Source organism: Streptomyces marokkonensis (assembly GCF_039539045.1).
Taxonomy (GTDB): Bacteria; Actinomycetota; Actinomycetes; order Streptomycetales; family Streptomycetaceae; genus Streptomyces; species Streptomyces marokkonensis.
In genome coordinates, this window is the sequence record NZ_BAABCQ010000017.1 from 1 (window position 1) to 54,368 (window position 54,368).

Consider the following 54,368-nt stretch of genomic DNA (forward strand, 5'->3'; position numbering starts at 1 on the left):
CTTATGCCTTCTCTCCGTCAGTCACAGGCGCCGCAGGCGCCACACGTTGTCTTCGCGGAAGCCATCGGCGCCCTGGGGCGAGGCGCTCGGCCGGCGGACGGTCTCCGCCACCTCGACGGTCCATTCACCGTCCGGCAGGGCGAGTTCGGCGAGGATCCCGTCCAGAGTGGGAAAAGCCACGTCGAAGGGCGGTTCTGTCTGCCAGGACGGCCACCCGGCGTGCAGGACGATCAGCAGGGTTCCGCCGCCCGCGACGGCCCGCGCGGCGTCGCGCAGGACGGTCTGCTGGTCGAGCGCGACCGGGGACTGCAGGTAGTGGGCGCTGACCAGGTCGAACGAGCCCTCGGGAAACGACCGGCCCAGCTCATGACGTTCCCAGGCGACGCGGTCGCCGACCCCGGCGTCGGCGGCGTGCCCGGCGGCGCGTTCGAGCGCGGTGCCGGAGATGTCCACGCCGGTGACCCGCCAGCCCCGTGAGGCCAGCCATACCGCGTCCGCCCCCTCGCCGCAGCCGAGGTCCAGCGCGGTGCCGGGAGCGAGGTCACTCGCCTCGCGGACCAGCAGGTCGTTGGGCCGGCCACTCCAGACCCGGTCGGTGTCGCGATAGCGGGCTTCCCAGAACTCGGCCGCGGGAGCCGGCGGGGGCATGTCGGTCATGGTGCCTCCTGGAGAGGGGACGGGACGGATGGGCGGACGGGCGGATCGTCTGCTCGGCAGTGCGCGACGACCGCGCGCCCAGTGCAGGCTGCACCGGCCGGGGCCGGGACGACAAAGTTCTTTGCCGGTCCCGCAAACCCTGCGCTCGCCACCGTCCGGCCTGCCCGACCCGTTCCGGGCCCGTCTCCCCGCCCGACGCGTCGGCGCGTCGGCGCGTCGGCGCGTCGGCGTTGGTCACCGCGTCAGGGCACCGGTCTCGGACTCGGGAGCGTCGGTGCGCACCCATACCGTCCGCTGCGGGAAGGGAATGTCGATGCCCGCCTCGTTCAGGGCGTCCTTGACCCGGCGGCGCAGCTCGCGGGTGATGCCCCACTGCTGGAGCGGCACGGTCTTGACGGCGAGGCGCACCAGGACACCGTCGGCGTCCAGGGACTGCACACCCCACACCGCGGGGTCCTCGAGCAGGAGGTCCGTGAAGTCCGGGTCCTGGCGCAGGGCGCGACCGGTGTCCTCCAGCACGCGGTAGACCGTGTCGAGGTTGGCGTCGTAGGCCACGGCGACGTCCAGGACGGCGCGCGCCCATTCCTGGCTGTCGTTGCGGACCCGCAGGATCTCACCGTTGCGGATGTGCCACAGGCCGCCGTTGAGGTCGCGTACGTGCGTCAGCCGCAGGCCGACGTGCTCCACCTCGCCGACGGCCTCGCCGAGGTCGACCGAGTCGCCGACGCCGTACTGGTCCTCGACCATGATGAGCAGGCCGGAGAGGTAGTCGGCGACCAGGCTCTGGGCGCCGAAACCGATCGCCAGGCCGACCACTCCGGCGCTGGCCAGCAGCGGGCCGAGCGCGATGCCGACCTGGTCGAGCACCATGGCCACGCCGACCATGAAGAGCACGATGGTCACGGCGCTGCTGAGTACCGAGCCGATCGTGCGGGCCCGCTGTTCACGGCGCTGTTTCGCCCGGGACCGGTCGCGGTGCAGTACGGCGGCCCCTCGTCCCGGCCGTCGGGGCCGGCTGCGCTCGGACTCACCGGCCGGCGGTTCCAGCACTCGCTGGACGACCCGGGTGATGGCCCGCTTGGCCACCGCGCGCACCACCAGCAGGATGACGACGATGAGCGCGATGCGCAGCGGTATCCCGATCAGTGCCGCGGTGTGGTCGCCGATCCAGTCCGACCACGAGGCCGCCAACTGCGGGTCGGTGGCCGGGCCGGTGGGTGGGGAGGTGTGCGACATCGACTCAAGTGCTCCGTTGCTCGGGGGATGACGTCTGCCGTCGGGCCCCCCTACCCACGGACGGCTCGAACATGACGCCCGGTACCTTTCGGTGCCCTCATGACGTTTTTCCTGTCTGCCCCGTATGTCAGACGGTTGCCTCATCTTCACTCGGGTCCGGCCCATCACCGGCGCGGACCCGGGCACCCGTCAGGAGTCATCCACAGCGGAGGGGGACCTGCGGCGTGGTCACCGTTGTTGCCGTCCTACTGCTGCCCGGACTGGGGCTGCTGTTGTTCACCATGACGTACCTGGAGGACCGCCTTTTCGGCGATCCGGGCCCGCCCCGGCACGCCCGGCGCCGGCATCTGCGCCTCGTTCCGGGTGGCAGAACCGGGCAGGCCTCGTCGGACACGGACCGGAAACCGGCCGGACACCGGTCATCCGACCGGGACGCCGCCTGAGGCACGGCCCGTCCGCGCGGCTCCCGGGCCCCTCGGCACGGCTCCCTGGCCGGTCCGGGAGCGCGGGCGGCGACGCTCGGGCCGCCAGGTGGCCACCAGGGCCGCGGCGAGCAGCAGTTCGGCGACATCGCCGGCGTAGTACATGATCTCCGCGCCCTGCCGGACCTGGTCGACGGGCGCGTGGATGTGTACGTAGAAGCCGCCGTACACCGCCTGGGCGATCAGGGCGTGGGCGGCGATCGCGATGCCCAGGTACACCAGCCTGGCAGGTACGCCGGGCCGCGCGGGTGCCGGGTCGGGACCGGCGAGGGCGTGGGCGAAGAGGCATCCGGAGGCCAGGAAGTGGGCGTTCATCAGCCAGTGGCCGGCCGGGTGGCTCATCGCCGTGTCGTACAGCGGGGTGAAGTACAGCAGTCCGAGCGTGCCGGTGCTGAGCGCGAGCGCCATGGCGGGGTGCGTGAGCAGGCGCGCGGGGCGGCCGTGCAGCAGCGCGGTCAGCCGGCGGGCGCCGCTCGGTGGCAGGGTGCGGAGCGCCAGGGTGACCGGTGCGGCCAGCACCAGGGCCAGTGGGGCGTACATGCCGATGAGCATGTGCTGGGCCATGTGCCCCCGGAAGTCGGTGTGCGCGGCCGGGCCCAGGGGAGGCAGCAGCGCGACGGCCAGCACCACCAGCCCGCCGAGGAACGAGGCCGACCGCCGACCGCTCCAGCCCAGGACGGGGTTGCGTCGACGGGTCCCGCGTACGGCGAGCAGGTAGCACCCTGCCGCGGTCAGCAGGACGGTCAGGATCAGCACGGTCGGCGCGGACTCCAGTACGCCGTCGCCGCTGCCGGGGCCGCCGTTGCCGGGACCGTGGGGGTGCGAGCGGAGGGTGGCCTCGTCCGGGCCGGTCATCGGGGCCGGCCCCCGGCCCGTGCCGTGCCACGGGGGGCGCCGGGGTCGAAAGGCTGTCCACCGCGCTGGAGCAGGTACCCGGCGATCAGGAACAGGGCTCCGAGGACGAGGAATCCGGCGTCCCACCATGCCTGGTGGGGGCCGGCGTAGACGTGGTGGATGCCCAGGACGTGGTGGTCGAGGACGCCTTCGACCAGGTTGAACAGGCCCCACCCGGCCAGGATCCAGCCCCACAGCACCCGTGAGGCCCACACGGCCCGCCGGTTGTGGGTGACCCGGGAGTACAGGAGGGCCAGACCGAGCAGGACGGAGACCCAGCACACGGCGTGGAAGACGCCGTCCCACACCGTGTTCATCTCCAGCCCGGAGACAGTGTCCGGGTTGTAGTACTTCACTCCGATGCGGTCGTCGTTGGTGCTGGTGAGCATGTGGTGCCACTGCAGGAGCTGGTGGAGCAGGATGCCGTCGACGAAGCCGCCGAGTCCGACCCCGAGGACGATGCCCGGCAGCCGGATGCTGTTCGGCGCCGTCGCGGCCGCCCGGGTCTCACCTGTCGTGGTGGCCATCGCCTGTACTCCGTCCCGTCGGCGGCGGTGCGCGCGGACCTACGGGACACGCTTCCCGGTCACGGGCCGGTATCACCCGCCGACGGGATCATTCCGCCCATTCGCGCGTCCAGGTGCGCACGTGCAGCGGCATCACCTCGGGGAGGGCGCCGCAGGTGGAGCACCGCTTGGAGGAGGAAAGAGGCGGTCGACCGTGATCACTTCCCGCCCGTGTGCCAGGCGGCCTTCCTGCCGCGCCCACGCCTGTGTGCGGGCCGCCGGCGCCAGGTTGCGGACCTTGCGGACGCAGCCGACCGTGCGCGACAGCTCAGCCGCCTGCTCGTTCGTGGGACAGAAGCGGTACTTGAACGCCCCTTCACCTGCGCCGTGGTCACGCTCGCAAACCGGCGTCACGATATAAAGACCAAACCCGCAGGTCAGAGCACGGTCCCTTCGCCTTGACGGCGAAAACCGTTCCTTGCCCTGCTCCGCAGGGGGATTCGCTTCCTCCCCCGGCTGAGGCCAGGGGTGTCCACGAGAGGAATCAGATGAACATTGAGGAACAGCGCGACATGGACATGGACACGGACGCCGAGTTCGTGAGGTTCTGGCAGGAGCGTCGGCTGTGCTTCCTTTCGACGCAACGTGCCGACGGGAGCCCGCACCTGGTCCCGGTCGGGGTGACGTACGACCACGCCACCCGTACGGCGCGCGTCATCACCAGCGGGGACACCGCGAAGGCACGCAACGTCCGGCGCGCCGAGCGCCCCGTCGTCGCCGTGAGCCAGGTGGACGGCAGGCACTGGTCCACCCTCGAGGGCGTCGCGACCGTGCGGGACGACACAGAGGCGGTCCGGGACGCGGAGACCCGGTACGCGGCCCGCTACCGGCAGCCCCGGGCGAACCCGGAGCGGGTCGTCATCGAGATCGCCGTCCGGCGCTTCCTGGGCACAGTGCGTCCCCTCACAGCCTCCGGGGACGGCGCCCCCGGAGGCCTTGAGGGGTGACCCCGCCGGATCAGTCGCCGCTCCCCGGACGGGAGGCGGCGTCCCCCGCCGTCCCGGCCGGTGCCCGGCGGCCGAGGCGCCCGGGCCACCAGGCGACGGCGCCGATGTCGCGGGCGAGCGCCGGGACCAGCAGCGAGCGCACCACGAGCGTGTCCAGCAGGACGCCGAAGGCCACGATGAAGGCGATCTGCACCAGGAAGGCCAGCGGGATCACCCCGAGGGCTGCGAACGTGGCGGCGAGGACGACACCGGCCGAGGTGATCACACCACCGGTGGCGGTCAGACCCCGCAGGATGCCCTGCCGTACGCCGTGCTCCAAGGACTCCTGCCGTACGCGGGACATGAGGAAGATGTTGTAGTCCACGCCGAGGGCGACGAGGAAAACGAACCCGTACAGCGGGACGGAGGCGTCGGTGCCGCTGAAGCCGAACACATGGGTGAAGACGAGGGCCGAGACGCCCAGGGTGGCCAGAAAGTTCAGCGCCACCGTCGCCACCAGCAGCACCGGCATCAGCAGGGAGCGCAGCAGGACGATCAGGATGGCCAGGATGATGGCGAGGACGACGGGCACGATGAGCGAGCGGTCGTGTTCGGCAGTGCGCTGGGTGTCGTACTGCTGGGCGGTGTAGCCGCCGACCAGGGCGTCCGCGCCGGACACGTCGTGGACGGCGGATCTGAGCCGGGCCACCGTGCTCTTGGCGGCGTCGCTGTCCGCCGGGTCCTGCAGCGTCGCGTCGATCCGCACCCGTCCGTCGACCACCTTCGGTTCCCCGCCGCCCGGCCGGCCGGAGGCGGTGACCACGGCGGCGGAGGCCACGCCGCGTGTGTCGCGGGCCGCCGCGAGGACGGGGTCGAGCCGGCCGGCGTCCGCGATGATCACGGCGGGGTTGCCGGAACCGCCCGGGAAGTGGCGCGCCAGGGTCTGCTGGGCGGCGACCGACGGAGTGTCGTTCACGAAGATCTCGTCCAGCGGCACGCCCTTTGAGGTCAGGGTCGGCGAGAAGGCGGCGCAGGCGATCAGCGCGGCGAGGGAGATCGCCCAGATGCGGCGCGGAGCCCGGTCCACCAGCGCGGCGATGCGGTGCCACAGGCGGTGTCCGGCCTCCGGGTCGCCGGTCCGGACGGGCTTGGCCGGCCAGTAGGCGGCCCGGCCGAGCAGGACCAGGACGGCGGGCAGGAAGGTGAGCGTGCTCAGTACGGCGCAGACGATGCCGATGGCGCCGACGGGTCCGAGCGCGCGGTTGTTGGTGAGGTCGCTGAGCAGCAGCGCGAGCAGGCCCGCGGCGACGGTCGCCGCGCTGGCCACGACGGCTCCCCAGGACGCGCGCAGCGCCGCGCGCATGGCGCCGAAGCGGTCCGGGTGCCGGGCGATCTCCTCGCGGTAACGGGCGGTCAGCAGTAGCGCGTAGTCGGTGGCAGCGCCGATGACCAGGATGGAGAGGATGCCCTGGACCTGCCCGTCGACGCGTACGACATCGCGATCGGCGAGCGCGTAGACGATCGCGCACGCGAGGCCCAGCGCGAAGACGGCGCCGAGGATGATGACCAGGGGCAGCAGGACGCTGCGGTAGACGAGCAGCAGAATCACCAGCACCGTGACCAGCGCGACGCCGAGCAGCAGCCCGTCGATGCCCGCGAAGGCGTCGGAGAGATCGGCCTGGGAGGCCGCCGGTCCGGCGAGCTGCGCCTGGGTGCCGGGGACCTGTCCGGCGGCGTCGCGGATCTGCTCCAGGACCTCGGGCAGGCGGTCGCCGAGCTCGGGCTCCACCTGGACGACGGCTTGGAGGGCTTCGCCGTCGTCGGAGGGCAGTGCGGGCGTCGCGGGGCCGACGATCCCGGGCTCCCCTTCGAGCTCCGCGACCGACCGGGTCGCAGCCGCCCGGTGTTCGGTGACGGCCCCGCCGCCGTCGGCGGTCCACACGACGATCACGGGGAGGGTCTCGTCCTGCTGGAAGGCCTTCTGCTCGTCGATGACCCGGGTGGACTCGGCGCCGCGGGGCAGGAACGCGGCCTGGTCGTTGGTGGCGACCTCGCCGAGCTTTCCGGCGTACGGGCCGAGCGCTCCGCCGATGCCGAGCCAGGCCAGAAGCAGGACGACAGGGATGAGCCAGCGGGCTCGTCGGGAGGGGATGGACATCGGTCTTCGGGTCTCCTGGTATCCAGCGGCGGGAAAGTCACTCGATCATAGACAATCTCAATGATTGAGTTACCTCGAGGCGTCGCGACACACCGACCTTGCCCGGACGCGTCCCCCGAATGCGGGCACACGACGGGGAATCAGCGGTCGTGCGACCGCACGAACCGCATCTCCTCGTTCATCGCCCCCAGAAAGCGGACCACGACCGCCAGTTCGCTCTCGTCGAAGCTCGAGCAGGTCGCGGCGGCCGCTTCGGCCAGCGGACGGAAGTACGTCCGGGCCGCCGCCCGGGCACCGGGCACGTAGTGCAGATGGACGACCCGGCGGTCGGCGCTCTCCCGCACCCGGCGCACGTGCCCCGCACGCTCCAGCCGGTCCACGCACGCCGTCACCGCGCCCGAGGTGAGCCCCAGGTGCTCACGCAGCCGCCCCGGCGTCATGGGCTCCTGTGCGTCCAGGATCGCCGCGAGTGCCTGGACGTCGGTGGCGTGCAGGCCGTGCGTGCCGGCGAAACTCTGCACGAGGCGGTTGATCTCCCCGTTCATCCGCCGCAGCTGGGCGGCGAGGACGTGCAGCTCGCTCGCCTCGGGCCCGGCTCCGGTCCCCCGCTCGGACTCCGTTGCGGTGGTCCACTCGGACCCCGCCCCGCTCCCCCGCTCGGACTCCGTTGCGGTGGTCCGCTCGGACCCCGCCCCGGCCCCCCGGTCGTGCGCGCGCTGTCCGCGCTGTTTCGCTGTCGCCACGTGATCAGCGTATAGAAGGGTCAACCTGGGCCGTCGCGCATCCACTGCGTCCCGAGCGTGGGAAGTGATCACCGCGACGACTTCCCGTGCGAGACGGAGCCTTGCCCATGAGCGAAGTACACGGCCGCGTGAGCGGCGACGGCGACGACGCCGCCAGGGTCGGCGGCGACGACGGAGCAGGCGGCCTGCGCTGTCTGGTCACCGGTGCCACGGGGTACATCGGCGGCCGGCTCGTGCCGGAGCTCCTCGCCGCCGGGCACCGGGCGCGGTGCCTGGCCCGCTCCCCGCACAAACTGCGCGACCACCCCTGGGCCGGGGACGCCGAGGTGGTGCGGGGAGACGTCACGGACGCCGGCTCGGTGGCCGGGGCGATGGAGGGCATCGACGTCGCCTACTACCTGGTACACGCGCTGGGTGGTGGCGGGAACTTCGAGGAGACCGACCGGCGGGCGGCGCGCACCTTCGCCGAGCAGGCCGAGGCGGCCGGCGTACGGCGCATCGTCTATCTGGGCGGCCTGACCCCACCGGGCGTACCCGAACGGGAGCTGTCGCCGCACCTGCGCTCGCGCGCCGAGGTCGGCCGCGTCTTCCTGGCCTCCGGTGTGCCCGCGACGGTCCTGCGCGCCGCGGTCGTCATCGGCTCCGGGTCGGTCTCCTTCGAGATGCTGCGCCACCTGACCGAACGGCTGCCGGTGATGGTCACGCCGAGCTGGGTCCACACCCGCATCCAGCCGGTCGCCGTCCGGGACGTGCTGCGCGCCCTCGTCGGCAGCGCGCGGATGCCGGAGGACGTCTCGCGCGCCTTCGACATCGGCGGACCCGACGTCCTCACCTACCGGGACATGATGGTCCGGTACGCCGAGGTCGCGGAGCTGCCGCGGCGGCTGATCCTGCCGGTGCCGATGCTGACACCAGGCCTGTCCAGCCACTGGGTCGGTCTGGTCACCCCCGTGCCCGCGTCCATCGCGCGCCCGCTCACCGAGTCGCTGCGGCACGAGGTGGTGTGCCGCGAGAACGACATCGCCCAGTACGTGCCCGCCCCGCCCGGATACCCGCTCGGCTTCGACGACGCGGTCCGGCTGGCCCTGCAACGCGTACGGGAGGCCCAGGTCACCACACGCTGGTCGTCCGCGTCCGTGCCCGGCGCACCCAGCGACCCGCTGCCCACCGACCCCGACTGGGCCGGCGGCAGTCTCTACACCGACCACCGCGCCCTGACCGTCGACGCCCCGCCGGACGCACTGTGGCGGGTCGTCGAGGGGATCGGCGGCGACAACGGCTGGTACTCCTTCCCGCTCGCCTGGGCAGTACGGGGCTGGCTGGACCGGCTGGTCGGCGGGGTCGGTCTGCGCCGCGGCCGCCGGGACTCCACCCGGCTGCGGGCCGGCGACTCGCTCGACTTCTGGCGGGTGGAGGAGATCGTCCCCGGCCGCCTGCTCCGACTGCGCGCGGAGATGCGGCTGCCGGGTCCGGCCTGGCTGGAGATGTACGTCGAGACCGACGACGCGGGCCGTACGCGGTACCGCCAGCGGGCCCTGTTCCATCCGCACGGGCTGGCCGGCCACGCCTACTGGTGGAGCGTGTGGCCCTTCCACGCCGTGGTGTTCGGCGGCATGGCCCGCAACATCGCCCGGGCCGCCGTCCGGGACCACCGGCCGTCCGGTCCGGTCCGCGGCGCACCCGCCTCCTGACGCGGGCGCGCCGCGTCACCCGATCCCGGGGCGAAGGGCGCGGGCGGGCCGAGTGGCCGGACCGACCCGTCGCGTCCCGCGAGACAGGGCATGACGCCGGGCGCACACCTCGTGCGGGGCACACGGCAGGGGCAGTGGCCCCGTCCGCGCCCCGGGCCCTCAGGTCCCAGGTATCAGCCCTCAGCCCTCAGCCCTCAGCGAGTGCCAGTGCCAGTGCCAGAGCTTCAAGGAGCGTCATGACCACTTCGGTCGTCCTGTTCACCCGCGACCTGCGGCTGCACGACCACCCGCCGCTGCGCGCGGCCCTGAAGGGCTCCCGGGCCGTCGTGCCGCTGTTCGTCCGCGACCGGGCCGTCGACACCGCCGGTTACGCCGCGCCCAACCGGCTCGCCTTCCTCGCGGACAGTCTGCGGGACCTGGACGCCGGACTGCGCGATCGGGGCGGACGGCTGATCGTCCGCTCCGGCGACCTGGCCGAGGAGGTGTGCGCGGTGGTCGGCGAGGCGGACGCCGACGAGGTGCACATGGCGGCCGACGTCAGCGCGTACGCCCACCGGCGCGAGGAACTCCTGCGGGCCGCGCTGGAGGCGCGGGGCTGTCGGCTGCACGTCCACGACGCCGTGACCACCGTGCTGGCCCCGGGGTCCGTCACCCCCGCGTCCTCCGACCACTTCGCCGTCTTCACACCGTACTTCCGGCGCTGGTGCGAGCGGCCGGTCCGGAGCGTCCTGCCCGCACCCCGCCGTATCCGTGTCCCGGACGGCGTCGGCTCACAGCGACCGCCCTCCCGCGCGGACCTGCCCGGGCTGTCCCCGGGACTGCCGCCCGGCGGTGAGACCGAGGCCAGGAAGCGACTGACGGCCTGGCTGCGCGGCCCCGTCGCCGGCTACGAGGACCACCACGACGACCTGGCCGACGACGCCACCTCCCGGCTCTCCCCGTACTTGCACTTCGGTGCCCTCTCCCCCGCCGAAACGGTCCACCGCGCGCGCCGCAGGGGCGGCCCCGGCGCCGAGGCGTTCGTACGGCAGCTGGCCTGGCGCGACTTCCATCATCAGGTCCTGTCCGCACGGCCGCAGGCCTCCTCGCTCGACTACCGCACCCGGCACGACCAGTGGCGTTCCGGGTCCGGGGCCGAGGAGGACGTCGCCGCCTGGAAGGACGGCCGCACGGGTTACCCGATCGTCGACGCCGCGATGCGCCAGCTGCGGCACGAGGGCTGGATGCACAACCGGGGCCGCCTGCTGACCGCCAGTTTCCTCACCAAAACGCTCTACGTGGACTGGCGCGTCGGCGCCCGGCACTTCCTGGACCTCCTCGTGGACGGCGACCTCGCCAACAACCAGCTCAACTGGCAGTGGGCGGCGGGCACCGGGACCGACACCCGCCCCCACCGCGTCCTCAATCCCACGACCCAGGCCAGACGGCTCGACCCCGACGGGACGTACGTCCGGCGCTGGGTGCCCGAACTGGCGGGTCTGGAGGGCCGGGCCGTACACGAGCCGTGGCGGCTGCCCGCGCCGGAGCGCGCCGTCCGGGACACCTACCCCGACCCGATCGTGGACCTCGCCGAAGGCCTGGACCGCTTCCGCCGGGCCCGTGGACGCGACTGACCTCCGTCGGGGCGCCCCGCGCGCGGGTATCGGCGTCAGCTGCCGGGACTGTTCACGGGATGCGGGTGCCGGGACTGGCAGGGCTGTCGGGGCTGTCGGGGCTGTCGGGACGGGACGTGTGGTCGGGGTGGCCCCGGGTCCGGCGGGCCTCCTTCAGCTCCGCCTCGTACAGATGGTCACGGCCCTCGGCCAACCGGTCCACCGCCTCGCGCTCCAGGTCCCGGAACGCCTGGTAGTACGTCCGGTCGTAGGCCTCGACGATCTGGAAGGTCCAGTGTCCGGGGATGACGTTGCGCCCCAGGATTTCCGTCCGGACGCGCTCGGCCCATTCCGGGTGGCCCGCCTCGCGCAGCAGCTCGACCGCGCGGTCCAGTTCGAAGTCCGCCGTGCCGGTCAGCTGGTGAAAGGCGAACAGGTGCCCACGGGCACGATCGGTCGTCTCCAGCGCCTTGGACAGGGACCCGAGGGCTTCCACCGTCTCGTCGCTGACGCCCTCGGGGCGCCGGTGCGGGTCTTCCATTGCGTGGTCGGTCCCTTTCGGTGATCGTGAGAACGGTGCCACGTCAGCGGATCAGGTATACGTCGTCCGCTCCGTCTCACTTCTTCTTCTTGAGCGCGGACGGCCTGTGCACCGCCGGCTTGCCCGACTTGTCGCTGCGGACCTGGTACTGCGGATCGTCCGGCGAGGCGTCCACCGTGCGTCCCGCGGCCTCGGTGCGCTTGGTGATCTTCTTCTCCACTTCCCCTTCCGTCCGGCTGCCGTGGCTGCTCCAGGCGACCTTGTCGCCCTTCTTGAGGTTCTCGGCGTCGTCGCGGTTCTTCGCCATCCCGACGCTCCTTCCGCTCGTCCGGTTCCTCCGGTTCCTCACCAGAGTGGGTCGTGGGCGGGGGCTCCACCACTCGGAAGCAGGTCCCCTTCCGGGGCCGCCAATTCCCGGATCCTGTGCCGAACTATTCTGAGCGCGGCCGGGCCCATGGCCTCCGAGTGGCCCGGCGGGTACATCGCCTCCCTGGACGTACGCCCGCTCGCCCCGCCCCTGCCGGGTCGCACCACCGCATGGATCTCCACCGGGCTCGACCTGGTCGCCGGGGAGGCCGCCAGCCCGCTGGCGTTCTTCGTCGCGCTGGTCGACACGGCCAACGGCATAGCCGTACGTCAGTCGCCCGAGGAGTGGATGTTCCCGAACGTCGACCTGACCCTGCACCTGCATCGCGCGCCGCGCGGGCGCTGGACCGGCCTGGACACCACCGTCGTCTTCGGCCCCACCGGCCAGGGCGTCACCAGCACCGTGCTGCACGACGCCGACGGCCCCGTCGGACACGCCCAGCAGCTGCTCACCGTCCGTCCGCGACCGTGAACGGCCGGTTCTGCGGCCAGATCAACAAAGTGCGAGGACCAGACGCCCCCGCACCTCACCGGCCTCCAGCCTCCGGTGCGCCTCCGCGGTCATCGACAGGGGCAGGCGATCGGCGATGCGCGGACGCCACGGTGTGTCCCTCAGGACGCGTACGACGCCCTCGGCCGCCTCGGCGAGGTCGGCGGTCGTGGCGTTGCTGATGGCGAAGCCCACGATGCTCGCGTCCCTGGTGTAGAGCCGGCTCAACGGCAGCTCGGCGGGCCCTCCGCCCGGTCCGACCATCGCGACCAGGCGCCCGCCCGGCGCCAGCAGGTCCACCGCCTCGGCGAGGACCCCGTGCCCGGACGTGTCCAGATGCACGTCGTAGCCGTCGGGGGCGGCGCCGCGCACCCGTGCGCCGAGGTCGGACGACCGGTAGTCGATGACCTCGGCGGCTCCCAGCCCGTACAGCACCGTGGCGTCCTCGGCACGCGCCGTTGCTACCACCCGCGCCCCGGCCCGGGAGGCAAGTGCCACGGCGGCGCCGCCCACGTTTCCGGCGCCTCCCCCGATGTACACGGTCTCCCCCGGCCTCAGCCGCCCGTGTCGGAACAGCGCCAGCCAGGCCGACGCCGCCGGGTGGGCGGCTGCCACGAGATGCTCCCCGTCGATGTCGCGCGGCGCCGCGTAGAGGCGTTCGGCGGCGACCGTCGCGTACTGGGCGAAGGATCCCTGACGGCCCGCGTGGCCCAGGCTGTTGCACCACACCCGCTGCCCGGGTGTGAGGCCCGCCGCACCGGAGCCGGCCACGGCGATTTCGCCCACCAGGTCGCGGCCGACGACGAAGGGAAACGGCAGCGGTGTGGCGTACGCCCCGGACCGTACGAAGGTGTCCACGGGGTTGACGGCCACGGCCGCGACGCGCACGAGCACGTCAGTGGGCCCGACCGGCGGCACGGGGAGCTCACCCCGGCGGATGTGGTCGGCCGGGCCGACGGAGTCGATGTACGCCGCCCGCATCAGGTCGGGGACTGTGTCGGTGTCGGTCATCTGATTCCTCCGTGGTACGCGGCGAAGGGCAGCCGTGACCCGATCGGCGCAGGTCACCGTCTCCTACCCTGCGAGGCCGCCTCGCCCACCCTAGGCTGACGGGCGTCCGCAGGAATCGCCGCTAGGAGTTCCCATGCGTCTGCCCGTCGAACCCAGCCATGTCGCCCCACGACTGGCCACCGGGGCATTCATCCTCAACTCCGGCCTGGCCAAGCGCGGTGCCGACGAGCAGACCGCCGCCATGTTGCACGGGATGGCGAAGACCGCCTATCCGTTCCTCGGCAAGGTACGGCCGGCGACGTTCGTCCGCCTGCTGTCCGCCAGTGAGACGGCGCTCGGCGCCGCGCTGCTCCTGCCGCTCGTACCGACGGCTGTGGCGGGGGTCGGCCTGACGGCGTTCTCGGCCGGACTGGTGGGTCTGTACCTGCGCACACCCGGCATGCGCGAGGAAGGCAGCCTGCGACCGACCCAGGAGGGCACGGCCCTGGCGAAGGACACCTGGATGCTCGGCGTCGGGGTGGGGTTCGTCGTCGACGCGGTCACGCGCAGATGCCGATGACCGCGTAGAAGCCTCCACCGACGCGTAGAAGCCCCGACCAAGTGGGGCCCGGCACGTGCTGCCTGGCCTGGAACCGGCGTCGCCCGGAGCGTGCGTCGCCCGGAACATGACGGTCCTGCTGTCGCGCGGTGGAACGCGTCCGGTTGGACGACCCGGGTGGCGAAATATACGTTTTGCCCCATTCGGCCTGGTGACTCGTGCGAAGTACATCCACTCGTGACGAGGTGAGAACCATGCTGGTGCTGGGCCTCCTGCTGATGGCGGGCGCCGCCGCCTTCGCGGGTCTGCTGATCGCGTACAACCTGTCCGGCGGTCCGGACTACACGGTGACCCTGCTGGGCAGTGAACCGTTCACGATCAGCACGCTCGGAGCGTTTCTCGGCGGCATCGCCCTGACCCTGATCTTCGGCCTGGGCATGTGGATGCTGCTGGCCGGAACGGTACTCGCGCGCCATCGCAGCAAGAAGCGTCGCGGGGAGCGGGAGACCGCCCGACGTGCCGCCGCGGAGCGCGACCAACTGGCCGGCCGCCTTGACGGCGAGGGCGGCAGTACAAGCGCCTCGGACGAGATGGCGGGAAGCCGCCCGGCCGCCCACCGGCCGCACCGGCTCCGGTTGCACCACTGAGCGCCGGGGCCGGTCGGCGCAGAGGAGGGCACCCCTCTCGACCGGCCCCGGCGATCAGCCGCCCCGTTGGTCTCCTCCGCCGCGTGGGGGCGGCGACTCGGCCCGCGTGCCGGCAGACGACGGCGGCGGCATGGGTCCACGCATCCACGCCGCCCAGGACGCCTTTCCGGGCCGGCCCGGTACCCTTTCGGGGTGAAGCAGCTCTCCACGCCGCACGAGGGGCGGCGCCCCCCGAACGGCGGCCCGAAGGCTGCCGCCCGCAACCGGGCGGCTCTGGTCGCCGCCGCCCGTGAGGTCTACGCGGAGCACGGTCTGGATGTCCCGCTTTCCGCCATCGCACGGCGGGCCGGCGTGGGGCAGGGCGTGCTGTACCGGCACTTTCCCGACCGCACCGCCATGTCCGCCGCGGTGCTGGAGGAGAACGTACGGCAGGTCGAGCAGGCCGCCATGGACGACACCGTCTCCTTCGACGACGTCCTGGGAGTACTCACCTGGCATCTGACGGAGTCGGCGGCGTTCATCGGACTTCTGCACGACTACGGGGCGGCCGGCCGGTCCGGGACACACGAGCAGGCGGTGGCTCTGTCCGGGCGGGTCGAGCGAGCCCTGCGGCAGCGCCTTCCGGCCGGTCACCGGCTGGAAGGCGCGGGCGACCTCATGCTCGCCGTCGCCATGGTCTCCGGTGCCGTCACCGGCCCCGCCCGGCACGACCGGGAGCACCGGGCCCTGGCGGCCTGGCGTCTGCTGGGCGTGGCGGTGGGACCGGTGCGGCCGCTCGGCGAGTGAGTCCGTGACCGGTCAGCCGCCGTTGGACTGCCGGACGCCCTCCGCCAGCGCGTCGAAGCGGTACAGGTAGCCTCCGGCGGGCCCGCTGACCGTCATGTACGCCGTGGTTCCACCGGGGGTGATCGCCACGTTCGTCGCCGACTCGAGCCCGGAGGTACGGCCGGGAATCTCGATCGTCGCGAGCCGCTCGCCGTGCTGGTCGTACACCGCCATCGCGGGACGGCCGTGCAGCCCCTGGTACAGGTTGCCGTCCGCGTCCACGGCGATCGAGTCGGTCTGGGCGATGCCCCCGTCGACCTGGATGGCCGTGTGCTGGGAGGTCACCGCTCCGCTCCCGTCGAGGCGGAGGTAGGAGACGCGGTTCTGGGTGAGTTCACTGACCCACAGCCCGCGATAGTCGCGGTCGAACGAGATGCCGTTCGTCGCGGCGAGGTTGTCGGCCAGGACGGTGGCCTTCTCGCCGTCCCGGTCGATCCGCACCACACGTCCGCGCTCCTCGCGCTCGGTCATCCCCCGCGAGTCGCTGATGTACAGGTTGCCGTCCCGGTCGAAGGCGAGGTCGTCGGGGTTCATCCGTGCTCCGTCGACCGGGCCGGAGAAGAAGACCCGCAGGTCTCCGCCGTCAGGCGCGAGGCTCACGATCTCGCCGCCGGAGAAGTCCGTCAGGTAGAGCCGACCGTCGTACGGGCTGAACTGCGCCGAGGTGTAGGTCCCGCGGCCGTCGGTGTGGAACGTCCGCGCCGTCTTCTCGGTGACATCGACACGCATCACCTTCGGCTCCCCCTCGGGAGCGGTGACGTCGACGACCAGCAGGTTGCCGTCGGCATCGAAGGTCGGCCCTTCCAGCAGGGTCATCCCGGTGGCCGCGTGTGCCTCCGTGAGCTGCATCAGCTTGTGGGCGGTTATGGTCCGCTTCCCGCCCGGCGAGGACGCCTGGGCGCCGGGGTCTCCTGTCTGCGTACCGCATCCGGTGAGGGCCAGGGCGCCGATCGTGGCGAGCACTGCGAGGGGGCGGGTCGGCAGTCGCCGCATGGAGGTCACTCTTCCTCTTCTCGTGGGGGCGTTCGCCCGGGCGGCTCAACACCCGGGAACGAATGTTTCCAGCCGAATACTGTGATGCGCTCACGACTAACCGGACAGTACTGTCCGGTGGTTGTTACGGTAGCGGATGTCGGCCCCCGTCTGGGGGGTTGACCCTGTGAAGATCGAGTATTTGAACTGAGGCCCCCCACATGACCGACCCCCAAGCCGTTGGCAACCGCGAACTCGCTGCCCTGAAGGAGCGCTACCGATTCGAACGTGAGCGACGCGTACGGCCCGACGGAGCAAGTCAGTACCAGAGCACCGAGGCCGAGTTCGGCTACTACGCGGCCGACCCCTATGCCGGAGAGGTGAGTGAACGGGAGCCGCTGCGGGACATCGTCGACGTAGCGGTCATCGGTGGCGGATTCGGCGGCATCCTCGCCGGGGCACGCCTGCGGCAACAGGGCGTGGAACGCGTCCGGATCATCGAGAAGGGCGGCGATTTCGGCGGCACCTGGTACTGGAACCGGTACCCTGGCATCCACTGCGACATCGAGTCGCACGTGTACCTTCCGATGCTCGACGAGACCGGCTACGTACCGGAGTGGAAGTACGCGCCCGGCGAGGAGATCCGCCGCCACGCGGTGCGGATCTCCGAGAAGTTCGACCTGTACACGGATGCCCTCTTCTCCACTGCGGTCACCTCGCTGACCTGGGACGAAGCGTCGGGCAAGTGGATTGTGGCCACCGACCGGGGGGACGCCTTCAGCGCCACCTACGTGGTCACCGCCACCGGCACCCTCTCCGAGCCGAAGCTGCCCGGCATTCCCGGTATCGAGACGTTCCAGGGGCACACCTTCCACACGTCCCGATGGGACTACGCCTACACCGGCGGCACCCCGGACGGCGGCCTGACCGGTCTGGCGAAGAAGCGGGTCGGCGTCGTAGGTACCGGGGCGACAGGCATCCAGGCCATCCCGCTGCTCGCCGAGGATGCCGGCCACGTCTACGTCTTCCAGCGCACCCCCTCCAGCGTGGATGTCCGGGCCAACCGCCGCACCACCGCCCAGGACGTCGCGGCGGACGACGAGGGCTGGGCCCGCCGACGCCGGGACAACTTTCTCCGCATCGTCTCCGGTGAGACAGTCGAAGAGGACCTCGTGGCAGACCGCTGGACCTCCTCGGCGGTGCTTCTGGAGAAGCTCGTGGGCAGCTTCCGCAGGCACGGCGACCCGGCGGCGTTCGAGGCGGCCTACGAACTGGCCGACGCGGCCAAGATGAACGAGCTGCGCACCCGCGTCGAGGAGTGCGTCACCGATCCGGACACCGCGGAGAAGCTCAAGCCCTGGTACCGGTACGCCTGCAAGCGCCCCACCTTCTCCGACAAGTACTACCCCGCGTTCAACCGTGACAACGTCACCCTGGTCGACACCGCCGACACCCACGGCATCGAGCGCATCACCCCCCACGGCGTCGTGGTCGGCGACACCACCTACGAACTCGACTGTCTCGTCTTCGCCACCGGCTTCTCCGTGGGCACCTCCGGCATCCTCTCCGGCAAACTGCCCGTGCACGGCCGCGGTGGCACCCAGTTGCTGCACGCATGGGCCCAGCGGGGTCCGCGCAGTCTGCACGGCTTCACCGGCAACGGCTTCCCGAACCTGATCCAGATGGGCTCCCTGCAGAACGCCGCCAGTGTCAACTTCACGCACGTCCTGGACGAGCAGGCGGTTCACGCCGCCGCCCTCGTCGCCGCCGCCGAAGCCCGTGACGCCGTTATCGAACCCTCCTGCGACGCCGAGGACGACTGGATCGCCACCCTGGCCAAGGGCGCGCCCGATCACGAGTGGTTCCACGCCGAGTGCACCCCCGGCTACTACAACCGCGAGGGGCGCGGTCGGCCGAACGGCCCGAACTCCTATCCCCACGGAGCCGTCGCCTTCCACGACCTGCTGGCACGTTGGCGCGAAACATCCCTGGACGAGGTCCTGCAGGTGAAGAAGGGGAAGGAGAGGACGCGGTAGGAGGCAAGACCCGATTGTCGCGGTCGCCCCGGAGTCGTGGGTGCCCGTGGACACGGTCAGCCAGTGGCGGGGGCGCTTCCTCGCCGAGCGACTGGGGGCTGGCCGGCGAGCCGAGATCCTGGCCATCGGTCCGTGACGCCCGCAGCACCTTCTGCATCCCCACCGTCGTCGACCGCGGCCCGCCGCCGCTCAGCTCCTGGCCCGCCCGCGCGCCCGACCGGACCGGTTCTCACGCGCGCGAGCGGCTGTTGCGGGAGGCCTCCCGCAGGACCTTCCGGTAGAAGGTCACGTAGCTCTCCTCGGTGTGCGTGGCCCACTCCTTGGCCAGTGCGTGGCGCTCCGAGAGCCGGTTGATCGGGACGACCATCGCGGCGTGGTGCTCGACGTGGAAGTTGTTGCCGTTGGTGAACCACTGGCTGAACCGGCTGCCGCTGATGGTCCGGGTGTTGCGCAGCACGTCAGTGCTGTCGTTGTCGCACAGCACGTGCTCCGGCAGTTCCAGCAGGAAGTGCATCGGAATCGACAGCAGAAGCGGGACGCGACCCAGTCCGTTCGCTTCCAGGAACCGGAACATGCCACTGGAGGACGGGCGGGATGATGCCGCCCGGCGGGCGCCCGGCGACCTCGCAGAAGACGAGTTCGCCGCCCGGGGTGTGGACACCTCCAGATGCGTGGTGCCGTCCCGGAGTCCCAGCGCGGCGAGCACCTTGGTGTTGAGTACCTCGTACGGCGCCACGCCGCCGGCCTCCCGCCGATGCGGAGCGGACCCGAGCCCGAGGAACAGCGTCCGGCGTCACCGCACGGCACGGTCCCCGACATCATCGGCGTCCGCCTCTACCTGGAACGCCCCGACAGGCCGGTGCTGCTCGAGCTGCGCCACCCCGACTCCGCGTTCGCGCCGTCCACCTGGCACGTCCCGTCGGTTCATCAGGCAAGTCGCCTGTCGGAATCACAGTTGTCGTGTTGCTCCGGAGCGTCCTTGCGAGCTCCGGAGTTCATGTGTCGTAGGCCAGAAATAGCCTCGCCGGAACCAATGCTCCGTTGCGGAACGCGACTGATCCCCGGTGGTGGCCCACCTCCACCGGTCCAGCCAGAGGAGTACCGAAACCCGGACCGGGCGCCGTGTCCCAAGGCAGGGACGACGCCCGGCTCTCACCATCGTCAGCGAGTCTCGGACGTGAGTGCGGTACGTAGCCGCTCATAGGTCGGGGCAAGCTGGCGCAGGAGGTCGGCCACAGCCTGGTCCTCGCCCGTGACCAGCGGGTGCTGAAGGCTGCCGACCAGCCGGGATTGCCCGGCCGCGACCGCCGCCGCACCGGAGAGTCCCAGCAACTCCAGGCAGTGTGCGGCGTCGGTGAGGCGGCGCGCGCCCACGCGAACGGCGAAGTGCGCCATGAACCCGCGCGTTCCCGCGTCGAGTCCGCCGTCTGCCTGGGCGGCCAAGGCTTCCACGCCGGCGGCCCCGCCGAGCGTTCCCGCTGGGACGGGCCGGTCGCCGCGGCCCGCCAGCCACCGCTGCGCATCGGGCAGAGACCGTCGCAGCGCCTCCTTTGGTGTGACCTGGCGCTCCCGGACGAAGCCTGCGCGCATCACGTAGGGGGCGTCGACGTAGCCGATCGCCTTCGCCTCCCACGCAGCGAGGAAGTCCGCGACCGGCAGCGTTGCGTAAGGGTGGCCGTGTGGGTCGTGGAAGACCACCGTGCCGCCGTCGATCTCCAGCACCACCACGAAGTGGTCGCCGCCGTCGGTGCTGGGTGTGCCCGGTAGGTGGAGCAGCAGTCCCATGTCGACGGGGCCGACCAGGACGGGCCCTCGGGCGGACGTCTCGCGCAGCCGTTCCTCAGCTTCCTCGGCTGTGCCGCCAGCAGTGCGCTCGCATTGGGCGCCGAGCAGGGCGAGGGCCGCGTCCAGGCCCAGGTCCGGGTCCCAGCCGTAGGGGTCGAACAGCGGCAGGGTGCCGCCGATCAACTCGAAGCCGAATGGCGAACCGGTCAGCACCTCGATGATCGCCGGAGGAGGGGCCGCATCGCCAAGCATCATGGCCAGGGAGTTGGCGTAGCAGTACGGGCCGGAACCGATGTAATGCGTCATTGTCGTCCTCTCTTCGGTCTGGTCAGACGGCGATGATGGGCTGCTGAAGCTCTGTCACCCACGCGGTGGTGTCGTCGGGGCAGTCCAGGGAGACCTCGCGGGCAAGCCCAACGGGGCGGTAACCGTGAGCGGCGATCCAGTGAGCGAGCGCGTGCGCGGTGGGTAGCACGCCGTCCATCGGCCCGTGGTGGATGATCGTGGCCGTCAGCGGAACGCCGGGCACCTCAACTATCGGGAGGCCACCTGCCCCTCCGGCCACCGGTATTGCGGCCCGCACGGTGATCGGGTCCTCGCCGGGCGCTTCCTCGTAGCGGGCAACGCCGGGGCCGACCGGGGTGGTGCCCGCGTCATCGAGCCGACGGCACAGTTCGTCGAAGAGTGGGCCGATGACCGGCCCGATGTCCTGTGGTTCGAAGCTCGCTGCAGTGGCGGCTAGCTCGGCCGCCCGGATCAGGGGAAGGGAGGTGACGACAACGTCGTTGGGAGGCATGGTGCCCTCGCTTTCGATCGTCCGGAGCCTTGCCTCAACCCGGGCCATTCGTGCCGCCGCCTCGGTGGCGGCGGATTCCAGCTCCGCCCGGCGCAGCCGCAGCATGCCGCGGAGCTCCTCGGTGCTGATGTCCTCGTCGAGGATCGACCGGACCTGGTCCAGGGTGAACCCCAGGTCCTTGAGGGCGATGACGCGGTTGAGCCGAGCGAGCTGGGTGGCCCGGTAGTAGCGGTAGCCGCTGGACGGGTCGACGTGGGCCGGGCGCAGTAGCCCGACGGCGTCGTAATGGCGCAGCATGCGGACCGACACGCGGCCATGCCTGGCGAAGTCTCCGATGGTGAACATGATGTCTCCCAGTGCAGGCCCTGACACGGTGGGAGAGTCAAGCACAGGATCATGCGTCCACCCGTTTTGCGCCCGTACCACCCAGCAGACGAAGAACCTGCTGCGAGCCTTTCAGCATGTCCCCCCAGGAGGCAGCTTCACGAGCCTCACCGCTACAAGCAAGCACCCTTCTTGTAGGACCCTCACAAGATGACAGCCGGAGCAGCAAGTTCGCGCATCAGCGCTTGCGACCGGTCGGACGCCGGTACGCAATTCACCCGGCCATCACCCAGCCTGCTGTGACGACGCCATCGCGGTAGACGTAAGTATCGAGCTTCGCCATGACCCGATGACGCGTCAGTAGAGTTGGCAAAGGGTTGGCAAGTGTCCTGCCACAGCCACCCACAGATGGACACATCCTCGCCGGGCACGGCACGGCACCGCACAGCACAGCACAGCACTTCGAGCTTGTGCCGCACACCCAGCCACACTGCACCCGCGAGAACCCCTTCAGGGAGGACATAGGACGGCCGTCCGGCTGGCCGTCACCAGTCCGTCAACCCTTCTCACAGGTCAACGGGCCCTTCCGCGAGGCTTCAGCGGGACCGCCGGCAGCTCGGGGGCTGGCAACGGGGCGCCGTCGTAGCCCTGGACCTCACCGAACCGGGACCCTTCCATCCAGTCCCATCTGGCCTGTACGATCTCCTCCTGCGACCGTCCGATCCAGTTCCAGAACATGATCAGCTCCTCCTCGAACGGCTCGCCGCCGAGGAGCATCAGGCCCGCTTCCGAGTCGGCGCGCACGGGAAGTTCGTCGCGGCCGCAGCCGAGGTAGAGCATCGAGCCGGGTACCAGCGGCACACCGTCGACGTGGGCCTCGCCGGACATGGACAGGACGGCGTACTCGAAGTCCCGTTCCAGCGGGAGGCGTACGTCCGTACCGCTCGCGAGGGCCAGGTCGGCGCCGACGATCGGGGTGTACGTCGTGCCGGGCGAGGTGGTGCCGTCGAGGGTGCCCAGGAGCAGGGTGGCCGTCAGGCCCGGCGCCGTGACATGAGGCAGTTCGGCGTGGAACTCGAAGTGCGGGTCGGTGTGGCGGTGGGCGTCCGGGAGAGCCACCCACAGCTGCGCGCCGTGCAGGTGACGGGCGTGCGAGCGTGGGCTCTCCTCGGAGTGGCTGATCGCGTGACCGGAGGTCATCAGGCCCAGCTGGCGGAGCCGGATGGTCTGCAGGCTGCCGGTGGAGTCGCGGTGCAGTACCTCACCCTCGTGCAGCCAGCTGACCGTCTGCAGGCCCATGTGCGGATGCGGCGGCACCTGCATGCCGGGCTCGTCCGCGATGTCGTCGGGTCCGTAGTGATCGACGAAGCACCACGCGCCGATCATGCGCCGGCCCAGGTTGGGCAGCAGTCGGCGGACCTCGGTGGACTCGCCGAGCTTGACGTGACGGGGGCTGAGGAGTTCCCGTACGGGCTCCGCCACCACGAAGCCGCGGCCGCCGCACAGGCTGGGAACCGCTTCGCGGTCAAGGTTGCTCATGCAGCCCAACCTAGCGCCGGACGGCCCTCCGCGTCAGACCGTCCCCCGGCCGTCACCGTGGCCGGGTGCAAAGAGGCCCCGGTGACGGAATTCGGATGGTGGAATGTTCAACCATGCGGGGTGGTTGCAGTACGCCGAAGGAGGCCACGAGTGGACACGACGTACTACGACCACGGAACGCCGGCGGAGCGCTGGGAGCGCGCACGGATGTTCTTCGACGCCAAGGACTACGCCGCCGCAGCGCGGGTGCTGAGCGGGCTGGTCGGGGAGGTTCCCGAGCAGACCGGACCGCGGCTGCTGCTGGCACGCGCCTACTACCACTCGGCCCAACTGCGGCGTGCGGAGGCCGAGCTGCGGGTCGTCGTCGAGCGCGAGCCCGTCGAGCAGTATGCCCGGCTGATGCTGGGACGCACGCTCGAACGGCAGGGGCGGCAGGAGGAGGCCGACGCGCAGCTGCGGATCGCCGCCGCGTTGGCGGGGGACTTCGCCGACCGCTGACGCCTGATCCCTGACTGCTGACACCTGACTGCTGACACCTGGCAGATGGCCGGCGGCCGGCGGCCCCTGCTGTCTGGCGCCGCGCGTGGGATCGGGCGACCGAAGACGAAGCCCCGACCGCGCTGGGGCCTCGTCCGCGGGGACTGCGGAGGTGGTCGGGGCGGGGGGTGCGTCGGGTTCCCGGCCCTTGCAGTGGCGGACGTCATATCGGCGGTGTTGTGGGTGGCAGGCGCCGTGGCATCCTGGCGCGATGGGAACTCCGAGTGATCGCGCATCTCTTGCCGAACGGGTCGAGGAACTGATCGCCGTGGGCGGCCCGTTGCCGATCGTCGCGGCCGGCGATCCGGTGCTGCGGCGCGTGGCCGAGCCCTTCGACGGGCAGTTGGAACCATCGCTGCTGGCGCGGTTCGTCGAGGCGCTGCGCCTCACCATGCACGCGGCACCGGGTGTCGGACTGGCCGCGCCGCAGGTGGGGGTCGGGCTCAGGATCGCGGTCATCGAGGACTCGGCCCCGGTGCCGGACGAGGTGCGGGTGGCACGAGGGCGGGTGCCGCAGCCGTTCCGAGTGCTGGTGAATCCGTCGTACGAGGCCGTGGGTGCCGGGCGCGCCGCGTTCTTCGAGGGCTGTCTGAGCGTGCCGGGCTGGCAGGCGGTGGTGGCGCGGCACGACGAGGTTCGGCTGCTGGCGCGGGATGAGCACGGGCGGGCGGTGGACGAGGTGTTCGCGGGCTGGCCTGCGCGGATCGTGCAGCACGAGACGGATCATCTCGACGGCGTGCTGTATCTGGACCGGGCCGAGCTGCGGTCGTTGGCGTCGAACCGGGCGATGGCGGAGTTGTGGGGGCAGGCGACGCCGCAGCGGGCGGCGGCGGCCCTGGGGTTCGCGCTGCCAGGGGCGGCGGGGCCGGCGGTCTGAAGGGGCGCGAGGGCGCGAGGGCGCTGGACGGGGGGGGAGGCGCTGGGGCAGGGGCAGACGCTGGGGCAGGGGCAGACGCTGGGGCCGCCCGGCGTTCGGAGGGGACCGTTGCGACCACCCCGCCCGTGCCGCCCCAGCGGCTGTGCGGTGTGTGCCTCGTCAGTTGTCCCGGTACGACTCCAGCAGCCGCAGCCACACCTCGCTGATCGTCGGGTAGGACGGGACCGCGTGCCACAGGCGGCTGATCGGGACCTGCCCGGCGACGGCGACGGTCGCGGAGTGGATCATCTCGCCGACGCCGGGGCCGACGAAGGTGACGCCGCGGACGATCTCGTCCTCCAGGTCGACGACCATGCGGGCGCGCCCTTTGTAGCCGTCGCCGTGCAGACTGGCGCCGGCCACCGTCGCGAGGTCGACGTCGACGGCGCGGACGCGGTGGCCTGCCTGCTCGGCCTCGGCCAGGGTCAGGCCGACGGACGCCGCCTCGGGGTCGGTGAACACCACCTGGGGGACGGCGTCGTGGTCGGCGGTCGCGGCGTGCGCGCCCCACGGGCCGGAGTCCAGGTCCGGCACACCGGAGGCGCGGGCGGCGATGGCGGCGCCCGCGACGCGTGCCTGGTATTTGCCCTGGTGGGTGAGGAGGGCACGGTGGTTGACGTCGCCGACGGCGTAGAGCCAGTCGTGGCCCTCGACCCGGAGGCTGTCGTCGACGGTGAGCCAGGAGCCCGGTTCCAGGCCGACGGTGTCCAGGCCGATGTCGTCGGTGCGGGGAACGCGGCCGGTGGCGAAGAGGATCTCGTCGGCCTCGATGCGGTCGCCGGTGTCGGTGACGGCGACGACGGTGCCGCCCTCCCGGGTCACGGACTCGACGGAGGTGCCGGTGCGCAGGTCGACGCCGGCGTCGGTGAGCGCCTCGGCCACCAGTTCGCCGGCGAAGGGCTCCATACGGGTGAGCAGGCCGCCGTCACCGCGCACCAGGAGCGTCACCCGGGAGCCGAGGGCCTGCCAGGCGGTGGCCATCTCGACGGCGACGACTCCGCCGCCGACCACGATCAGCCAGCCGGGCGCGCTCTTGGCGCTGGTGGCTTCGCGACTGGTCCAGGGGCGTACCTCGGTGAGTCCGGGCAGGCCGGGCAGGGCGGCGCCGCTGCCGGTGCAGACGGCGACGGCGTGCCGGGCGGTCAGCACCCGGCGGGTGCCGTCGGGCGCGGCCACCTCGACCGTGCGCGGCCCGGCGATCCGTCCCTGCCCGCGGTACAGATCGACTTCGATGCCCTCCACCCACTGGACCTGGCCGTCGTCCTTCCAGTGAGAGGTGAACTCGTCGCGGCGGGCGAGGACCGCCGCCGCGTCGAGCGGCTCCCGCACCGACCGGCTCAGACCGGGCAGGCGACGGGCGTCCGCGCGGGCGAGGACCGGGCGCAGCAGGGCCTTGCTGGGCATGCACGCCCAGTAGGAGCATTCACCGCCGACCAGTTCGCTCTCCACGATCGCGGTGGACAGCCCGGCCGCGCGGGTGCGGTCGGCGACGTTCTCCCCCACGGGGCCCGCGCCGATCACGACGACGTCGTACGCGATGGAATCCGATTGCGTCATGGGGTCAGTCTGGTGGGTGGTGTGCGACGTGGCCACATGGGTACGTGCGCGGAATACCCACCAGATCGGCAGTGTTGTGCCGACGGCCTCGCACCCGGAACCAGGAAGAGTGATTACCTCATGACCAGCACCGTGGAACTCACCAAGGAGAACTTCGACCAGACGGTCACGGACAACGAGTTCGTCCTGATCGACTTCTGGGCGTCGTGGTGCGGTCCGTGCAAGCAGTTCGCCCCGGTCTACGAGAAGGCGGCCGAGGCCAACCCCGACCTCGTGTTCGGCAAGGTGGACACCGAGGCGCAGGAGGAGCTCGCGCAGGCCTTCGGTATCCAGTCGATTCCGACGTTGATGATCGTCCGGGACCAGGTGGCCGTGTTCGCGCAGCCGGGCGCGCTGCCCGAGGAGGCCCTGACGGACGTCATCGACCAGGCCCGGAAGCTCGACATGGACGAGGTCCGCAAGTCGGTCGCCGAGCAGCAGGCGCAGGCCGAGGGCCAGGCCGGGCAGGGCGGCCAGTAGCAGCGGGGCGGAGCCGGCCGCCGGTCGGCTCGACTCGCGGTGCACCGCCGCCGCGCCCAGCACCTTGTGGCGCTCGGGCGCGGCGGCGGGGTCGCGCACGAACGCCACCGCGGCGGCGGGGTCGCGCACGGCGCGGCGGGCGCCGGCCAGGCGCGGTGGCGAGAAGACCTCCAGTCCGTCCTCCGCGGGCACGACACCGATCCTGCGGCGCCCGCGGTCGTAGAGGTGCCGGGCGGCACTGTGACCGACGGTCTCGTGGTCCATGAGCAGGGCGTGCGCTCCCTCGACGGCCTCGGGACCGAGGGTGACGACCGCACGGGCACCCGAGCGTTTGAGAACCTCCACCGGGCGGCCTCGTCGTCGTACAGGCCGACGGTGCCGTACTGGACGAAATCCGGTCGGCCTGTGGGCACGTGGGCGCCCTGTGGGCGCGGTCGCCGCGGGTCAGGCCGGGGGGGGCTCGGTGCGGGTCACCCGTGCGACCAGGTCCGTCCAGCCCGCCCGCAGCCGCGTCGGAGGCACCCCGCACTGCTCGGTGAGGTGGTGGACCAGGGCGGCGTCGAGGTACGCCATCAGCGTGTGGGAGAGGAGCTCGCTGTCCGCGTCCGGGACCGCCTGTCGCAACAGCAGGGCCACGTGGCCGCGCAGGAAGCGGCGCGGTGCGGAGGTGTAGCGGCGTTCCGCGCTCGGCTCGGCGGCCAGTTGCAGGTCCAGTTCGGCGATGGAGCGGCGCAGCATCGCGCAGCCGAAGGCGCGCAGCCGCTCGACGGGCGGCGCCCCGGGCCCCAGGGGCGGCGGGCCGCCGAGGAGCGCGGCCTGGAAGTTCTTCTCGGAGTGGTCGAGGAGCGCCATGAGCAGGCCGGTGCGGTCTCCGAAGCGGCGGAAGACCGTGCCCTTGCCCACCGAGGCGGCCGCGGCCACCGCCTCCATCGTGACGCCGGCCGCACCGTGCTCGGCGACCAGCCGGGCGGCGGCCTCCAGCAGCCGGGCCCGGTTGCGCGCGGCGTCGGCGCGCAGGCAGGGCTCGTCCTCCTCGGTCCCCGTGGCGGCGGCCCCCGTGCCGAGTTGCAGCAACTCGGGCGGGCCGACGGTCTCCTGGGGTTTCGGGAAGGGCGGCAGGGCGGCGGGCATGAACCCAGCCTAAGGCATCGGGAAGAAAACTGGACCGCGGTCCGTTTGGGATGTTAGAAATTAAACGGACCCCGGTCCGGATCCTTTACGGCAGTGTTTCAGCAGCGTCTGCCCCGCAGCGTCTGCTCCATCAGTGGGAGTACTCATGTCTGTCCGCATCCTTGCGCTCGTCGGCAGCCTTCGCGCCGGTTCACACAACCGCCAGCTCGCCGAGGCAGCCGCCAAGTTCGCCCCCGAGGGCGCCGAGGTGCAGCTGTTCGAGGGGCTGGCCGACATCCCCTTCTACAACGAGGACATCGACGTGGAGGGCAGCGTCCCGGCGGCCGCCGCGAAGCTGCGCGAGGCCGCGCAGGCCACCGACGCCTTCCTGTTCTTCTCGCCGGAGTACAACGGCACCATGCCGGCCGTCCTGAAGAACGCCATCGACTGGCTGTCCCGTCCGTTCGGTGCCGGCGCCATCGCCGGCAAGCCCACCGCCGTGGTCGGCACCGCCTTCGGCCAGTACGGCGGCGTGTGGGCGCAGGACGACACCCGTAAGGCCGTGGGCATCGCCGGCGGCAAGGTGATCGAGGACCTGAAGCTGTCCATCCCGGGTTCGGTCACCCGCTTCGCCGAGACCCACCCGGCGGACGACGCCGAGGTCGCCGCCCAGCTCACCGAGGTCGTCGCCCGGCTGCACGGTCACGCCGACGAGGCCGTCGCCGCCTGATCCGCACCCCAGCGCGTACGGGACCGGAGCTCCGCCGAGCTCCGGTCCCGACGTTTGTGCCGGGGCGGTGGCGAGGAGTCGATCCGGACTACCACGGCACCCGCGTCGTCTCGCACGGCAAGCCCTCCCGGCGGGCTGCTGAGGGGCGGCGGGAGGACGTCTCGGGCTGGTGGGTGACGCCGGCACCCGGTCAGTACGGCGAGTCCTCGGCGTCTGCGCGTTCTACAGCTCGGGGGTCGGCAGCGTGGGCTGGACCATTCAGTACCCCTGTGTCAGCCGCCGTCCCGGCCCCGATCCTGCCCCTGCCCCTGCCCCTGCTCCTGCTTCCTCGCGGCCGCCAGGCTCGTCGCCGTGGTGACCGCGAGGACGAGCACGATGAAGCCGAGTGAGAAGGGAATCCCGATCTCCGGCACGTGGACCCCGGACTCGTGCAGGGCGTGCAGGACCAGTTTGACGCCGATGAAGCCCAGGATCACCGACAGGCCGTACGAGAGATGCACCAGCCTCCTCAGCAGGCCGCCGATGAGGAAGTACAGCTGGCGCAGGCCCATCAGGGCGAACGCGTTGGCCGTGAACACGATGTACGGGTCCTGGGTAAGTCCGTAGATGGCGGGGATCGAGTCCAGGGCGAACAGGACGTCGGTGGAGCCGATCGCGAGCATCACGACCAGCATCGGGGTCATGACCCGCCTGCCGTTCTCCTCGATCCACAGCTTGGTGCCGTGGTACCGGTCGGCGACGCCGAAGCGGCGCTCGACCGTCTTCAGCAGTTTGTTCTCCTCGTACTCCTCGTCGTGCCCGCCCTTGCGGGCGTCCTGGATGAGCTTCCAGGCGGTCCAGATCAGGAAGGCGCCGAAGATGTAGAAGACCCAGGAGAAGGCGGAGATGATCGCCGCGCCGGCCGCGATGAACGCGGCGCGCAGCACCAGGGCGATGATGACGCCGACCATGAGCACCCGCTGCTGGTACTGCGAGGGCACCGCGAACTTGGCCATGATCAGGACGAAGACGAAGAGGTTGTCGACGCTGAGCGACTTCTCGGTGACGTAGCCGGCGAAGAACTCGCCGGCGGGCGCGCCGCCCGCGAACACCAGGAGCCCCACACCGAACAGGCAGGCCAGAACCACCCAGACCGCCGTCCAGATCCCGGCTTCCCTGATCGACACGTCGTGCGGCTTGCGGCCGATGAAGAAGTCGGCGGCGACCAGGACGCACAGGCCCGCGACGGTCAGCAGCCAGACGCTGAGGGAGACGTTCACCGGTGCTCCTTGGTGGCTGTGGGGAGACGGGACCGCGTACGAGTTCTTGGTCAGGGTGTTTCCACGGAGCGGCGCAGGCAACCCGGCAGCGTGCGCGGTCTGCGCACCCAGGCCGGCGGGCCGGCCGACTCCGACGTGACGGGAGCCCCGGATGACCACTGCCCCCTCGCATCCGCCCCCCGCCCGGCCGGGCCCGCGCATCGGCGTGCTCGGTTCCTACGGCGGTTTCAACATCGGCGACGAGGCGATCCTGACGTGTGTGCTGAGCTGCCTGCGCGCCCAGCGGCCCGACGCGCACCTGATCGTCCTGAGCCGGAACGCGGAGCACACCCGTACCCATCACCCCGACGCCGACGAGGTGGTGCCCTGGGAGGGCGTAAGCCGCAACCACGTCCTCGACGTGCTGCCCGGCCTGGACCTCCTGGTGCTGGGCGGTGGCGGCATCCTCTACGACGGCGAGGCTCGGCGCTACCTGCGGCTGGTGCGCGCCGCGCAGACCCGGAACGTGCCCACCTTCGCCTACGCCGTCGGGGCGGGGCCGCTGACGGACGCCGAGGACCGGGACGCGGTGCGCACCGTGCTGGCGGACATGGACGACGTCGTGGTGCGGGACGAGGAGTCCCGACTGGTGCTGGAGGAGGTCGGTCTGGAACGCGAGGTCTCGGTCACCGCCGACCCGGCCCTGCTGCTGGGCCCCGAGCCCTTCACCGAGGCCATGATGCGCGACGAGGGCATCCCCTGCGGCGCCCGGCTGGTGGGGATGTCGGTGCGCGAACCGGGCCGGGCCGCCGAGAAGCTCGACGAGGGCGACTACCACGCGCTGCTCGCCGACGTCGCGGACTTCCTCGTGCGGCGGCTGGACGCGCACGTCGTGTTCCTGCCGATGGAGCGGCACGACGTACGGCACGCGCACGCCGTGCTGTCCCACATGACGGCGCCGGACAAGGGCCGGATCCTGCACGGCGACTACAGCCCGGGTCAGGTGCTCGGCTTCATGCGCCATCTGGACGTGGCCGTCGGCATGCGGCTCCACTTCGTGATCTTCGCGGCGCTCACCGGCGTGCCGGTGCTGCCGCTGCCCTACTCCGGCAAGGTCTTCGACTTCGCGCGTCGGCTGGGCGCACCGGCGCTGGTGGGCGTGGCGCGGGAGCAGGCCGGGCTGCTGCTCGCGGAGGTGGACCGGCTGTGGGACGAGTACCCGCAGCGCAGGGAGGACCTCCGGTCCCGGATGCGGGAACTGTCCGTGGCGGCCCGGGAGACCTGCGTGCGCTGCGGTTCGCTGCTGGACGAGATCGGGGAGGCCGCCGAGAACGGCGACGCCTGCGAGGCCGGTCAGGATGACAAGGGCGGCGACGGGACGCGGGCGCAGACGCGGACGCGGGCGCAGACGCGGGCAGCCGGGCACGAGCGGTGCGTCTCCGAGCCGCGGCCGTTGCACGCCTGACCGACCGCCTGGTTCTGACCGCCTGACCGCCTGACCATCTGACCATCTGACCGTCGAGGAGCCCTGAGGAGAGCGATGCCGATCCTGGAAGAGCCCCGCGAGCCCCGCACGGTCACCCTGCCGCCGCGACCCGCCCGGCACGGGGGCCGGTGTGACGTCCTGGTGGTGGGCGGGGGTCCCGCCGGGTTCGCCGCCGCGGTCGGCGCGGCCGACGCCGGGGCCGACGTCGTACTGGTGGAGCGGTACGGGTTCCTCGGCGGAAACGCGACCGTGGCGCTGGTGATGCCGCTGATGTCGTTCCACAACGAGCACAAGCAGGCCGCGTTCACCGAGGCCGGGGACACCTCACGGCTGCTGCCCACCGACCACGGCGAGGGTGAGCCGGTGGTCGCGGGCGTGCTGTGGCAGCTGCTCGACCGGCTCATGGGGCGCGGGGGCTGTCTCCCGCCCTCACCGAAGACCGGGTACACGGTCCCCTTCGACCCGGAGCTCTTCAAGCTCTCGCTGCTCGAGATGATGGACGAGTCGGGGGTGCGGATGCTGTTCCACTCCTTCGCGTCCGGCGCTCTGCCCCTCGACGACGGTTCCGGCTGGCGGGTGGTGTTCGAGACCAAGTCGGGGCCGGTGGTGATCGACGCCGGGGTGGTCGTGGACGGCACGGGAGACGGTGACGTGGCGACGTCCTGCGGGGCGCCGTACGAGATCGGCCGGCCCGAGGACGGGCTGGTGCAGCCGATGACGCTGATGTTCCGTGTCGCGGACTTCGCGCGGCCGGACTTCGCCGACTACGTGCGAGCCCATCCCGACCAGTGGCGAGGTGTGCACGGTCTGTGGGACCTGATCGAGGAGGCCAGGGCGAACGGCGAGCTCCGGCTGCCGCGGGAGGACATCCTCTTCTTCGCGACCCCGCACCCGCGCGAGATCGCCGTGAACAGCACCCGGGTCAACCGTGTGCTCGGCACCAACGTGTGGGACCTCACCCGGGCCGAGTACACGGCCCGGCGCCAGCTCTCCCAGATCGACCGCTTCCTGCGCACCCGTGTGCCCGGCTTCGAGGAGTCGTACGTGGTGCAGAGCGGCACGCACATCGGGGTGCGGGAGAGCCGTCGCGTACTCGGCGACTACCAGCTGACCGGACACGACATCCTGGCCGCGCGCACCTTCCCGGACGTGGTCGCGCACGGTGCCTACCCGGTCGACATCCACAACCCGCGCGGTTCCGGCACCGTCCTCAAGCGGGTCCCGCAGGGCAGCTTCTACGACATCCCGCTGCGCTGCCTGGTGCCCCGGGACACCGAGCGGCTGCTGGTGGCCGGACGCTGCATCTCCGGGACGCACGTGGCGCACTCGTCGTACCGGGTCATGCCCATCGCCATGGCCACCGGCCAGGCGGCCGGGGTGTGCGCGGCGCTGACCGTCCGGCACGGACGCGGTCCGCGCGGCCTGCCCTACCGCCTGGTCCAGCGCGAGCTGCTGCGGCAGGGCGCCCGGCTGCGGATGGACGGCCGCTGAGGCCGGCCGGCCCCAGCGGCCGAGTTCAGCTCGCCCAGTCCAGGAGCCGGTCCCGGGTCTCCGGGGCACGGAGGTGCTCCAGGGACGCCTTCTCCAGCTGGCGGACGCGTTCCCGGGTCAGGCCGACATGCTGCGCCACCTGGTGCAGGGTGCGGGGGCGGCCGTCGTGCAGGCCGTAGCGCAGGCTGAGGATGAGGGCCTCCCGGGGCGCGAGGGTGCCCACGGCCTCCCGCAGTTCCGCCGCGAGCGCCTGGAACTCGGCGACCTCCGGTGCCTGGAGGACCTCGGTGTCGGGGATGAGGTCGCCGACGACGGTCTCGCCGGTCTCGTCGACCGGGGTGTCCAGGCTGACGGAGTTCCGTCCGACGCGGCGCAGCCAGACGACCTTCTCCTCGTCGATGCCGCTGTCAGCGGCCACCTCGTCGGCGGTCGGCTCGCGGTCGAGGCTCCCGCGGAGCTTCCGTTCGACCTTGGCGAGTTTCTGCAACTGCTCCACGACGTGCACCGGCAGCCGTACGGTGCGGGCGTGGGTCGCCAGACCGCGCTCGATGGCCTGGCGGATCCACCAGGTGGCGTACGTGGAGAACTTGAAGCCCTTGGTGTGGTCGAACTTCTCCACGGCCCGGATCAGTCCGAGGTTGCCCTCCTGGATGACGTCCAGGAGGGGCAGCCCGCGGTGGGCGTGGCGCTTGGCCATCGACACCACGAGCCGCAGGTTGGCGCGCACCATGTGGTCCTTGGCGGCCTGGCCGTCGTGGACGGCCTCCTCCAGCGCGCGGCGCCGTCCGGGTGTCGGGGCGGGGTCGCCGGTGTCGGCCGACTCCAGCTCCTCCAGAGCCCGGACACCGGCCTCGATGCGCGTGGCCAGTCGCACCTCGTCCTCGGCTGTCAGCAGGGGGGTGGCGCCGATCTGGGTCAGGTACTGGCCGAGCAGGTCGGGTTCCTCGTCGGGTTCGGGGATCCGGTTGCGCAGCCTCGCGGTGCGGGTGGTGGCGCGGCGGTCCTCGCGAGGGCCCGTCGCGGGTGCTCGTGCCGGGGCAGCCATGACGCTTCCTCCTCCGTCCCCCCCTCGGGTTCCGGGGTCAGTGCGGTACGGGGGTGCCCCGTTCGCGCCGCAGCCGGCCGATCACGACCATCAGGTCCGCCGCGGCCAGCAGGGCGAACGCCGCGCACACGGCGGCGAGGACCACCAGGCTGCCGCGTCCGGGGCTGTCGCCGGAGCCGGTGTCCGCGGCCCACACGCCGAAGAACGCGGCCCCGGCGACGAAGAGCGGCAGGAAGACGGCCGAGAGCAGCAGCCGTAGCCGCAGCGGGCTCTGCGCGGTGACCGGTTCGGTGCCGGTGCGCGGGGAGCGCCGGCCGATCGTGCCGGAGCGCGCGCGTGGAGCGGGTTCCGTGGCCCCGTGGGGGCGGCGTCGGTCGTTCATACCGTTCCTCCGTGACGGTCTGGGGCGTGACGGTCTGGAGCTTGACGGTCGGGGGCGCCGGTGTGGCCGAGGGCGCCGGCGGCCCGGGGCGCGGCGGTCGGAAGTGTCAGTGGTCGGGCGGAGCCTCATTGATGTCCGCCAGGGCGGAGCGCGGGTCGTCGGCGGCGGCCAGATCGCCGAGGGTGACCACGCCGACCGGGACGCCACCGTGCTCGACGACCGGAAGCCGCCGGATGGCGTGTCGTCGCATCAACTCGGCCGCGTGGTCGGTGCTGTCGTCCGGTCCGAGGGTGACGACGGGCGGTGGGGTGCACACCGAGCCGACCGTGGTGTCGCCGGGGTCGTGGCCGTCGGCGACACTGCGGAGCACGATGTCGCGGTCGGTGAGCACACCGAACAGATCCCGGTCGTAGGTCACCAGAACGTCGCCGATGTCCTCCTCGCGCATCAGCCGGGCCGCTCGCGCCACCGTGGTCATGGGCTCGACGGCCACCGCGGCGGGTGACATCACGTCTCGAATGCGCTGTGTCATGGTCGCGCCTCCCGGGGTGGGTGCGGAGTCAGCCCAGGTCGATCAGGGCCAGGCCGATGTCGGGGCGGTGGGTCTTGGCCAGTTCGGCCGGGCTGTCCCGGACGACGACCTCCAGCGTCGGCCAGACCCGGCCGGACAACAGGTGGCCGCCGCGGGTGGAGCCGTCCGACAGGCCCAGTACGGCGTGCAGGTGCGGGGTCGGCCCGTCGTCGGCGACGGCGATGTCCCCGATCAGCGACAGCACCTCGCACTGCTCCTCCACCGGGATGTGCCGGTAGTCCTTGGCCTGCCGGTCGAACCAGCCGACGGCCGCCTCCGAGAAGGCGCCCACGGCGGTCACCTGGGACGCCCCGAGCGACCGGTCACGGGCGAAGGCGGTGATTTCGGCGAGCGCGTCCTCACCGGGGTCGAGGACCACCACGTACACCGCGGACGGACCGTCCTGCACCTGTTGCCACTTCATGCGCGGTCGGGTACCCGGCGCGGGCCGGGGCAACCGCCGCGCCGGACATGCCCGGCCGCCGGGTTCAGCGTTCCGCCGCCAGGTCCGCCTCCGGTGCCCGGGCCGCCGCGTCGAGCGTCGCGACCAGGGAGGGGAGGCCGCGCGGGTCGTAGCGCACGCTCGGCATCGCCCCCGACAGGCCCGCCTCCAGCGCCCGGGCCGCCGCCACCAGGCCCCGCTCGGAGCGTTCCTGGTTGACGGCGAAGCCGCTGCGGCCGACACGCTCCAGCTCGGTCCGCAGTGCGGCGAGGTCCGGGCGGTCGCCGGGCCGGTCGCGGTAGCGCTCGGGCGCGTACACGTCGGCCGGCTCCTCCTCGTCGAGCTCGGCGAGGAGAAGCAGGCCGTCCGTTGTGCGGTGGGCCGGGACGACCATGCCCTCGCGGCAGCCGACCCGCATCGCCGACCACCTCGACCCCGACGCCGGGATCGTGCTGCACACCGAGAACGGCATGCTCGGCATGGGGCCCGCCGCCGTGGGTGAGGAGATCGACCCCGACCTCACCAACGCAGGCAAGGTCCCGGTGACCGAGCTGCCGGGGCCGCGTACTTCCCTCACGCCGACTCGTTCGCGATGATGCGCGGCGGTCATCTGGACGTGTGCGTGCTCGGGGCGTTCCAGGTGTCCGGGCGGGGCGTTCTCGCCAACTGGCACACCGGGGCCCCGGACGCCGTCCCGGCCGTCGGCGGGGGCGATGGGCCTGGCGATCGGCGTCAGGCGGGTCTACGTGATGATGAAGCTGTTCGCCCGCGACGGCTCACCCAAGCTGGTCCCGCGGTGCGTGTATCCGCTCACCGGCACGGCGTGCGTCTCCCGCGTCCACACGGACCACGGCGTCTTCGCCACCGGCCCCGACGGGGTGCGGGTGCTGGAGACGTACGGGATCAGCCCCGAGGAGCTGCGGGAGCGGCTGGCGGTGCATTTCAGGAACTGAAAGGACCGGCAGGGCCAAAGGGACCGGACGGACCGGACGGACCGAGCGCCCGGCAGATCGCCGCGAGCCAGCCGTCGACCGGTCCGAAAGTGAGCAACCCGCTGCCCGCGCCCGCGAGTTCCCCGGCCGCGGGCAGCAGCCGTTCGTACGTCCGCTCCAGTGCGGTCCGGTCGCCGAGTTCGAGGGCGAGCGCGGCCTCGGCGCAGCACAGGGCCTCGTACAGGAGGTCGGGCGGCGGCTGTGGGAGGGCCCTCAGCGCCGTCCGGGCCTCGGCGTCACGGCCGTCGGCCAGAAGGCCGAACGGTTCGGCCCAGGGACGATACGGCCCCCACTCCGCGCCCGGGTCCACCTCCGCCGGGCGCCCGTGGGCCAGGCGCAGACCGAGCAGGGCGAGGGGCAGCAGTCCGCGTTCCAGGCCCGGCATCCCCGCGCCGTCCAGCCGCGTGGCGGCGGACCGGTAGGCGGCCGCGGCGCTGTCGTACGGGCTGCCGGTGGCGGCCCGGCGCAGGGCCAGGTACCACTGGGTGAAGACGGACACGAGCGGCCGTTCGTGCCGTTCGGCCAGGCGGTCGACGGCGGTGGCGTGCTCGTCGGCGGCGGTGAAGTCGCCGAGGGCCGAGCGTGCCTGGACGCGGATCAGGTGGCCGACGACCGCGTGGTTGACCAGGCCGTGCCGGGCGGCGAGCGCGACGAGTTCGGCGCCGATCGCGTCGCGGCGCGGGGCCAGCCCGGCGGTGGTGCAGGACTGCATGAAGGCGCCGTTGAGGGCGAAGGCGAGCAGTGCGGGGTCGTCCAGGCGGCGGGCGATCCGCACGGCCTCGTCCGCCGCTCGGGGGCCGCGCGGGGACCGTACGCCCCGGGACTCCAGGGCGACGGTGGCGAGCAGCGGGCAGCGCGCCGCGTCGGCGGTGGTGTCGTCGGGCAGGGCGGCGAGGGTGCGTTCGGCCGCGGCGACGATCCGCCGGGCGGCTTCGGGGTCGTCGCTGCGGGTCCAGTTGGCGGGGACGTCGTAAGCGCCGATCACCCGGGCCGTCAGTTCCGCGTCGCCCGTCTCCTCCGCCGCCGCCACCGCGGTCGTACGGTGCTCCCGGGCCGCCTCCAGTCCGTCGCCGCCGGTGACCGCGAGGTGGCGCAGCAGGCCGACGGTCGACTCCAGGCGGGCGTGGGCACCGGCGGCGACCGTGCGGTCGTACGCCTCGGTCGCGCGGTTCCAGAGCCGGGCCGCCGCCTCCGCGGGTTCGGCGGGCGGGTCCAGGCCCGGGTCCTGGGCGAGGATGCGGGCCTCCAGGCGGCGCAGCCGGGGCCCCGGGTCGACACCCAGGTGTCCGGCCAGCAGGGCGCGGGCCCGGCGCAGCACCGCGAGGGCGTCCGCCTGGCGTCCGGTCCGGTACAGGGCCAGGGCGAGCAGGCGCCAGGCCTCCTCCCGCCAGGGTTGCTCGGTCACGTGCGCGTCCAGGTCGGGGACCGCCTCGGCGGCCCGGCCCAGGTCCACGAGGAGCTCCGCCCGGCGTTCGACCGCGCGCAGCCGCAGTTCGGTGAGCCGGGAGCGCTCGCCGCGGGCCCAGTCCGCCTCGCCGAACTCGGCGTAGGCGGGGCCCCGCCACTCCCCCAGTGCCGCCCGGAGGCGGGCCGGGGCCTGCGCGGCCGGCAGCCGGTCGGCCTTGGCGACGGCCGCCTCGAAGCGCCACGCGTCCACGGCGTCCGGTGCCGCGCGCAGGACGTAGCCGGGGCCTTCGGTGGCCAGCAGCCGGGCCGGTGCGCGCGGCGGGCGGTCGGGTTCCAGGGCGCGGCGCAGATCGCCGACGAAGGTACGCACCGCGCCCACGGCCCGCGGCGGCGGCGCGTCCCACAGGTCCTCGACCAGTCGGGCGAGTGGCACGACCCGCCGCCGGGCCAGGAGCAGCCGGGCCAGCACGGCGCGGTGCCGGGGGCCCCGGAGGGCGAGCATGTCGCCGTCGCGCTCGGCGGTGACCGGTCCGAGCACACCGAACGTGACCGCTTCCATGTTCCGCCCGCTCCGATCCGCACCGCTGCTCGCCGGTCACCACGGTACGCGTGCTGATCGGTTGCTGATTCGCGCGCGGGAGGCTCGAAGGCGTCACCAGCACGACACGGAACACGACGGGGACGGAGACGACGTGAACAGAAACGGCGTGGAGCGGACACCGCGTGGAGCAGAGAGGCACGGACCTGCCATGACACCGACCATCCCCGATTTCAGCCACGACCGGGTCACGGTCGCCGACGGCGTCGCCCTGCACGTGGCCGTCGGCGGCTCCGGCAGCCCCGTCGTGCTGCTGCACGGCTTCCCGCAGACCCACCTGATGTGGCGGCACGTCGCCGCCGACCTCGCGGCCGACCACACGGTCATCTGCCCCGACCTGCGCGGTTACGGCGCAAGCGACAAGCCGGTCGACCCGGACGGCACCGCCTATGCCAAGCGGACCATGGCCTCCGACGTCGTCGCCCTCTCCCGGGCGCTCGGGCACGAGCGGTTCGCGCTGGCCGGGCACGACCGGGGCGCGCTCGTCGCGGTGCGGGCCGGGCTCGACCATCCGGACGCGGTGACGCACCTGGCCGCGCTGGACGTGCTGCCGACCCTGGACATGTGGGACGTCCTGCACGGCACCTCGGCGGCCGTGGGCTTCCACCTGTACCTGATGGCGCAGCCGCCCGGGCTGCCGGAGCAGTTGATCGGCGCCGCGCCGGACGCGTTCTTCGGTCACTTCCTCGACATCTGGACGCGGGACCCGGACGCCCTGCCCGCCGATGTGCGCGCCGCTTATCTGAAGGCGTCCCGCGAGGCGGTGCCGTCCATCGTGGCCGACTACCGGGCCTCGGCCGGCATCGACGTCGCCCATGACCGGGCCGACCGGGACAGCGGCAACCGGCTGAGGATGCCGGTGTCCGTCCTCCAGCAGGACTGGGGCGCCGCCCTCGGCCACGACGCAGCTGCGCTGTGGCGGGCCTGGGCCCCGGAGCTGCGGCACGACACCGTCGACTGCGGCCACTTCATGGCGGAGGAGGCGCCCGGCGACGTCGCCGGGGCGCTGCGGAAGCTGCTCACGCGGTAGGTCGTCCCCCAGTACAACGGCCGGGTGTGCGGGGGCCACGGACGGTTGTTTGACCCGTGGGGCCCCCGCTCGCTTTGATGTCCGGCGTGTTGATGTCCGGGGTGGCGGGTGGCAGGTCGCTGGGGCGGCCGTTCGGGTGGCTGTGGGCCGCGTACGCCGTCAGCACGTTCGGCACCCGGCTCGCGTTCGACGCCTTTCCGCTGATCGCGGTCGTGGTGCTGGACGCCGGCCCGGCGCAGGTGGCGGCGCTCGCGGCGGCCGGTCTCGCGGTGGGCGCGGTGGTGGCGGTGCCGCTGGGGCCGTGGGTGGAGTTCCGGCGCAAGCGGCCGGTGATGGTCGCGACGGACCTGGTCCGGTGCGCGGTGCTGCTGAGTGTGCCCGTCGCGTACGCGACCGGCCGGCTCGGTTTCGCCCAGCTGCTGGTCGTGTCGGTGGTCGTGGCCGCGGCCGACATCACGTTCAGGGCCGCCGCGGGTTCCTTCCTCAAGGCCCTGGTACGGCCCGGGGACCTGCTGACCGCGAACGGCCGGTTCGAGGCGACGGCCTGGACCGCGACCATGCTGGGGCCCCCGGTCGGCGGGGCCGCGATCGGGATCTTCGGGCCGGTGGTCACTGTGACGGTCGACGCGGTCAGTCATCTGCTGTCGGCGCTGGGAATCCGTGCGATCGGCGGTGGGGAGCCGCACCCTGGGCCGCGACCCCACCGCACCGGCGCTCCCCGGCTGCGAGCCGGTGACCTGCTCGACGGCTGGCGGTATCTCCTCACCGTCCCGGGACTGCGCCCGCTGTTCTTCAACACGGTCCTGGTCAACGGTCTGATCATGGCGACCGCGCCGCTGCTCGCCGTCCTCATGCTGGCGGATCTGGGCTTCGCGCCCTGGCAGTACGGCCTCGCGTTCGCGGTGCCGTGCGTCGGCGGACTGATCGGTTCCAGGCTGGCTCAGCCGCTTGTGGCGCGGTTCGGGGAGCACCGGGTGCTGGTCACCAGCGGGGTGCTGCGCGTGTGCTGGCCCGTCGGGCTGGCCTTCGTCGGCCCCGGCACCGCCGGGCTCGTCCTCGTGATGGTCGTCGAGTTCGGGCTGATCACCTCCATGGGCGTCTTCAATCCGGTGTTCGCCACGCGCCGGCTCGAGCTGACGCCGCCGGACCGGGTAGTCCGCACCCTGTCCGCCTGGTCGGTCAGCGGGAAACTGACGACCGCGGCGCTGACCGCGGTGTGGGGCCTCCTGGCCGGCCTGACCGGACCGCGGACGGCGATCGCGGTCGCGGGCGTAATCGTCCTGGCGACCCCGCTGCTGCTGTTCCGGCACGACCGCGCACCGGCGTAGGAGAAAGGGGGCGGGGGGCGTTTGGCTCTTGCCGGGCCCCGCGACCCCGGCAAGATCCAGCCCCCCCCCGCCCCCTAGGAGCCCGGTCTCTCCCGGCGCAGCGTGGGAAACCGGCGGCGGGCCTGCGCGAACAGGGTGGGGTAGTCGGTGCCGTAGGTGACCGCGGCGGCGAAGAGGGCGTCAAGGGCGGCGCGCAGCGGGTCCGGTTCGGCCGCGGCGAGCAGTGCGGGCATCGCCGTCGCCCGTCGGAGCAGGTTGTCGTGGCATCCGGCCGACGAGTCCCCCACGGTGTGGGGGATACGGTCGTCGGCGAAGAACCGGTCCCAGACCCGCTGGGGATCGTCGAACGGCGCCGGCAGGTTCTCTCCGCGGTCGAGCGCGGCCAGCGCGGGCGTGATCCAGTCGACGTCGTCCAGCCCGGCCACGGTGAAGGCGCGGTGGGCGGCCCACCGGGCGAGACCGCGCTGCGTCGCCGGGCACGCCGCGTCGACGGCGTCGAGCAGGTCGCGGTCCAGCTGCACGAGCCCCCGGGCGTTGCAACCGGCCTCGCGCAGGCGTCGGCTGGGCAGCCGTCCGCCCCAGGACAGGGCCTCCGCACGCTCCTGTGCGGCCTGCTCCTCGGGAGTGGGAGGCGGCGGCAGCCCCCGGGCGTGCCGGTGCCAGTGGGCGGCGCTGTGTGAGGTCTGCCGGACGACGAGGTCCGCGGCGGGCGGGGCCGGCCAGAACTGCAGCAGATAGTGGTCGACCGGCGCGCCGCCTTCCAGTACGGCGAGCTCCTCCTGACGCCCCCGGTCCATGCCGCGTCCGCAGTAGCGCACCCGGTGGTCGACCGGGAGCAGGTCCAGCGCGCACAGGGGGCCGTCGCCCCACGGCAGGACGTCCGTGGAGGCGGAAGCCGGCCGGAAGGACGCCTCCACCACGTCTTCCCAGCCGTCGTCGAGGGGCGGCGGCGCACCGTGCACCTCGACGGTCAGACCGACGCGGCCGGTGTGCAGGCCCGTGACGAGGAAGAGGTGCCCGGGGACGGCCGCGCCGCACAGACCGTTGGTCTGCCCGGCGCAGGCCGATGACGGCCCCGGGTCGTCCCCGTCCCGTCGGCTTCGGCTGTCCACGTAGAACTGCCCGTAGCTGACGTGCAGTTCACCGCTGTACACCGTCCGCACGGCCACCCCCTCCTCACGTCCGGCTCCCAGAGGCCACCAGTATGCGGAGGAGGTCGGACAATGGTCCGCCGACGACGGTCAGCGTGCCCCTGGCACGTCCTCCGTGACGCTGTTCAGCGGCGACGCCGGGTCGCTGCCGTAGGGGCGGGTGAATGCCTCCATGCCGTGCCCGGACGGGTCGCGGAAGTACACGCCCCGCCCCCCGTCACCGCGGTTGATCCGGCGCGGGTGCCGGCCGTGCGGGTCGGCGTGGATGGGGATCCCGTCCTTGACCAGCCGGGCGAGGATCGCGTCGAATTCTCCCTCGGAGACGAGGAACGCGTAGTGCTGCGGCGGGATGTCGATGTCGACGGTGGCGAAATCGAGATTGACGCCGTTGGCGGTCGTCACGGGCAGGAACACTCCGGCCGGCTCACCGACCTCCAGCCCCAGGATTCCGGCGAGAAAACGAGCGGACTTCTCCCGGTCCTGGGAGAGAACGATGGTGTGGTTGAACTCGACTGACACGGGTGAATGCCTCCACGGGCATCTCCGCGGCGCCTCCATGCCTCACCCGGACGGTGACCGACACGCGATGCCGCGCCGTGGATCCTAGACGAGGCGGATCGAGGTGTCGACACCCGGGGAGACTCCCGCCGGCGCCCGGACGAGGGCCAGTCGACCGTGCGGGAGCGATGTCGCGGATATTGACGGTGCGCCAGAAGGCGGCTCTGGCAATCGCTTGCCGGCCGGCCGCCTCGCCCGACGGCGGCACCCGGCCGCCGGGTTCACTCCGACGGGTGAGCCCGGCGGCCTCGAACGCCGGACGGCTGCGCGGACAGTGGCCGGCCCCTGGGGCCTTGTCGGTCGCTTCTCAGGTGGACGCCTGGTCGCTGTCCTTCATCGCGCCCCAGCCGTGCCAGCGCTCGACCTCGACCCAGGCGCTGACCCGGGCACGGACGCGGTCCGGGTAGGGGTTGCCCGTGTAGTGCCTGGAGAGGCGGTCGATGCCGGTGAGGCCCTCGTCGTCGCGGGTCTCGGTGACGCGGCCGATGAGGGTGACGTGCGTGTACCAGTCGTCGCCCGCGAGGACGGTGAGGGTCACGCGGGGGTCCCGGCGCACGTGCTTGAGACGTACCCGGCCCTCGTCGAAGTTGATCAGGACCCGGCCGTCGTCCTCCCACAGGTACCAGGTCGGCGTGGAGACGGGCGCGCCGTCCGAGCGGAGGGTGGCCATGACGCACGGGTTGGGGCGGCGCAGCAGTTCGACGGCCTCGGGCGGCAGCGGCGGCTTGGACATGCGGACTCCTCTGATCTCAATGTGTGCCGAGACTGCATCGGCGTTGCGGTCGTTGCGGTCGTTGGGTCACCCGGTACCCCGGGTGAGCTCAGTCGGACAGTTTCTCTTCGAAGCTGGCGACGTACGCCGCCGCCATGTCCTCGTCGCCGTGCCCCTGCTCCTCGGCTCGCGCCAGGCGTTCGGCGCAGGCGGCGGCCACGTCGAGCCGGACCCCGTTCGCCTCGCCGGCCTCGACGATCAGCCGGGCGTCCTTCGCGGCGGTGGTGACGGCGAACTGGGCGGGTGTCAGCGCGCCGTCACGGATCAGGCCCGCCTTGGCGCGCAGGTAGCCCATGTCGAGCGGTCCGCCGGCGATGGCGTCGAAGAAGCCGTCCGGGTCGACGCCCAGCGCCTTGGCGAGTGCCAGTACCTCGCCGGCCGCGTTGGTGGCGGCGAGGACCCAGCTGTTGGCCACCAGCTTCAGCCGGGTGGCACTGCCGGCCGCGCCGTCCTCGCCGGTCCACACCGTGCGGGAGCCGACGGCGTCGAACACGGGCGTCACCGTCTCCCGGGCGTGGGACGGGCCGGCGGCCAGGACCAGGAGCTGACCGGCCTCGGCGGGCGCGCGGGTGCCGAGGACGGGAGCGTCGAAGAAGACGAGGCCGCGTTCGTGGGCGAAGGCGGCCAGGTCGGCGACCGCGTCGACGCCGGCGGTGGTCGACTGCGCCCACGCGGTGCCGGGGCGCAGACCCGGGACGGACTGCCGCATGACGTCGAGGGTGGCCGGGCCGTCGTACAGCATGGTGAGGACGACATCGGCGCCCCGCACCGCCTCCTCTGGACCGGTGGCGATGCGCACGCCGTCGGCGGCCAGCGGCTCGGCCTTGTCCCGGCTGCGGTTCCAGGCCCGGACGGTGTGTCCGGCACGGGCGAGGTTGCGGGCCATCGCGGCACCCATGATGCCGGTGCCCAGAACACTCACGGCGAGCTGGTCGGTCATGACGTCGGCCTTCTGTCCTCGTACGGTCGGGGCCCGGGTCGCGGACCCCTGTGATCAGCCTGCCACCCGGGCGCGCGGCTGTCCCGTACGGTACGGCCGTGAGCGCCTACACCGACGACACCGAGCACACCGTCCCCGGCCGTTACGGCCCCGCCGCCACCACCGAGGCCGACGCCCGGGACGTGGGCCGGGTGCGTACCGAGTACTCCCCCGCGCACGACGGTGACCCCGATCCCGGCGAGATCGTCTGGACGTGGGTGCCCTACGAGGAGAACGACGGGCGGGGCAAGGACCGGCCGGTGCTCGTCGTCGCCCGGGAGGGGGGCGGCACGGTCCTGGCCGTGCAGTTGTCCAGCCGGCGGCATGACGGGAACCGGGACTGGGTGCCGCTCGGGAGCGGACCGTGGGACCGCTCCGGGCGCGACTCGTGGGTCGACGTGGACCGGGTGCTCAGGCTGCACGACGCCGGTATGCGCCGTGAGGCGTGCGCCCTGGACCGGATGCGGTTCGACCTCGTACGGCAGCGGCTGCGGGAGCGCTACGGCTGGAGCTGACCGGGCCCGTCCGCCCCCTGCGGGAAGGTGCGCGCGAAGGCGTCCCGGACCGTGCCGCCCGTAGTGCGGTCCAGGATGCCGAACGTCACCCGCTCGAAGGCCGTCGCGAACCGCCCGCCGGGTCCGAGCAGCGTCCGGAACGCGCCCGCGACCTGCGCGGGGTCGTTGCGGAACACCCCACAGCCCCAGGCACCGAGCACCAGCCGGCGGTACCCGTGGGCGGCGGCCGTCTCCAGCACCCGCCCGGCGCGTGCGGCCAGGGCGGCGGGCAGCTCTGCGGCGCGTTCGGGGGCTGTGCGCAGCACCACGCCCGCGTTGGGTGCGGCGGAGGTGAGGAAGCCCGCGGTGTACGGCTCGTCCAGCAGCCGGCCGCGGTCGTCGCGGAAGACCGGCACTCCGGGCGAGTGGATGACGCGGTCGGTGTAGAACGGGTCGCGGTGGGCGCGGTGGTGGTCGTAGAACTCGCGGGCCCGCAGCAGGCAGGTGTACAGGGCGGAGGCCCGGCACACGGCCTCTTCCTGGGCCTGCGCGCCGTTCAGATAGCCGCCGCCGGGATTGCGTGCGGAGGCGAAGTTCAGCACGGCGACCTCGCCGCCGAGGCGGCGGGCGGCCTCCAGGCTGCTCTCGCCGGTGACCTCCAGGACTGTCCGCAGCGGAGCGGACGGAGCCGGCTCCACGGGCCCCGGCCCGAACATCCGCGTGCGCTCGCGTGCCTCCTCGACCGCCGCGGCGATCGACACCTCGCGCCCGTCGGACGCGCGGTAGGACCCCGCCATCACGATCTGCTCGGTCTGCTGTGCGATGCCCCGCAGGCGCGCGCTCATGGCGCCACCCCCGTGGACGCCATGACCGCGCACCGCGCGGCCTCCCCCGTCGTGCTCATGCGGGAATCCTGAGCGATGCTGGGGATGCGGTGCAACGGAGTTTCCCGGCCCGGGAACGACGGGGAAAGTCCCCGGGAACAGCCGGGTGGTGGAGATTACCGAGCCGGTACGTCCCGGTACGCACCCTTGTGCGGAGCCGCACGAGGGTCTTGGGTGGGACGAGTGTGCCGTCCCGGCCCACTGCGAAAAGGGTCGGCGGCATGGATGGAATCTCAGGAGGATCCCGACATGTCCGATGCGGTAAGTGGCTGCACCCGGCCACGCACCACTGTCACCGAAGCCGAGGTCGAGGCGCTGGTCCACGGCATCTGCTTCAAGACCGGTCCGCCGAGGCTCCTCGGCGTCGAAGTGGAATGGCTCGTCCAGGAGCCGCGCGCACCGCGGCTCCCCGTGTCACCCGAACGACTGCGTGCGATGTACACCGCACTGCGCGCCGTGCCCCTGAGGTCGGCGCTGACCGTCGAACCCGGCGGCCAGCTGGAGTTGAGCTCGCTCCCCGCCGCCTCCCTGATGGAGTGCGTCGGTTCCGTCTCCGCCGACCTCGACGCCGTCCGGGCGGTCCTGCGCCAGGACGGTCTCGCCCTTGTCGGTCTCGGCCACGCCCCCTGGCACACGCCCCGCCGCTACCTGCGGCAACCGCGTTACGACGCCATGGAGGCCTGCCTCGACCGCACCGGTCCCGGCGGCCGCTTCATGATGCGCGCCTCCGCGTCCGTGCAGGTGTGCGTGGACGCCGGTCACGAGGAACCCGGCCCGCTCGGTCACGTACGCCGCTGGTGGCTGGCCCACCAGCTGGGTGCGGTCCTCGTGGCCGCGTTCGCCAACTCCCCGCTGGCCGACGGCCGGCCCACCGGCTGGCGGTCCACCCGCCAGCTGCGGTGGACGCAGATCGGCCCCTGCCGTGCGGGCGGTCCCCCGCTGGACTCCGACCCGCGCGGCGCCTGGACCCGGCACGTCCTTGAGGCGCCGGTGATGTGCGTACGCCGGGAGGACGGGCCGTGGGAGGTGCCGGAGCGTCTGACCTTCCGGGAGTGGATCAGGGGCCGGGCGCCGGGCCCGCCGACCCGGGAAGACCTCGACTACCACCTCACCACCCTGTTCCCGCCGGTCCGGCCGCGCGGCCACCTGGAGCTGCGCATGATCGACGCGCAGCCCGGGGACGACGGGTGGATGGTGCCGCTGGCCGTGACGGCGGCGCTGTTCGACGACGCGGAGGCCACCGAGACCGCCTACCGGGCCGTGAAGCCCCTCGCCGAGCGCACGCTGGGCCTGCCCGCCCCGCACAACCCGCTGTACCGGGACGCGGCCCGCCTCGCCCTCACCGATCCGGAGCTGCGCGAGGCGGCCACCGTGTGCTTCACGGCGGCGCTCGCCGCCCTGCCCCGGCTCGGCGCCACCGCGCAGGTGAGGGACGCCGTCGCGGCGTACCTGGAGCGCTACGTCCTCAGAGGCCGCTGTCCCGCCGACGACCTGCTGGACACGCCGGACGGCGCGAGCCGTGGCCCGCACGGGAGGGAGACCCGCCCATGACCGACCCCACCACCGCCACCGACCCCACCGGCTCCGGCACCGCCGCCGCTTCCGGCACCGCCGCCGAAGCGGCCGTCGACGCCGAGGCGCTGCGCGAGCGGGCCCTGGCCACGCTCGTCACGGCCCGCGAGCGCACCACGCTGCTGACCAGCTGCGTGGAGGGACCCGACCTGACCGCCCAGGTGTCGCCGCTGATGTCCCCGCTGGTGTGGGACCTGGCGCACATAGGCAACCAGGAGGAACAGTGGCTGCTGCGCGCCGTCGCCGGGCAGGAGGCGATACGGCCCGAGATCGACAGCCTCTACGACGCCTTCGAGCACCCGCGCGCCGAGCGGCCGAAGCTGCCGCTGCTGTCGCCCGCCGAGGCCCGCCGGTACGCGTCCGACGTGCGCGGACGGGCGCTGGACGTACTGGAGAGCACCGCGTTCCACGGGACACGGCTGACTCAGGCGGGCTTCGCCTTCGGAATGATCGCCCAGCACGAGCAGCAGCACGACGAGACGATGCTGATCACCCATCAGCTCCGCAAGGGGCCGCGGGCCCTGACCGCCCCGGACCCGGACCCCGTGCCGCTGTTCACCGGCCCGGCCGAGGTCCTGGTGCCCGGCGGACCGTTCACGATGGGCACGTCGACCGAGCCGTGGGCCCTGGACAACGAACGCCCCGCGCACCGGCGCGAGGTGGCGCCGTACTACCTCGACACCACGCCGGTGACCAACGGCGCCTACCAGGCCTTCATCGACGACGGCGGCTACGACGACCCGCGCTGGTGGGCTCCCGGGGGTTGGGACCACATCCGCCGGTACTCCGTCACCGCCCCGCTGTTCTGGCGCCGGGACGGGGGGCAGTGGCTGCGGCGCCGCTTCGGGGTCACCGAGGCGGTTCCGGCCGACGAACCGGTGGTGCACGTGTGCTGGTACGAGGCCGACGCGTACGCCCGCTGGGCCGGGCGGCGGCTGCCCACCGAGGCCGAGTGGGAGAAGGCGGCCCGGTACGACCCGGCCGGGGACCGCTCCTCCCGCTACCCGTGGGGCGACGCCGACCCGGGCCCGGCCCATGCCAACCTCGGCCAGCGCCATCTGCGCCCGGCGCCCGCGGGCAGCTATCCGGCAGGCGAGTCACCGCTCGGCGTACGGCAGTTGATCGGCGATGTCTGGGAGTGGACGTCGAGCGACTTCGCCCCGTACCCGGGCTTTCGGGCGTTCCCGTACAAGGAGTACTCGGAGGTGTTCTTCGGGCCCGAGTACAAGGTGCTGCGCGGCGGTTCCTTCGCCGTGGACGCGGTGGCCTGCCGGGGCACGTTCCGCAACTGGGACTATCCGGTCCGGCGGCAGATCTTCTCCGGGTTCCGCACCGCCCGCACGGCGGAAGGGTCCTGATGTGTCGTCACCTTGCCTACACCGGCCCCGAGGAGCCGCTCGGCCGACTCCTCGTGGCTCCGCCGCACGCCCTGTACCGCCAGTCCTGGGCGCCCCGGCGCCAGCGGTACGGCACGGTCAACGCCGACGGTTTCGGGGTCGGCTGGTACGCCGGGGACGACCCGGTGCCGGCGCGGTACCGCCGGGCCGGGCCGATCTGGGCGGACCGGTCCTTCGCCGATCTGGCCCGGGTGGTGCGGACCGGCGCGCTGCTCGCCGCCGTACGGGACGCCACGCTGTCGGGCGCCGACGCGGAGGCCGCGGCGGCGCCGTTCGCCGCGGGGACCTGGCTGTTCAGCCACAACGGCGCCGTGGCGGGCTGGCCCGGCTCGCTGGCACGGGTGGCCGGGACACTGCCGCCCGGGGACCTGCTGTCACTGGAGGCCCGCAGCGACTCGGCGCTCGTGTGGGCGCTGGTGCTGGCCCGCCTGCGCGCCGGGGACGACGCGGGCCGGGCGCTCGGCGAGACGGTGCTCGAGGTCGCCGCGGCGGCCCCCGCCTCCCGGCTCAACCTGCTGCTCACCGACGGCGACACCATCACCGCCACCACCTGGGGCGACACCCTGTGGCACCTGGCCCGCCCCGGGGGCGGCACGGTCGTCGCCTCGGAGCCGTACGACGACGACCCGCACTGGCAGGAGGTTCCCGACCGCACCCTGCTCGCGGCGAGCCGCACTGAGGTGCTGCTCACCCCGCTCAAGGACCCGGGCGACACCGCCCTCGCAGACGCTTCCGTCTCTCCGAAGGAGCCCCGTACGTGAGCCCGTTCCGTCTCACCCGCACGCTGCCCGAGGACGCCACGGACACCGCACTGCGCGCCGACGTCCTGACGGGCCTGACGAGCACGCCCAAGTGGCTGCCGCCCAAGTGGTTCTACGACGCGCGGGGAAGCGAGCTGTTCGAGGAGATCACCGCGCTGCCCGAGTACTACCCGACCCGGGCCGAGCGGGAGATCCTCGTCGGCCGGGCCGGCGAGATCGCCGCGGCGACCGGCGCCCGCACTCTGGTGGAGCTGGGTTCCGGTTCCTCGGAGAAGACGCGGATCCTGCTCGACGCGCTGACCGGTCTGCGCGGCTACGTACCGGTCGACGTCAGCGAGAGCGCCCTCACTCAGGCCGGCGAGGCGCTCGTCGCCGAGTGGCCGGACCTCCAGGTGCACGCGCTGATCGCCGACTTCACCGGCGGGCTGACGCTGCCCGGCACACCGGGCCCCCGGCTGGTGGCGTTCCTCGGCGGTACGCTCGGCAACCTGCTGCCCGGCGAGCGCGCCGCGTTCCTGGCCGCCGTCCGCGCGCTGCTCTCCCCGGGCGACGCCCTGCTACTGGGCACCGACCTGGTCAAGGACGAGCGGGTGCTGGTCCGGGCGTACGACGACGCGGCCGGGGTGACGGCCGCGTTCAACAAGAACGTGCTGTCCGTCGTCAACCGGGAACTGGACGCCGACTTCGCACCCGCGGCCTTCGATCACGTGGCGCTGTGGAATGCCGAGCAGGAGTGGATCGAGATGCGGCTGCGCTCGCGCACCGCGCAGACGGTCAAGATCAAGGCGCTTGACCTGGCGGTGGACTTCGCGGACGGGGAGGAGCTGCGTACCGAGGTGTCCGCGAAGTTCCGGCAGGAGGGCGTGCGGGCCGAGCTGGCCTCGGCCGGCCTGGAACTGGCCCACTGGTGGACGGACGGCGAGGACCGTTTCGCGCTGTCGCTGAGCGTGGCGAGCTGAGCAGGCCGCTGGCCACGAGTCGCTGAGCGTGGCGGCCGACCACGGCGGCCGACCGCGCGGCTGACGACGACGTACTGACCACGACGCGCTGACGCGGTGGTGCGTCAGCGCGCGTCGAGGTCCAGCAGTTCGGTGATGCGGTCGGAGGCCTTGCCGGCCTCCGACTCCGCGTCGCCCCCGGTGAGCACCTTCGTCATGTAGTCCTTGATCGGGTTGTCCGCCTCGACCGCGCCCCACCGGGGGGTGCCGGGGGTCGCCCGGCCCTGCGCGGCGCCGGCCGCCATGGCGGCGACCCCCTCCTCGTCCGCGACGGCCTTGGCGAGCGACTTCTTGTTCGGGACATAGTTCATGGTGCGCGCCAGGTCGGTGTTCCACTTGGTGCCCACGAGCGCCTCGACCACGGCCAGGGCGCCGTCGTGTTCGTCGGTGTTCTTGGGGACGACGAGGTCGGAGCCGCCGGTGAAGACGGCGCCGGGCTTGTCGGCGTTCTTGCCGGGCACGGGGAAGAAGCCCAGTTTGCCCTTGAGTTCGGGGTTCTCGCGCACGATGGACTGGGCGAGCCCGGGCACCGAGACGATCTGCGCGACCCGCCCCTGGGCGAACACGCCGGCCTGCGGGGGGTGTTCCTCGTCGGCGTCGAGCGGGCCGTCACCCAGTGCCTGCAACTCGCGGTAGAAGTCCATGCCGCGCAGCGCCTCCTCGGAGTCCAGGGCGCCCGTCCAGGCTCCGCCCGCCTCCACGGCCAGCTCGCCGCCCTCGTCCCAGATGAAGCCGGAGAGGGTGTACCAGTCCTGTCCGGCCAGGTAGATGCCCTGGTCACCGCCCGAGTCGAGCTTCTCGGTGGCGGTGAGCCACTCCTCGCGGGTGCGGGGCGGCTCGGTGATGCCGGCCTGCTCGAAGAGGTCCTTGCGGTAGATGACCACGCGGTTGGCGGCGTACCAGGGGATGCCGTACTGCTGGGACAGCCACCGTCCCGGTTCGGTGAGGCCCGGCAGCCAGTCGTCGCTGCCCCAGTCCCGCATCGACTCCAGCGTCAGATCCATGAGCCGGCCGCCCTCCGCGTACTGGGGGACCTGGGTGTTGCCGACCTCGATGACGTCGGGCCCGTCCGTGCCGTCGGCCTTCAGCGCGGTCTGCACCTTGTCGCCGATCCCCGTCCACTTCTGGATCCGGACGTCGAGGTCGAGGTCGGGGTTCTTCCGCTCGAACTCCTCGGTGAACCGCTCCAGGAAGCCCTGTGAGGCACTGTCCTTCATCAGCCACACGGTGACGGTGCGCCGCTCGCTCCCGCCGTCCTGCGACAGGATGCCGCAGCCACTGAGCAGGGAGGCGGACACACAGACAAGGGCGAGTAGGCGACGTCTCACAAGGGGTCCTTCTGTCTGACGGACAGCGGCGGAGGCGGACAGGGATGTCCGGCGCACGCAAAGGGAGACCCGACGTGGGGGACGAGCCCGAGGCTCGAACGGGTGTCTGGGATTTTGGTATGGACCAATGCGGAGGTCAAGGGGGTGACGAGCGGTTGTCCCGCCGGACCCCCGGACACCTCGCGCTCCGTCGTGGCCTGGGGCACGGTGGAGTGACGGACGACACACCGCCCCGCGGAAGGGAGCACCCGTATGTCGAACCACACCTACCGGGTCACCGAGATCGTCGGCACCTCGCCCGACGGCGTCGACCAGGCCGTCCGCAACGGCATCACCCGGGCCTCACGGACCCTGCGCAATCTGGACTGGTTCGAGGTGACCCAGGTACGCGGTCAGATCGAGGAAGGGGAGGTCGCGCACTGGCAGGTCGGCCTGAAGCTCGGCTTCCGCCTGGAGGAGTCGGACTGACGGCTGCCGGACGTACCCCGCTCCCGGTCCACCCGGGCCGTCAGGTGCGACCCTCTCGCTCCTGCGCCACGCGCAGCTCGGCCGACCGGGCCGCCCAGCGCGCCCGGACGACGGTGAATCCGGCCCGCTCGGCGTCGTCGCACACCAGCTCGTCGTCGTCCACCAGGACCCGGACCTCGCGGGTGCGAGCGAGCCGCTGAAGGATCTCCAGCTTGGTGCGCCGGGCGGGCCGGCGGTCGGCGTTGCCCCGCATGTGCACGGGCCCCTCGGGCAGGCCGTGCGCGGCGAGCCAGTCGAGCGTGTCGCGCCGGCAGCGCTCGGGCCGTCCGGTCAGATAGACGATCCCGCACTCCTCGGCGCTCTCCCGCACCAGCGCGACGCCCTCCGTGAGCGGCGGATCGTGCGGAGCGGCGGCGAAGAAGGCGTCCCAGTCGCGGGGCCGACGCTCCAGGAACCTCTGCCGGTGCGCGGTGTCGGCGAGGGTGTTGTCCAGGTCGAACACGGCCAGCGGGGGCCTGCTGCGGTCGGTCACCCGCCCACTCTAGAACGCCCTGCCGGGAATCCTGGCGCCGCGCGGACGTTGAACACCGTGTGAGCTCAGTGATCGCGACCACCCGCTTCTCCGTCCTCGACCGCTCCCGCATCCGGGAGGGCCACACCGGCGCACAGGCGCTGCGCGACACCGTGGAACTGGCGCGGGAGGCCGAGCGGCTCGGCTACCACCGGTTCTGGGTGGCCGAGCACCACGGCGTACCCGGGGTGGCCGGTTCGGCACCGACCGTGCTGGCCGCCGGCGTCGCCGGTGCCACGCGGAGCATCCGGGTCGGCACCGGCGGCGTGATGCTGCCCAACCACCGGCCACTGGTCGTCGCCGAGCAGTTCGGCGTGCTGGAGTCGCTCTTCCCCGGCCGGATCGACATGGGACTCGGCCGCTCGGTGGGCTTCACCGACGGCGTGCGCAGGGCGCTGGGCCGGGAGAAGGACGACGCCGACGACTTCGAGGCGCAACTGACCGAGCTTCTCGGCTGGTTCCGGGGCACCTCCCCCACGGGCGTGCACGCCCGCCCCGCGGAGGGGTTGACCGTACCGCCGTTCGTGCTGGCCATGGGCGAGGGCGCGGCCGTCGCCGCCCGGGCGGGCCTACCGATGGTCATCGGGGACCTGCGGGACCGCGACCGGATGCGCCGCGGCATCGACCGCTACCGCGCCGGGTTCCGCCCCTCCGCGTGGAGCCCGGAGCCGTACGTCGTCGTCTCGGGCACGATCGCCGTGGCCGGCACCCCCGAGGCCGCCCGGCGGCTCCTGCTTCCCGAGGCCTGGTCCATGGCCCACGCCCGCACCCGCGGCTCCTTCCCTCCCCTGCCCCCGGCCGAGGAGGTCGAGGCCCGGACGGTGACCGCCAAGGAACGCGACCTGTACGCCGCCGGTCTGGCCGGACACATCGCCGGCACCGAGGAACAGGTCGCCGACGAGCTGGAGTCGCTCCTCGAGGACACCGGCCCGCAGGAGGTCCTGGTGACCACGAGTACGTACGACCGCGAGGCGCTGCTGGACTCCTACCGGCGGCTCGCCCGCGTCATCGGCACGGGGGTCTGAGCCGATCCGTCGTAGAATCAGGGGTTTGCCCCGCTTTCCACCGGCCGTGGCCGAAGACCGTACGGAGTTCCCCGCCATGCACAGCCCCCACGACCCGTACGTCCGGGTGCGCGATGCCCGTGAGCACAATCTCAGGGGCGTGGACGTGGACGTCCCCCGGGACGTGGTGGCCGTGTTCACCGGTGTGTCCGGCTCGGGGAAGTCGTCGCTCGCGTTCGGGACGGTCTACGCGGAGGCGCAGCGGCGCTACTTCGAGTCGGTCGCGCCGTACGCCCGCAGGCTGATCCACCAGGTCGGCGCCCCGAAGGTCGGTGAGATCACCGGGCTGCCGCCCGCCGTGTCGTTGCAGCAGCGCCGCGCGGCACCGACGTCCCGTTCCTCGGTCGGCACGGTCACCAACCTCTCCAACTCCCTGCGGATGCTGTTCTCCCGCGCCGGCGACTACCCGCCGGGGGCGGCGCGGCTGGACTCCGACGCCTTCTCGCCGAACACCGCTGCCGGGGCCTGCCCGGAGTGCCACGGGCTCGGGCGGGTGCACCGTACGACCGAGGAGCTGCTGGTTCCGGACGCGTCGCTGTCCGTCCGGGACGGCGCGATCGCCGCGTGGCCGGGCGCCTGGCAGGGCAAGAACCTGCGGGACGTCCTGGACGCGCTCGGGTACGACGTGGACCGGCCGTGGCGCGAGCTGCCCGCCCGGGAGCGGGAGTGGATCCTGTTCACGGACGAGCAGCCGGTGGTCACGGTGCACCCGGTGCGGGACGCGGGCCGCATCCAGCGGCCTTACCAGGGCACGTACATGAGCGCCCGCAGGTATGTGATGAAGACCTTCTCGGACTCGAAGAGCGCCACGCTGCGGGCGAGGGCGGAGCGCTTCCTCACCAGCGCGCCCTGCCCGGTCTGCGGTGGCGGCAGGCTGCGCCCCGAGGCCCTGGCGGTGACGGTCGGCGGCTGTTCCATCGCCGAGCTGGCCGCGCTGCCGCTGACGGAACTCGCGCAGGCGCTGCCGACGGAAGGTGAGACGGCCCGGGTGGTCACCGGGGACCTCGTCTCACGGATCACTCCCGTCGTCGAGCTGGGACTCGGCTATCTGAGCCTCGACCGTGCGACGCCCACCCTGTCGGCGGGCGAGCTGCAGCGGCTGCGGCTGGCGACGCAGCTGCGCTCCGGACTGTTCGGGGTCGTGTACGTGCTGGACGAGCCGTCCGCGGGACTGCAC

The 54,368-nt window shown here is 72.6% G+C and carries 54 protein-coding genes and 3 pseudogenes (1 of these 57 running past the window's edge); 26 read left to right on the top strand and 31 right to left on the bottom strand.

Annotated features, from left to right (window positions below):
* Positions 1-21: 21 nt before the first annotated feature.
* Positions 22-657 carry a class I SAM-dependent methyltransferase gene (locus ABEA26_RS06370; protein WP_345590021.1) on the bottom strand — a complete coding sequence of 212 codons (636 nt, stop codon included), beginning with the start codon at positions 655-657 and terminating at the stop codon, positions 22-24.
* 234 nt (positions 658-891) lie between these two features.
* Positions 892-1,893, bottom strand: coding sequence for a mechanosensitive ion channel family protein (locus ABEA26_RS06375; RefSeq protein ID WP_345590023.1), 1,002 nt, complete (start codon positions 1,891-1,893; stop codon positions 892-894).
* 224 nt (positions 1,894-2,117) lie between these two features.
* Here ABEA26_RS06375 and ABEA26_RS06380 point away from each other — a divergent pair, with 224 nt between their 5' ends.
* Positions 2,118-2,336 (top strand): hypothetical protein, encoded by a 219-nt coding sequence (locus ABEA26_RS06380; RefSeq protein ID WP_345590025.1) that lies wholly within the window; start codon positions 2,118-2,120, stop codon positions 2,334-2,336.
* Here ABEA26_RS06380 and ABEA26_RS06385 read toward each other — a convergent pair.
* The 3 genes and pseudogenes from ABEA26_RS06385 to ABEA26_RS06395 form a co-directional block, all read right to left on the bottom strand.
* Positions 2,313-3,230, bottom strand: a complete 918-nt coding sequence (locus ABEA26_RS06385) for a cytochrome c oxidase assembly protein (RefSeq protein WP_345590026.1) — start codon at positions 3,228-3,230, stop codon at positions 2,313-2,315. The two genes, ABEA26_RS06380 and ABEA26_RS06385, sit on opposite strands and share 24 nt — an antisense overlap.
* Positions 3,227-3,796, bottom strand: a complete 570-nt coding sequence (locus ABEA26_RS06390; protein WP_345590028.1) for a DUF2243 domain-containing protein — start codon at positions 3,794-3,796, stop codon at positions 3,227-3,229. Before ABEA26_RS06390 ends, ABEA26_RS06385 begins: the two co-directional genes overlap by 4 nt.
* A 225-nt stretch (positions 3,797-4,021) precedes the next feature.
* Positions 4,022-4,189, bottom strand: a pseudogene (locus ABEA26_RS06395) (helix-turn-helix domain-containing protein); the annotation flags it as partial.
* Positions 4,190-4,323: 134 nt separating this feature from the next.
* Here ABEA26_RS06395 and ABEA26_RS06400 point away from each other — a divergent pair.
* The gene (locus ABEA26_RS06400; protein WP_345590029.1) at positions 4,324-4,782 is read left to right on the top strand and encodes a PPOX class F420-dependent oxidoreductase; all 459 of its coding nucleotides are present in this window, start codon (positions 4,324-4,326) and stop codon (positions 4,780-4,782) included.
* A 10-nt stretch (positions 4,783-4,792) separates the two neighbouring features.
* Here ABEA26_RS06400 and ABEA26_RS06405 read toward each other — a convergent pair whose 3' ends face one another.
* Together ABEA26_RS06405 and ABEA26_RS06410 are read right to left on the bottom strand one after the other, a co-directional pair.
* Entirely contained in the window at positions 4,793-6,919 is a 2,127-nt protein-coding gene (locus ABEA26_RS06405) for an MMPL family transporter (RefSeq protein ID WP_345590031.1), read from the bottom strand.
* A gap of 140 nt (positions 6,920-7,059) precedes the next feature.
* Positions 7,060-7,662 (bottom strand): MarR family winged helix-turn-helix transcriptional regulator, encoded by a 603-nt coding sequence (locus tag ABEA26_RS06410; protein ID WP_345590033.1) that lies wholly within the window; start codon positions 7,660-7,662, stop codon positions 7,060-7,062.
* Positions 7,663-7,769: 107 nt separating this feature from the next.
* Between ABEA26_RS06410 and ABEA26_RS06415 the strand changes: the two genes are divergently transcribed.
* Complete coding sequence (locus tag ABEA26_RS06415) at positions 7,770-9,353, top strand: SDR family oxidoreductase (protein WP_345590035.1); 1,584 nt, start codon at positions 7,770-7,772, stop codon at positions 9,351-9,353.
* A gap of 236 nt (positions 9,354-9,589) precedes the next feature.
* A complete protein-coding gene (locus tag ABEA26_RS06420; protein WP_345590036.1) occupies positions 9,590-10,966 on the top strand; it encodes a cryptochrome/photolyase family protein in 1,377 nt (458 codons plus the stop codon).
* 52 nt (positions 10,967-11,018) lie between these two features.
* On the opposite strand, the gene ABEA26_RS06425 is transcribed toward ABEA26_RS06420, so the two are convergent.
* Both ABEA26_RS06425 and ABEA26_RS06430 read right to left on the bottom strand, forming a co-directional pair.
* Entirely contained in the window at positions 11,019-11,486 is a 468-nt protein-coding gene (locus tag ABEA26_RS06425) for a hypothetical protein (protein ID WP_345590038.1), read from the bottom strand.
* A gap of 76 nt (positions 11,487-11,562) precedes the next feature.
* A complete protein-coding gene (locus tag ABEA26_RS06430; RefSeq protein WP_345590040.1) occupies positions 11,563-11,793 on the bottom strand; it encodes a hypervirulence associated TUDOR domain-containing protein in 231 nt (76 codons plus the stop codon).
* 135 nt (positions 11,794-11,928) lie between these two features.
* Between ABEA26_RS06430 and ABEA26_RS06435 the strand changes: the two are divergent.
* Positions 11,929-12,324 (top strand): annotated as a pseudogene (locus ABEA26_RS06435) (thioesterase family protein); the annotation flags it as partial.
* Between the two features lie 21 nt (positions 12,325-12,345).
* Here ABEA26_RS06435 and ABEA26_RS06440 read toward each other — a convergent pair.
* Complete coding sequence (locus tag ABEA26_RS06440; protein ID WP_345590041.1) at positions 12,346-13,353, bottom strand: NADPH:quinone reductase; 1,008 nt, start codon at positions 13,351-13,353, stop codon at positions 12,346-12,348.
* 133 nt (positions 13,354-13,486) lie between these two features.
* On the opposite strand from ABEA26_RS06440, the gene ABEA26_RS06445 reads away from it, so the two are divergent.
* The 3 genes from ABEA26_RS06445 to ABEA26_RS06455 all read left to right on the top strand — a co-directional run bounded on the left by ABEA26_RS06445 (position 13,487) and on the right by ABEA26_RS06455 (position 15,324).
* Positions 13,487-13,912, top strand: coding sequence for a hypothetical protein (locus ABEA26_RS06445; protein ID WP_345590042.1), 426 nt, complete (start codon positions 13,487-13,489; stop codon positions 13,910-13,912).
* Positions 13,913-14,145: 233 nt separating this feature from the next.
* The gene (locus ABEA26_RS06450) at positions 14,146-14,538 is read left to right on the top strand and encodes a hypothetical protein (protein WP_345590043.1); all 393 of its coding nucleotides are present in this window, start codon (positions 14,146-14,148) and stop codon (positions 14,536-14,538) included.
* Between the two features lie 192 nt (positions 14,539-14,730).
* Entirely contained in the window at positions 14,731-15,324 is a 594-nt protein-coding gene (locus ABEA26_RS06455; protein ID WP_345590045.1) for a TetR/AcrR family transcriptional regulator, read from the top strand.
* Positions 15,325-15,336: 12 nt separating this feature from the next.
* Here the strand turns inward: ABEA26_RS06455 and ABEA26_RS06460 are convergent, their stop codons facing one another.
* The gene (locus ABEA26_RS06460) at positions 15,337-16,356 is read right to left on the bottom strand and encodes an SMP-30/gluconolactonase/LRE family protein (protein ID WP_345590046.1); all 1,020 of its coding nucleotides are present in this window, start codon (positions 16,354-16,356) and stop codon (positions 15,337-15,339) included.
* 200 nt (positions 16,357-16,556) lie between these two features.
* Between ABEA26_RS06460 and ABEA26_RS06465 the strand changes: the two genes are divergently transcribed.
* The gene (locus ABEA26_RS06465) at positions 16,557-18,371 is read left to right on the top strand and encodes a flavin-containing monooxygenase (RefSeq protein ID WP_345590047.1); all 1,815 of its coding nucleotides are present in this window, start codon (positions 16,557-16,559) and stop codon (positions 18,369-18,371) included.
* Positions 18,372-18,600: 229 nt separating this feature from the next.
* Here ABEA26_RS06465 and ABEA26_RS06470 read toward each other — a convergent pair whose 3' ends face one another.
* The 4 genes from ABEA26_RS06470 to ABEA26_RS06485 all read right to left on the bottom strand — a co-directional run bounded on the left by ABEA26_RS06470 (position 18,601) and on the right by ABEA26_RS06485 (position 22,815).
* Complete coding sequence (locus ABEA26_RS06470; protein WP_345590048.1) at positions 18,601-19,107, bottom strand: fatty acid desaturase; 507 nt, start codon at positions 19,105-19,107, stop codon at positions 18,601-18,603.
* A 425-nt stretch (positions 19,108-19,532) separates the two neighbouring features.
* Positions 19,533-20,462 carry a cysteine peptidase family C39 domain-containing protein gene (locus ABEA26_RS06475; RefSeq protein ID WP_345590050.1) on the bottom strand — a complete coding sequence of 310 codons (930 nt, stop codon included), beginning with the start codon at positions 20,460-20,462 and terminating at the stop codon, positions 19,533-19,535.
* Positions 20,463-20,484: 22 nt separating this feature from the next.
* Positions 20,485-21,297 carry a MerR family transcriptional regulator gene (locus ABEA26_RS06480; protein WP_345590052.1) on the bottom strand — a complete coding sequence of 271 codons (813 nt, stop codon included), beginning with the start codon at positions 21,295-21,297 and terminating at the stop codon, positions 20,485-20,487.
* A 552-nt stretch (positions 21,298-21,849) separates the two neighbouring features.
* Complete coding sequence (locus tag ABEA26_RS06485) at positions 21,850-22,815, bottom strand: pirin family protein (RefSeq protein WP_345590054.1); 966 nt, start codon at positions 22,813-22,815, stop codon at positions 21,850-21,852.
* 150 nt (positions 22,816-22,965) lie between these two features.
* Between ABEA26_RS06485 and ABEA26_RS06490 the strand changes: the two genes are divergently transcribed.
* Both ABEA26_RS06490 and ABEA26_RS06495 read left to right on the top strand, forming a co-directional pair.
* The gene (locus ABEA26_RS06490) at positions 22,966-23,313 is read left to right on the top strand and encodes a tetratricopeptide repeat protein (RefSeq protein ID WP_345590056.1); all 348 of its coding nucleotides are present in this window, start codon (positions 22,966-22,968) and stop codon (positions 23,311-23,313) included.
* Between the two features lie 250 nt (positions 23,314-23,563).
* Positions 23,564-24,229, top strand: a complete 666-nt coding sequence (locus tag ABEA26_RS06495) for a peptide deformylase (RefSeq protein ID WP_345590058.1) — start codon at positions 23,564-23,566, stop codon at positions 24,227-24,229.
* 159 nt (positions 24,230-24,388) lie between these two features.
* Here the strand turns inward: ABEA26_RS06495 and ABEA26_RS06500 are convergent, their stop codons facing one another.
* Positions 24,389-25,825, bottom strand: coding sequence for a dihydrolipoyl dehydrogenase family protein (locus ABEA26_RS06500; protein WP_345590059.1), 1,437 nt, complete (start codon positions 25,823-25,825; stop codon positions 24,389-24,391).
* Between the two features lie 120 nt (positions 25,826-25,945).
* Here ABEA26_RS06500 and trxA point away from each other — a divergent pair, with 120 nt between their 5' ends.
* A complete protein-coding gene (gene trxA / locus ABEA26_RS06505) occupies positions 25,946-26,344 on the top strand; it encodes a thioredoxin (RefSeq protein ID WP_345590061.1) in 399 nt (132 codons plus the stop codon).
* 444 nt (positions 26,345-26,788) lie between these two features.
* Here trxA and ABEA26_RS06510 read toward each other — a convergent pair whose 3' ends face one another.
* Entirely contained in the window at positions 26,789-27,475 is a 687-nt protein-coding gene (locus tag ABEA26_RS06510) for a TetR/AcrR family transcriptional regulator (RefSeq protein ID WP_345590063.1), read from the bottom strand.
* Between the two features lie 145 nt (positions 27,476-27,620).
* Between ABEA26_RS06510 and ABEA26_RS06515 the strand changes: the two genes are divergently transcribed.
* Positions 27,621-28,184 (top strand): NAD(P)H-dependent oxidoreductase, encoded by a 564-nt coding sequence (locus ABEA26_RS06515; RefSeq protein WP_345590064.1) that lies wholly within the window; start codon positions 27,621-27,623, stop codon positions 28,182-28,184.
* A 272-nt stretch (positions 28,185-28,456) separates the two neighbouring features.
* On the opposite strand, the gene ABEA26_RS06520 is transcribed toward ABEA26_RS06515, so the two are convergent.
* The gene (locus tag ABEA26_RS06520; RefSeq protein ID WP_345590065.1) at positions 28,457-29,443 is read right to left on the bottom strand and encodes a TerC family protein; all 987 of its coding nucleotides are present in this window, start codon (positions 29,441-29,443) and stop codon (positions 28,457-28,459) included.
* 151 nt (positions 29,444-29,594) lie between these two features.
* Between ABEA26_RS06520 and ABEA26_RS06525 the strand changes: the two genes are divergently transcribed.
* Positions 29,595-30,887 carry a polysaccharide pyruvyl transferase family protein gene (locus ABEA26_RS06525; protein WP_345590066.1) on the top strand — a complete coding sequence of 431 codons (1,293 nt, stop codon included), beginning with the start codon at positions 29,595-29,597 and terminating at the stop codon, positions 30,885-30,887.
* A 75-nt stretch (positions 30,888-30,962) separates the two neighbouring features.
* On the top strand, positions 30,963-32,399 hold the full coding sequence (locus ABEA26_RS06530) for an FAD-dependent oxidoreductase (RefSeq protein ID WP_345590067.1): 1,437 nt from the start codon (positions 30,963-30,965) through the stop codon (positions 32,397-32,399).
* A gap of 25 nt (positions 32,400-32,424) precedes the next feature.
* Here ABEA26_RS06530 and ABEA26_RS06535 read toward each other — a convergent pair whose 3' ends face one another.
* From ABEA26_RS06535 to ABEA26_RS06555, 5 genes are all read right to left on the bottom strand, one after another.
* Entirely contained in the window at positions 32,425-33,444 is a 1,020-nt protein-coding gene (locus tag ABEA26_RS06535) for a sigma-70 family RNA polymerase sigma factor (protein WP_345590068.1), read from the bottom strand.
* Between the two features lie 37 nt (positions 33,445-33,481).
* The gene (locus ABEA26_RS06540; RefSeq protein WP_345590069.1) at positions 33,482-33,826 is read right to left on the bottom strand and encodes a DUF6343 family protein; all 345 of its coding nucleotides are present in this window, start codon (positions 33,824-33,826) and stop codon (positions 33,482-33,484) included.
* A gap of 106 nt (positions 33,827-33,932) precedes the next feature.
* Complete coding sequence (locus ABEA26_RS06545) at positions 33,933-34,358, bottom strand: CBS domain-containing protein (RefSeq protein WP_345590071.1); 426 nt, start codon at positions 34,356-34,358, stop codon at positions 33,933-33,935.
* Positions 34,359-34,386: 28 nt separating this feature from the next.
* A complete protein-coding gene (locus ABEA26_RS06550) occupies positions 34,387-34,821 on the bottom strand; it encodes a PPC domain-containing DNA-binding protein (protein WP_345590073.1) in 435 nt (144 codons plus the stop codon).
* A gap of 64 nt (positions 34,822-34,885) precedes the next feature.
* Complete coding sequence (locus ABEA26_RS06555) at positions 34,886-35,320, bottom strand: IclR family transcriptional regulator domain-containing protein (protein WP_486388963.1); 435 nt, start codon at positions 35,318-35,320, stop codon at positions 34,886-34,888.
* Here ABEA26_RS06555 and ABEA26_RS36555 point away from each other — a divergent pair.
* Positions 35,244-35,792 (top strand): annotated as a pseudogene (locus ABEA26_RS36555) (CoA-transferase); the annotation flags it as partial. The gene ABEA26_RS06555 and the pseudogene ABEA26_RS36555 overlap by 77 nt on opposite strands.
* On the opposite strand, the gene ABEA26_RS06565 reads toward ABEA26_RS36555, so the two are convergent.
* Positions 35,782-37,797, bottom strand: a complete 2,016-nt coding sequence (locus ABEA26_RS06565) for an ATP-binding protein (protein ID WP_345590077.1) — start codon at positions 37,795-37,797, stop codon at positions 35,782-35,784. The pseudogene ABEA26_RS36555 and the gene ABEA26_RS06565 sit on opposite strands and share 11 nt — an antisense overlap.
* Positions 37,798-37,987: 190 nt before the next feature.
* On the opposite strand from ABEA26_RS06565, the gene ABEA26_RS06570 reads away from it, so the two are divergent.
* Both ABEA26_RS06570 and ABEA26_RS06575 read left to right on the top strand, forming a co-directional pair.
* Positions 37,988-38,866 (top strand): alpha/beta fold hydrolase, encoded by an 879-nt coding sequence (locus ABEA26_RS06570; protein ID WP_345590079.1) that lies wholly within the window; start codon positions 37,988-37,990, stop codon positions 38,864-38,866.
* Positions 38,867-38,943: 77 nt separating this feature from the next.
* A complete protein-coding gene (locus tag ABEA26_RS06575) occupies positions 38,944-40,194 on the top strand; it encodes an MFS transporter (RefSeq protein ID WP_345590081.1) in 1,251 nt (416 codons plus the stop codon).
* Between the two features lie 74 nt (positions 40,195-40,268).
* Here the strand turns inward: ABEA26_RS06575 and ABEA26_RS06580 are convergent, their stop codons facing one another.
* The 4 genes from ABEA26_RS06580 to ABEA26_RS06595 form a co-directional block, all read right to left on the bottom strand.
* Positions 40,269-41,357 carry a hypothetical protein gene (locus ABEA26_RS06580; RefSeq protein ID WP_345590083.1) on the bottom strand — a complete coding sequence of 363 codons (1,089 nt, stop codon included), beginning with the start codon at positions 41,355-41,357 and terminating at the stop codon, positions 40,269-40,271.
* A 78-nt stretch (positions 41,358-41,435) separates the two neighbouring features.
* The gene (locus ABEA26_RS06585; RefSeq protein WP_345590085.1) at positions 41,436-41,864 is read right to left on the bottom strand and encodes a VOC family protein; all 429 of its coding nucleotides are present in this window, start codon (positions 41,862-41,864) and stop codon (positions 41,436-41,438) included.
* 346 nt (positions 41,865-42,210) lie between these two features.
* Positions 42,211-42,636, bottom strand: coding sequence for a PPOX class F420-dependent oxidoreductase (locus tag ABEA26_RS06590; RefSeq protein WP_279565610.1), 426 nt, complete (start codon positions 42,634-42,636; stop codon positions 42,211-42,213).
* 88 nt (positions 42,637-42,724) lie between these two features.
* Positions 42,725-43,615, bottom strand: a complete 891-nt coding sequence (locus tag ABEA26_RS06595) for an NAD(P)-dependent oxidoreductase (RefSeq protein ID WP_345590088.1) — start codon at positions 43,613-43,615, stop codon at positions 42,725-42,727.
* Between the two features lie 98 nt (positions 43,616-43,713).
* Between ABEA26_RS06595 and ABEA26_RS06600 the strand changes: the two genes are divergently transcribed.
* The gene (locus ABEA26_RS06600; RefSeq protein WP_345590089.1) at positions 43,714-44,169 is read left to right on the top strand and encodes a type II toxin-antitoxin system PemK/MazF family toxin; all 456 of its coding nucleotides are present in this window, start codon (positions 43,714-43,716) and stop codon (positions 44,167-44,169) included.
* On the opposite strand, the gene ABEA26_RS06605 is transcribed toward ABEA26_RS06600, so the two are convergent.
* Positions 44,154-44,993 carry a TIGR02452 family protein gene (locus ABEA26_RS06605; protein ID WP_345590091.1) on the bottom strand — a complete coding sequence of 280 codons (840 nt, stop codon included), beginning with the start codon at positions 44,991-44,993 and terminating at the stop codon, positions 44,154-44,156. The genes ABEA26_RS06600 and ABEA26_RS06605 overlap by 16 nt on opposite strands.
* Positions 44,994-45,281: 288 nt before the next feature.
* Here ABEA26_RS06605 and egtA point away from each other — a divergent pair, with 288 nt between their 5' ends.
* From egtA to egtD, 4 genes are read left to right on the top strand one after another with little or no spacing between them, the layout of a single operon-like run.
* Positions 45,282-46,583 carry an ergothioneine biosynthesis glutamate--cysteine ligase EgtA gene (gene egtA, locus ABEA26_RS06610; protein WP_345590093.1) on the top strand — a complete coding sequence of 434 codons (1,302 nt, stop codon included), beginning with the start codon at positions 45,282-45,284 and terminating at the stop codon, positions 46,581-46,583.
* Entirely contained in the window at positions 46,580-47,962 is a 1,383-nt protein-coding gene (egtB, locus tag ABEA26_RS06615) for an ergothioneine biosynthesis protein EgtB (protein ID WP_345590095.1), read from the top strand. The genes egtA and egtB overlap by 4 nt, the downstream gene beginning before the upstream one ends.
* Positions 47,962-48,762 (top strand): ergothioneine biosynthesis protein EgtC, encoded by an 801-nt coding sequence (gene egtC / locus ABEA26_RS06620; protein ID WP_345590096.1) that lies wholly within the window; start codon positions 47,962-47,964, stop codon positions 48,760-48,762. The genes egtB and egtC overlap by 1 nt, the downstream gene beginning before the upstream one ends.
* Positions 48,759-49,721, top strand: a complete 963-nt coding sequence (gene egtD, locus ABEA26_RS06625; protein ID WP_345590098.1) for an L-histidine N(alpha)-methyltransferase — start codon at positions 48,759-48,761, stop codon at positions 49,719-49,721. The genes egtC and egtD overlap by 4 nt, the downstream gene beginning before the upstream one ends.
* A gap of 104 nt (positions 49,722-49,825) precedes the next feature.
* Here egtD and ABEA26_RS06630 read toward each other — a convergent pair whose 3' ends face one another.
* On the bottom strand, positions 49,826-51,088 hold the full coding sequence (locus ABEA26_RS06630; RefSeq protein ID WP_345590099.1) for an extracellular solute-binding protein: 1,263 nt from the start codon (positions 51,086-51,088) through the stop codon (positions 49,826-49,828).
* 252 nt (positions 51,089-51,340) lie between these two features.
* Here ABEA26_RS06630 and ABEA26_RS06635 point away from each other — a divergent pair, with 252 nt between their 5' ends.
* Positions 51,341-51,556 (top strand): dodecin, encoded by a 216-nt coding sequence (locus tag ABEA26_RS06635; RefSeq protein ID WP_345590100.1) that lies wholly within the window; start codon positions 51,341-51,343, stop codon positions 51,554-51,556.
* A gap of 40 nt (positions 51,557-51,596) precedes the next feature.
* Here the strand turns inward: ABEA26_RS06635 and ABEA26_RS06640 are convergent, their stop codons facing one another.
* Positions 51,597-52,088 carry a phosphatase domain-containing protein gene (locus tag ABEA26_RS06640; protein ID WP_345590102.1) on the bottom strand — a complete coding sequence of 164 codons (492 nt, stop codon included), beginning with the start codon at positions 52,086-52,088 and terminating at the stop codon, positions 51,597-51,599.
* Positions 52,089-52,147: 59 nt separating this feature from the next.
* On the opposite strand from ABEA26_RS06640, the gene ABEA26_RS06645 reads away from it, so the two are divergent.
* Entirely contained in the window at positions 52,148-53,152 is a 1,005-nt protein-coding gene (locus tag ABEA26_RS06645; RefSeq protein WP_345590104.1) for an LLM class flavin-dependent oxidoreductase, read from the top strand.
* A 76-nt stretch (positions 53,153-53,228) separates the two neighbouring features.
* On the top strand, positions 53,229-54,368 hold the beginning of the coding sequence (locus tag ABEA26_RS06650; RefSeq protein ID WP_345590106.1) for an ATP-binding cassette domain-containing protein. 1,212 nt of this gene lie beyond the right edge of the window; the window shows 1,140 of its 2,352 coding nt (coding positions 1-1,140); it begins with the start codon at positions 53,229-53,231; its stop codon lies beyond the right edge, outside the window.

What these genes read in the sequence shown, in the direction of transcription:
- ABEA26_RS06415 (WP_345590035.1), top strand. Translation starts at nt 7,770, where the DNA reads ATGAGCGAAGTACACGGCCGCGTGAGCGGCGACGGCGACGACGCCGCC.
- ABEA26_RS06545 (WP_345590071.1), bottom strand. Translation starts at nt 34,358, where the DNA reads ATGACACAGCGCATTCGAGACGTGATGTCACCCGCCGCGGTGGCCGTC.
- ABEA26_RS06400 (WP_345590029.1), top strand. Translation starts at nt 4,324, where the DNA reads ATGAACATTGAGGAACAGCGCGACATGGACATGGACACGGACGCCGAG.
- egtC (WP_345590096.1), top strand. Translation starts at nt 47,962, where the DNA reads ATGTGTCGTCACCTTGCCTACACCGGCCCCGAGGAGCCGCTCGGCCGA.
- ABEA26_RS06595 (WP_345590088.1), bottom strand. Translation starts at nt 43,615, where the DNA reads ATGACCGACCAGCTCGCCGTGAGTGTTCTGGGCACCGGCATCATGGGT.
- ABEA26_RS06565 (WP_345590077.1), bottom strand. Translation starts at nt 37,797, where the DNA reads ATGGAAGCGGTCACGTTCGGTGTGCTCGGACCGGTCACCGCCGAGCGC.
- ABEA26_RS06425 (WP_345590038.1), bottom strand. Translation starts at nt 11,486, where the DNA reads ATGGAAGACCCGCACCGGCGCCCCGAGGGCGTCAGCGACGAGACGGTG.
- ABEA26_RS06485 (WP_345590054.1), bottom strand. Translation starts at nt 22,815, where the DNA reads ATGAGCAACCTTGACCGCGAAGCGGTTCCCAGCCTGTGCGGCGGCCGC.
- ABEA26_RS06530 (WP_345590067.1), top strand. Translation starts at nt 30,963, where the DNA reads ATGCCGATCCTGGAAGAGCCCCGCGAGCCCCGCACGGTCACCCTGCCG.
- ABEA26_RS06510 (WP_345590063.1), bottom strand. Translation starts at nt 27,475, where the DNA reads ATGCCCGCCGCCCTGCCGCCCTTCCCGAAACCCCAGGAGACCGTCGGC.
- ABEA26_RS06475 (WP_345590050.1), bottom strand. Translation starts at nt 20,462, where the DNA reads ATGACGCATTACATCGGTTCCGGCCCGTACTGCTACGCCAACTCCCTG.
- ABEA26_RS06525 (WP_345590066.1), top strand. Translation starts at nt 29,595, where the DNA reads ATGACCACTGCCCCCTCGCATCCGCCCCCCGCCCGGCCGGGCCCGCGC.
- egtA (WP_345590093.1), top strand. Translation starts at nt 45,282, where the DNA reads ATGTCCGATGCGGTAAGTGGCTGCACCCGGCCACGCACCACTGTCACC.
- ABEA26_RS06450 (WP_345590043.1), top strand. Translation starts at nt 14,146, where the DNA reads ATGCTGGTGCTGGGCCTCCTGCTGATGGCGGGCGCCGCCGCCTTCGCG.
- ABEA26_RS06535 (WP_345590068.1), bottom strand. Translation starts at nt 33,444, where the DNA reads ATGGCTGCCCCGGCACGAGCACCCGCGACGGGCCCTCGCGAGGACCGC.
- ABEA26_RS06500 (WP_345590059.1), bottom strand. Translation starts at nt 25,825, where the DNA reads ATGACGCAATCGGATTCCATCGCGTACGACGTCGTCGTGATCGGCGCG.
- ABEA26_RS06405 (WP_345590031.1), bottom strand. Translation starts at nt 6,919, where the DNA reads ATGTCCATCCCCTCCCGACGAGCCCGCTGGCTCATCCCTGTCGTCCTG.
- ABEA26_RS06390 (WP_345590028.1), bottom strand. Translation starts at nt 3,796, where the DNA reads ATGGCCACCACGACAGGTGAGACCCGGGCGGCCGCGACGGCGCCGAAC.
- egtB (WP_345590095.1), top strand. Translation starts at nt 46,580, where the DNA reads ATGACCGACCCCACCACCGCCACCGACCCCACCGGCTCCGGCACCGCC.
- ABEA26_RS06515 (WP_345590064.1), top strand. Translation starts at nt 27,621, where the DNA reads ATGTCTGTCCGCATCCTTGCGCTCGTCGGCAGCCTTCGCGCCGGTTCA.
- ABEA26_RS06465 (WP_345590047.1), top strand. Translation starts at nt 16,557, where the DNA reads ATGACCGACCCCCAAGCCGTTGGCAACCGCGAACTCGCTGCCCTGAAG.
- ABEA26_RS06445 (WP_345590042.1), top strand. Translation starts at nt 13,487, where the DNA reads ATGCGTCTGCCCGTCGAACCCAGCCATGTCGCCCCACGACTGGCCACC.
- ABEA26_RS06370 (WP_345590021.1), bottom strand. Translation starts at nt 657, where the DNA reads ATGACCGACATGCCCCCGCCGGCTCCCGCGGCCGAGTTCTGGGAAGCC.
- ABEA26_RS06540 (WP_345590069.1), bottom strand. Translation starts at nt 33,826, where the DNA reads ATGAACGACCGACGCCGCCCCCACGGGGCCACGGAACCCGCTCCACGC.
- ABEA26_RS06550 (WP_345590073.1), bottom strand. Translation starts at nt 34,821, where the DNA reads ATGAAGTGGCAACAGGTGCAGGACGGTCCGTCCGCGGTGTACGTGGTG.
- ABEA26_RS06575 (WP_345590081.1), top strand. Translation starts at nt 38,944, where the DNA reads ATGTCCGGCGTGTTGATGTCCGGGGTGGCGGGTGGCAGGTCGCTGGGG.
- ABEA26_RS06460 (WP_345590046.1), bottom strand. Translation starts at nt 16,356, where the DNA reads ATGCGGCGACTGCCGACCCGCCCCCTCGCAGTGCTCGCCACGATCGGC.
- trxA (WP_345590061.1), top strand. Translation starts at nt 25,946, where the DNA reads ATGACCAGCACCGTGGAACTCACCAAGGAGAACTTCGACCAGACGGTC.
- ABEA26_RS06440 (WP_345590041.1), bottom strand. Translation starts at nt 13,353, where the DNA reads ATGACCGACACCGACACAGTCCCCGACCTGATGCGGGCGGCGTACATC.
- ABEA26_RS06635 (WP_345590100.1), top strand. Translation starts at nt 51,341, where the DNA reads ATGTCGAACCACACCTACCGGGTCACCGAGATCGTCGGCACCTCGCCC.
- ABEA26_RS06480 (WP_345590052.1), bottom strand. Translation starts at nt 21,297, where the DNA reads ATGTTCACCATCGGAGACTTCGCCAGGCATGGCCGCGTGTCGGTCCGC.
- ABEA26_RS06605 (WP_345590091.1), bottom strand. Translation starts at nt 44,993, where the DNA reads ATGAGCGCGCGCCTGCGGGGCATCGCACAGCAGACCGAGCAGATCGTG.
- ABEA26_RS06555 (WP_486388963.1), bottom strand. Translation starts at nt 35,320, where the DNA reads ATGCCGAGCATGCCGTTCTCGGTGTGCAGCACGATCCCGGCGTCGGGG.
- ABEA26_RS06385 (WP_345590026.1), bottom strand. Translation starts at nt 3,230, where the DNA reads ATGACCGGCCCGGACGAGGCCACCCTCCGCTCGCACCCCCACGGTCCC.
- ABEA26_RS06420 (WP_345590036.1), top strand. Translation starts at nt 9,590, where the DNA reads ATGACCACTTCGGTCGTCCTGTTCACCCGCGACCTGCGGCTGCACGAC.
- ABEA26_RS06430 (WP_345590040.1), bottom strand. Translation starts at nt 11,793, where the DNA reads ATGGCGAAGAACCGCGACGACGCCGAGAACCTCAAGAAGGGCGACAAG.
- ABEA26_RS06495 (WP_345590058.1), top strand. Translation starts at nt 23,564, where the DNA reads ATGGGAACTCCGAGTGATCGCGCATCTCTTGCCGAACGGGTCGAGGAA.
- ABEA26_RS06590 (WP_279565610.1), bottom strand. Translation starts at nt 42,636, where the DNA reads ATGTCCAAGCCGCCGCTGCCGCCCGAGGCCGTCGAACTGCTGCGCCGC.
- ABEA26_RS06375 (WP_345590023.1), bottom strand. Translation starts at nt 1,893, where the DNA reads ATGTCGCACACCTCCCCACCCACCGGCCCGGCCACCGACCCGCAGTTG.
- ABEA26_RS06570 (WP_345590079.1), top strand. Translation starts at nt 37,988, where the DNA reads ATGACACCGACCATCCCCGATTTCAGCCACGACCGGGTCACGGTCGCC.